Source organism: Mesorhizobium sp. FG116 (assembly GCF_057809835.1).
Genome location: NZ_JBMDKS010000014.1, coordinates 56037 through 113707 on the forward strand (window position 1 = coordinate 56037; position 57671 = coordinate 113707).

Sequence of the window (57671 nt, forward strand, 5' to 3'; positions counted from 1 at the left end):
AACGATATTGGCAATCGACGACAAGCCCAGATGCGAAAACGCCTCGATCATCTCAGGCTTAACCTTCTTGCGTCCCTGCAGATAGTCGCGCCCGGCCGGAAGGTTGAACAACAGGTTCAGGCTGTCGGGCGACCTTTCCGAAACGCCGATGACATAGTCGGTGTTGAACACGTTGTGGATGAGCGGCACGTGCTTGTCGCCGATCCCTTGGATGTTGTGTTCGCCAAAACCGTTGTTCAGCAAGGTCGGGCATTCGGTAGCTTCCACCACCGCGATCTGGCAGCCCAGCGCCTGTTTCAGATGATCGCCGGCGGCAAGCGTGCTCGATGAACCCGACGCAGCCACGAAAGCGCGTGCCTTCAGCTTGCCGCCTACCTGTACCGCCCCGAACACGCGCTCAAGTGCCGGCCCAGTCACTGCACGATGGATGATGTAGTTGCCGAACTCGCTGAACTGATTGAGGATGACGTTGCGCTTGTCCTTCGCGAGTTCATGGCAAGCGTCGTAGATTTCCTTAAGATTGCTTTCACTACCCGGCGTGCGCACGATGTCGCGCGCATCCGCCATCCATTTCTCGAGCCAGCGAAATCGTTCCGGGCTCATGCCTTCCGGCAGAACGGCAACGCTGCGCGCTCCAAGTATGGTCGAAATGGCAACGCCGCCGCGGCAGTAATTGCCGGTCGATGGCCATACCGCGCGTTGGCTTTCGAGGTCGAATTGCCCGGTAACCAAACGCGGCACGAGGCAACCATAAGCCGCCAGAACCTTGTGTGCGGCAATCATCGGGAACCTGTCACCAAGGGCCATGACGATCTTGGCCTTCACTCCTGTCAACTCCTCCGGAAGAACCAGATGCATCGGAATGTCGGCCTGCCGACGCCGGTCCGGCCCGTTGTGCCAATGGACGCGGAACAGGTTGAGCGGGTGCGCTTCGTCGGGATCAACCGTTTCCAGCGCCTTCTTCGTAGAAGCATCGATCGTTTCCGGGCGCGCCAGTTCCGCAATCTTCGGCAGGCGGATGCCGGCCTCCCGAAAGCGGGTCGTAGCGCGCCGATGAACTTCCGCGTCGACGACCTCGGTGGCAAACAAGTTGCCCATTGGTTCCTCCTCTCAGGCAGGTACGGTATGGGATGCAGCCGCCAGCGGCTTGTTGTTCAACAAGGCTTCGTAAAGTTCGGGATCGGTCGCACCCTCGGTACCGATCAAAAGGACCCGCGCGGAGGCATCCAGTCCGAGCTTCTGCCGTATCGACTGATCGTTGGCGGCAGCTATCAAGCCGGCAACGCCGGCGACGCCTGACTCACCGATGCGCAGTGCCTTGTCTCCGCCAACCGGGCGCGCAAGCCGCTGCAACGCATCCACCGCATAACCATCCTCCAGATCGAGATAGAAGTCCGCGCTCTTTTCGAGAATGTCCCAGGCCGTCAGGGACGGCTCATAGCATTCAAGCATGGCCATGACAGTCGCATCACCGGCCTCGATCGATGTGCGGCGATCCGCTTCGGCGCTCACTTGCAGGCAATTGGCTTTCGCCGGCTCCACCACGGTAAGCTTGGGCCGTGCGGCACCTTCGCGATCAAGGAAATGGCCAGCAACAGCCGCGGCCAGGCCGCCTACACCGCCCTGGACGAAGATGTGCGTGTAGGCGTGTTTCGCTTGAGCTGAAATCTCGTCCAGCATCAGTGAATATCCCTGCATGACCATGCCGGGGATTTCCGTGTAACCTTCCCACGCGAAATCCGAGACAGTTGTCCAGCCTTCGCGATCGGCCGTTTCACTGGCCTCCGCGACGGACTGGTCGTAGTTGCCGGCAGTCCGCCTGATCTCCGCCCCGAAACTGGCGATTGCCTTTTCGCGGCCTTCGGAAACACCGCTGTGCAGGAAGATCACGCAGTTGCAGCCGAACATCTGAGCGCCGGCGGCGACCGAACGGCCATGATTACCGTCGGTGGCGCAGCAAACGGTTAGTTGCGCCGCGACCTTCTTTACCTCGTCAGTCAGAAGCTCCGCCGGTTCGACCGACCTGTTCAACACCTTGGCGGCGTGGTCTCGCACCAGGCGGGCGACAGCGTAGGCTCCGCCCAGCGCCTTGAAACTGTAGAGGCCGTATCGCTGCCCCTCATCCTTGATGTCGATACCGGCAATGCCGAGGCTTGCCGCAAGGCCAGGCAGGCTTTCGAGCGGGGTTTCAGCATAGATCGGGAAGGCCGGCAGAAACTCCCGCACGATTGCGGCGGCGCCCGTTCCCACGATCATGGCTTCTTCCCGGCTGAGCGGGGCATTGCGCTTCGAAGAGCGGTTTTCGACAAGCTTCATTTCCAGTTCCTCACATCCTCATGCACGCTCCGTCTCGCGACGGATCTTCGGACAATAGTTTCCCCTGCCCGCACCGATGGGCACGGACTTCCAGACCTCCAGCCAGACTGGCTAGTTGGCTATTCTGCGATCTCGCTTTCCAGAGCCAGAAACACGTCGGCCGCCCTGCCTGCAACAAGATCGACATGCTGTCGCATCAGGTTGTGGGCGGTGTCCTCGTCTCCGGCTTTTATTGCATCTGCAATGCGGTTATGCTCGACGACCGACCTTGCCATGCTCCTAGGCTGCGTCGTTATATGACGGCGATAGGCATTGAGGCGGTTGCGCAGCTTGCGGCTTTCCTCCTGCAGGAACTCATTTCGCGAACCCCGGAAGATCGTCTCGTGAAACTGGTTATTGGCGGCATAGAACCCGTCATGGTCCTCCTTGTTCGCTAACGCATCGCATTCCTTGTTCCACTTGCGCATTTCGGCAATCTCGGTCGTGGTCATGCGTCGCGCCGAGAGCCGCGCCGACAGGCCCTCATACTCGGCCATCACCTGAAACATCTCGATCAGTTCAGCCGTCGTCAGCCGCTTCACCGTAGCGCCCTGATTTTTCCGGATTTCAATCAGTCCGCTCGATGCAAGATGACGGAGCGCCTCGCGCACAGGCGTGCGGGAAACGTCGAAGCGGCGTGCCAGCGATTGCTCGTCAAGCCTGTCGCCGGGCTTGAGGATGCTGTTCAGGATGTCGTCCTCAAGCAGCCTGACCAGACCGTCGGTCGAAAGCCTGACCTCTTTCTCGCCGTTAATGACTTCGCTCAATGCCGCCTCCTCGATCTGTCGTGTTCCGATGCTAGATGCATCCTAGCCAGATTTGATGCAAGCGCCGTTCATATAGTCGTAGAAGACTACTGCTTTACAGTTATCACCAGACACATGCTCTGGTCCTTGCCTTCATTGATCGTGTAGTGCGGATCACCAGGTTCAAACAGTACAGCCTCGCCCTTCACCAGGGTAAAACGCTCCTTGCCCGTATCGAAGGTCATCTGGCCTTCGACGACGTAAAAGACCTGCGACCAGTCGTCATGATGGTGAAGCTCGCCACCGCCACCTACGGGCGCTTTCGACGCCTGTACGCAGAAGTTGCTTCCCTGGAAGGGCACGATATCGAGCACGCTCAAGCCGCCGAAATGATTGGGCGGCGTAACGCCGGTGGCATTGCCATTCTTCCATATATTCATATCGTTTCCTCAATATCTTGAATAGCTGGCTTAAGTGAGCGCCTCAGGAAATGTAGGCCATGTATGGGCTGATGACGCTGCGTACCGGAACCTGGATGATCGCCGGCTTGCCGCTGGCTATGGCATCGCCAAGAGCCTTCTTGATCTCGGCGGGATCACGGGCGAAATAACCGCGTCCGCCTAGTCCCTCCGCGACCTTGGTCCAATCCCGGCGCGGCAGGGTCATTTCGTAGGTCTCGCCAAAGATCTGTTCCTGCGGCAAGGCAATTGCGCCCCACATCTCATCGTCAAGCACGACGATGATGAAGGCTCGCCCGTACCGCTCAGCGGTATCGAGTTCGGAGATGTGGAAGCCGACGCCCCCATCTCCGACGAACACCACCACTGGCGCTTTCGGGTCGGCAAAGCTGGCTCCGGCGCCATACGGTACTTCCGCCCCAAGCGCGCCCGATTGGCCTGCCCTGAGATAGCGACCCGGAGCGGAAATGCGCAGGCGTGCATCGGCCCAGAAGTCGATATTGCCGTGGGAAGTCACATAGATCGTGTTGTCCGGCGCGGCCTCGCTCACTGCATCAACCGCGGCAATGGGATGGATGCCTGCGGCGTCGCCCTGGCCAAGTTGTGCCGCGCGCTCCTTGTTCCATGCCTCGGAGAGGCCAGTGCTCCAGGCCTTGTCGATGTTCAGCGCGGGCAGGCCGGCCAGTATTTCGACAAAAGCGGCTGGCGAAGCGGTAACCGCGACATCGGCCCGCTTGTTACGGTGCAGCAGTTCCTGATCCGAGTAAACCTGAATGATGCGCGCACCAGCGCCAACCGAGTCGCCAAACTCCAGGTCAAACTCGAAATGATGGCCGAGCAGCATGATGCAATCGGTGTCCGCCAGCGCCTGCTTCAATGTCGCGTTGCAGGGAATGTAGGCCGGGCCCACCCAATTGGGGTGCCGTTCAGTCACGATGCCTCGAGCCAGCCGCATCGTTGCAAAGGCAAGGTTGTGCTTCTCGATCGTCTCGACAAGACGCTCGGAGCGATGCCAGAACAGTTCGTCGCCCAAGATCAACAGCGGCTTCTTCGAGCGACCAAGCAGCTTTATCGCGGCGTCGGCATCGCTGGCGGAAACGCCTGGCGTACCGGGCAGCGGCGGGCACGTGCCGATCGCCTCGGATGCAAGAGGCGTCGACAGGATATCCGATGGAACCTCAAGAAATACCGGGCCGGGACGGCCTGCCCACATATTGCGCCAAGCCATGTCGAGATATTCCTGCAACCGGTCGGGGTCGGTACAGCGCGCCGCCCATTTGGTCACATTCTTCATGATGGGCAACACGTCGTAGGCCATGCCAGCGCCGCGGTCATCGGACTTGGTCCCGGCCTTTGCGCCCACGATAATGATCGGAGTGCCGGCAAGTGTCGCCACCAAGCCCGGCGTCACGGCATTGGTGACGCCCGGACCGAGCGTGACAACGGCCGCACCAGCCTTGCCGGTCACGCGGGACTGCGCCTCCGCCATGAAGCAGGCCGCCGCCTCGTGGCGTGCATGAATAAGCGGAAGCCCCTGGTTGGCACAGGCGCGATAGACAGCGTTGATCGGGCCGCCGGAAACCGAGAAGACATTCTTGACGCCGGCATTCTTCAGCCAGGCGACAATGGCTCCGCCCCCATCCATCCGGTCATTCTTCTGAGGCTTGTTATCAGTATGCACGAGATTTTCCTCCGTCGAGGGCAATGGCTGTTCCGGTGATGAAACCGGCACGCTCGGATGCGAGCATGGCTACCATCGCGCCGAAATCATTTGGGTCTCCGAACTTGCCGGTCGGCACTTCAGCCAGCCACAGCGCCTCTGCGGCGGCACGGTCGAGGCCGTCAATTTCCATGCTGGACTTGACCAGGTATTCCATTCGGTCGGTGGCGAAGGGTCCCGGGCAGAGACAGTTGACCATGATGCCCTCGTGGGCGAACTCGATGGACAACGACTTGGCAAGGCCGACAACCGCAAGGCGCACAGAATCCGACAGGACCATGTTGGGCTGAACCACCTTTACGCCGACGGTGGTCACGAAGATGATCCGGCCCCAGCCACCGGCCCGCATATGCGGCAGCACGGCATGAGACAGGTCGACCAACGGCAGCAGGCTTTCGTTCAGCGCCTGCTCCCAACCCTCGCGTGGAACGCTGAGAAACGGTCCAGCTGTCGGCCCACCGGTGTTTCCGACAAAAATATCGAGGCCGCCAAACTTCGCGACCACCTCGTCAACTGCCGGCTTGAGTGTCGCGCGGTCCGTCAAGTCCATTCGGACGGCGAGAACATCGGCAGCACCTGCCTCCCTCAACTCGGAAACAAGTTCCTGCATCGCAGCGACGCCACGTCCGGCAACCGCCACCCGAGCGCCCTCTGCGGCAAGCGAGAGCGCAGACGCTCTCCCCAGGCCACGCGACGCCGCCGTTACCAGTGCACGCCGACCTTTTAGTCCGAGTTCCATCCAGAAAGCGCTCCCAATTTTTCCTTGGTTTTGGCTACCAACGTGTGAGCATGTTGTCAATTTATGTAGACAATCTTTTTTCTGTTGCATACAAAATTGTTTGATGTTCATTACAAAGCAAGCTTGAAGCACCCACTTCTCAGGGAGATCCATCGTGAACGAACGCGTCATTATTCCTATCGTGGTTGGCAAGAAAATCCTGAGTGAAGGCTCGGACGGCGTCGGCCAGTCAGTGGACCCCGCGACCGGGGAAGTGGTCGCCACGTTCGCCCGCGCCGGAGAAGCTGAGGTAGAGATGGCTGTCGCCGCTGCCCGCGAGGCGTTCGACAACGGACCTTGGCGGCGTATGCGTCCCTTCGAACGCGGGCGCATTCTTCATCGCATCGGTGAATTGATGCTCCAGAAGCGCGACGAGATCGCGCGCAAGGAGAGCATGGACAGCGGCAAGCCGCTGCGCGACTCCTATTGGGAAGTCGATTGCTCCGCCCGCTTCTTCGAATTCTACGGCGGCGCCGCAGATAAGCTGCATGGAAATTCGATTCCGCTTGGCCCGGACTGGTCAGACTGGACCGTCAAGGAAGGTATCGGCGTAAGCTTGCACATCATCCCGTGGAACTATCCGTTCCAGCTCATTGCCCGTGGCGTAGCCCCTGCCCTTGCTGCCGGCTGTGCAATTATCATCAAGCCGTCTGCCGACACGCCGGTGACGGCCTATGAGTTCGTCAAAATTTGCCAGGAAGCAGGATTGCCGGACGGTCTGGTGAACCTGGTCAACGGTCGTGGCTCCGTGGCAGGCGATCTGCTCGCTCGCCACAAGGGCGTCGACCAGATTACGTTCACGGGTTCGGTGCCGACCGGTGAACGCGTGCTGGTGGCAGCCGCTTCCCATGCCATCCCCTGCAACATGGAACTCGGCGGCAAGTCGCCCCAGATCCTGTTTGCAGATGCTGATCTCGACAGGTCATTGCCGATCATTGCAGGCGGGTTCCTCACGCACTGCGGTCAGGTCTGCAATGCCGGCACGCGCCTGTTTGTAGAGCGTTCCATTCACGACAAGGTCGTGGAGAAGCTGCACGCCCGCATCAAATCGATGAAGCTTGGCGCGGGCGTCGAGGACCCCGACATGGGACCCCTTATCAGCCGGTCTCACAAGTCGGATGTCGAGCGCTACTATGACATCGCGCGCAAGGATGGCGAACTTTTGCTTGGCGCCGAAGTGCCCACGGCGGCCGCCCTCGCAAACGGCGCTTTCGTGCGTCCCGGCCTGGTCGTCGGCGCCAACAACAGTACGCAGATCGCGCGCGAGGAAATCTTCGGTCCAATCCTGACCGTGATACCCTTCGACACCGCTTCAGAAGCCATCGATGGCGCCAACGACTCTCCGTTCGGCCTCGTTGCAGGTATCCACACATCCAACATCGACAAGGCGCTGGGCGTCGGATCGAGGTTGCAGGTCGGCCAGGTCTGGATCAACTCCTTCGGAGTGGGACTTGACGTCGAATTCCCGTTCGGCGGCTACAAGCTGTCCGGCTATGGCCGCGAAAAGGGTCTGGAGGCTCTGGCCGCCTACCAGCAGATCAAGAACATCGCCATCCATCATCCCTTGCCGGCCTGAAACGAACGGTAGCGACTGACAATACCCGTTCAGTGCGAACGCCCACATGCCGTCTTGGCCATGCCAGTGCGTTCGCGCCGACCCATCCCGAAAATGCCCTAGGAGGAGCAAACATGTCACTGGTCATCGAAGGCGAAGAGCATATCAAGGCCCCGATCGAAAAGGTTTGGGCTGCGCTGAACGAACCGGAAATCCTGCAATCCTCGATCCCGGGTTGCACCGATCTGGTCAAGACTTCGGATAACAACATGAAGGCGACCGTCGTGCTCGCCGTTGGTCCGATCAAAGCTAAGTTCGCCGGTGAAGTGACCCTCAGCAACATCCAGCCGCCCAATTCCTACACCATCCAGGGCGAAGGCAAAGGCGGCATCGCAGGCTTTGCCAAGGGAGGCGCCGATGTCGCCCTGACCGCGATCAGCCCGGATGAAACGCTGTTGAAGTATCAGGCGCGCGCCGACGTGGGTGGCAAGATTGCACAGCTCGGCAGCCGCCTCATCGTCTCGACCTCGAAAAAGCTCGCAGGCGAATTCTTTTCCAACTTCAACAAGACCATCTCCGAGCAGGCCTGACAGCCAGCGGGAAGACCAAACAGCGTGCGGAATTGAAGCCATCCGAGAAGGTTTGCCGCATCCGCAGGCTGTAGAGCCAAGCCGAATCAAAAAAGGTCACATAGCAAAAGGTGCGATGGACCTTGGCGAAGGCCTTGGTTTCCAAGGCACCCCGCAAGGGGCACCAACTTTGGGCACCGATGCGCGATACCACTAACCCTTGACGCGCTTATATATCGCGCGTTAGGCCGTCATATCACATCTCACCACCTCGGATTGGCTTTCAAGCAATGGAAATCTTCACAGCGGCAGGGTTCACCGCGCTCCTGCAAGTAATCGCGATCGATCTTGTGCTGGCGGGAGACAACGCAATCGTCATCGGGCTCGCTGCCGCAGGTCTGCCCGCCGAGCAGCGGAAGAAAGCAATCCTGATCGGCGTCATCGCCGCGACTGTCCTGCGCATCGGCTTTGCCATCATCACCGTCCAGCTCCTCGCGATACTCGGCCTTCTGCTCGTTGGCGGCATCCTGCTGCTTTGGGTGTGCTGGAAGATGTGGCGCGAACTGCGTACGTCGCACGAAGATGAGCATGAGGCGACCGAGGCCTTGTCAGATGCCGACCTCGATGGCGACAGGGCGGTGGCCGGCAAGGCGAAGCGCAAGACCCTTGCCCAGGCGGCAACACAGATTGTCATTGCCGACGTTTCCATGTCCCTGGACAACGTGCTGGCCGTTGCCGGTGCTGCGCGCGATCACCTCACCGTGCTTATCATCGGTCTTGTCCTGTCGATCGCGCTTATGGGTCTGGCTGCTTCTTTCATCGCCAAGTTGCTGCACCGCTATCGCTGGATCGCCTATGTCGGCCTGCTCATCATCCTCTACGTCGCGCTCGACATGATCTACCGCGGCACGGTCGAGGTCTGGCCGCACCTCAGCGTTGCCCTCGCCTAGACAACCAAGGCAAACCATATCCATGCGGCGGGAACTGTGATAACAGGCCCGCCGCAATCACTTTTCCGGAAAATTTGCATGTCCAACCCCCGCGTGAGCTTCGTCAGCCTCGGATGCCCAAAGGCACTCGTGGATTCCGAGCGCATCATCACCCGCCTGCGCGCCGAAGGCTACGAGATCGCACGCAAGCATGACGGAGCCGACCTCGTCGTGGTCAACACCTGCGGCTTCCTCGATTCGGCACGCGAAGAGTCGCTCGGCGCGATCGGCACGGCGCTCAAGGAAAACGGCAAGGTCATCGTGACCGGCTGCATGGGGGCGACACCCGACCTGATCCGCGAAAAGCATCCCAACGTCTTGGCAATCACGGGACCACAGGCTTACGAAAGCGTCATGGCCGCGGTGCATGAAGCCGCTCCACCAGCGCATGATCCCTATGTCGATCTGCTGCCGCCGCAGGGCGTCAAGCTGACGCCGCGCCACTACGCCTATCTGAAGATTTCCGAAGGCTGCAACAACCGCTGCACCTTCTGCATCATTCCCGCCTTGCGCGGTGATCTCGTATCGCGCCCGGCCGCCGACGTGCTGCGCGAAGCCGAGAAGCTTGCCAACGCAGGCGTGAAGGAAATCCTCGTCATCTCACAAGACACAAGCGCCTACGGCGTCGACATCAAGTATCAGACAAGCGTCTGGCAGGACCGCGAAGTTCGCGCAAAGTTCCTCGACCTCTCCGAGGAACTGGGCAAGCTAGGCGTATGGGTGCGCATGCACTACGTCTACCCCTACCCGCACGTCGCCGATGTCATCCCGCTGATGGCGGACGGCAAGATCCTGCCCTACCTCGATATCCCGTTCCAGCATGCCTCACCGCAGGTGTTGAAGAACATGCGCCGGCCCGCCCATGGTGAAAAGACGCTGGACCGCATCCGTTCGTGGCGTGAAGTTTGCCCGGACCTCGCGATCCGCTCCACCTTCATTGTCGGCTTCCCCGGCGAAACGGAGGAAGATTTCGAGATGCTGCTGGACTGGCTGGACGAGGCGAAGATCGATCGCGCCGGCTGCTTCAAGTATGAACCTGTCGGAGGCGCGCGCTCCAACAAACTCGGCCTCGAGCAAGTGCCACAGGAAATCAAGGAAGCACGCTGGCATCGCTTCATGCAGCGGCAGCAGAAGATTTCCGCGTCTCAGCTGGCAAAGAAAGTCGGCAAGCGCCTGCCCGTCATCATCGATGAAGCGCATGGCAACGCAGGCAAGGGTCGCACCAAATACGACGCTCCGGAAATCGACGGGTCAGTGCACGTCCAGTCACGCCGCCCGCTGCGCACCGGTGACATCGTCACGGTGAAGATCGAGCGCAGCGACGCTTACGATCTTTACGGCACGGCCGTCTGACCCTTTAGACAATTCCATGAATGCAAAAAGGGCGCCTCGCGGCGCCCTTTTCACTATTACGGTTGAACGCGTGCCTTACTGCGGCAGCTTGTCGTCCACGCCCTTGATGTAGAAGTTCATGCCGAGCAGCGTCTTGTCGTCGGCAACTTCGCCGTCCTTCAACCACTCGCTGCCGTCCTGCTTGGCAACAGGTCCGGTGAAGGGGTTCCAGCCACCAGCGATCTTGGCTTCGGTTTCCTTCGCGGCAGCCGCGACGTCATCCGGCAGGTTGGTGTACGGAGCCATGTGCACCGCGCCTTCCTTGATGCCTTCCCAGCGATCCTCAGGCTTCCAGGTGCCGGCAAGCACCTCGCCGATACGCTCGACATAGTACGGACCCCAATCGTCGACGATCGCGGTGTACTGCGACTTAGGCGCAAAGGTGATCATGTCGGAAGCTTGGCCGAAGCCGTGCAATCCGCGCTCCTGGGCGACCTGAAGCGGTGCCGTGGAGTCGGTGTGCTGCACGATGATGTCGGCACCCTGGTCGAACAGGGCCTTGGCAGCGTCGGCTTCCTTGCCGGGATCGAACCAGGAGTTGACCCAGACGATCTTGACCTTGAAGTCAGGATTGACCGACTGCGCGCCCAGCATGAAGGCGTTGATGCCCATCACCACTTCCGGGATCGGGAACGACACGATGTAGCCGGCGACGCCTGCCTTCGACTGCTTGGCTGCAATCTGGCCGATGACGTAGCGGCCTTCATAGAAGCGCGCGTTGTAGATGCCCAGATTGTCACCCATCTTGTAGCCGGTGGCGTGCTCGAACTTGATGTCCGGGAACTTCGCAGCGACCTTGACCTCGGCGTCCATGAAGCCGAACGAGGTTCCGAAGATGATCTTGCAGCCTTGACGGGCAAGGCGCTCGAAGGCGCGCTCTGCGTCCGGGCCTTCGGCGACGTTCTCGAGATAGGCCGTCTCGACCTTGTCGCCAAATTGCTTCTCGACTGCGAGACGTCCCTGGTCATGCTGGTAGGAGTAACCGAAGTCGCCGATAGGGCCGACATAGACCCAGCAGGCCTTCAGTTTTTCCTGCGCTTGCGCCGTCGCAGCGAAGGAAAGCGTCGCAGCCGTAGCCGCAAGCGCAATAAGCAGTTTTTTCATCATGTTACCTCTCTGTGTTTAGCCACTAGGCTTCTGCTTGTTATTAGCGATCTGGCACGAATGGCTGCCCAAGGGAAGCAGGCGTATTCATCATGGTCAGGCGCTTGTTACGCGAGATTAGAACAAGAACCACGATGGTTGCCAGATAGGGCAGCGAAGAAAGAAACTGCGAAGGCACAGGAATGCCAAAAGCCTGTGCATGAAGCTGGCCGATCCACACCGCGCCGAAGATGTAGGCACCCGCCAGCACCCTGAGCGGACGCCACGAAGCGAACACGACGAGCGCAAGCGCGATCCAGCCGCGACCGGCAGTCATGTTCTCGACCCACTGAGGCGTATAGACCAGCGACAGGTGAGCGCCGGCGAGACCGGCACAGGCACCACCGAAGACGACCGCCAGATAGCGATAGCGGATAACCTGGATGCCAAGCGCGTGGGCAGAGGTGTGGCTGTCGCCAATCGAGCGCAGCGTAAGTCCGGTCCTGGTCCTGAACAGGAACCAGGCAACGGCGATTACCAGAACGATTGACATGTAGAAGATCGGGTCCTGGCCGAACAGCAACCTGCCGATCACCGGTATGTCGGTGAGGACTGGAATATAGAGGTTGGGCAGGCGCTCGCCGGGAAGACCGACGAAGTTCGTGCCCATCATGCCGGACAGGCCAAGGCCCAGGATCGTCAACGAAAGGCCGGTCGCCACCTGATTCGTGGCAAGCGAGAGCGTCATCACCGCAAACAGCAGCGAGAACAACGCACCAAGCGCAATGCCTGCGAACAGGCCGATCCAGGGATTTCCAGTGAGATAGGCTGCACCGAAACCGCCGATGGTTCCCATCACCATCATGCCTTCGACGCCAAGGTTGAGAACGCCGGAGCGCTCGACCACCAGTTCACCGATTGCAGCGATCAAAAGCGGAGTCGCGGCGGTGGCAATCGTCATCAGTATGTTGACGGTGATATCCATCAGCGTGCCTCCTCAAGCTTTGCGGCGACTTGCGGTTTTGGCGCGCCAAGACCGACCAGACGGATGCGGTAGTGGATCAGTGTGTCGCATCCGAGCACGAAGAACAGCAGCATGCCCTGGAACACCCGGGCAACCTTGTCGGAAATGCCCAGCACACTTTGAGCCGCCTCGCCGCCGAGATAGGTCAGGCCCAGCACCAAGCCTGCAGCCACGATGCCAAGCGGGTTCAGGCGGCCAAGGAAGGCAACGATGATGGCGGTGAAGCCGTAGCCGGGCGATATGCTCGGCTGAAGCTGGCCAATCGCGCCCGAAACTTCGGAAATTCCAGCCAATCCGGCCAGGGCGCCCGAAAGCATGAACGCGAAGAACACCATGCGGTTCAGGCTGAAACCTGCAAAGCGCCCCGCCCGCGGGCTGGAACCAAGCACGCGAACTTCGAAGCCCTTCAGCATCCGGCTCATCATGAACCAGACCAGTACGGCGGCGACGAGTGCAAACACAAAACCCAGATTGGCTCGGCCCGACATCGGCATCAGTTCAGGCAGGACCGCTGAGCTGTTGAATTGCACCGTTTGCGGAAAATTGAAGCCCTTTGGGTCGCGCCAAGGGCCGCGAACCATCCAGTCAAGGAACAGTTGGGCGACATAAACCAGCATCAGGCTGGTCAGGATTTCATTGGTGCCGAAACGCGCCTTCAGGAATGCGGGGATACCAGCGTAGAGCGCGCCGCCCACCATTCCCATCAGGAGCATCATCGGCAGCACGAACGGCCCCTGCATCTCCGGATAGAGGACCGGAATGATCGAGCCGGCAATTGCGCCGACAACGAACTGCCCTTCCGCGCCGATATTCCAGATATTGGCCCGGTAGCAGACGGAAAGCCCGACCGCGATAAGGATCAGCGGCGCTGCCTTGATCGCAAGCTCGTGGATCTGCCACACCTCGGTAATGGGCGAAATGAAGTAGGTGAAGAGTGCCGTTGCCGGATTGACGCCGAGAAAAGCGAACATGATCGCACCGGCGATGATCGTCAGCCCAAAGGCGATGAACGGCGACAGCATCGAAAACAGCATTGAGCGCTGCGGGCGTTTTACCAGTTCAAGGCGCATCACGCGACCTCCGCTGCATGTTCGGCATGGCCAGTCTCGGCGCCACCCATCAGCAAGCCCACCTTTTCGAAGGTGGCTTCGGCAATGGGCATTGGTTTCGACAATTCACCGTGGTGCATGACGGCAATCGAGTCGGAAATCTCGAACAATTCATCAAGATCCTGGCTGATCACCAGGACGGCCGACCCGCTGCGCGCCAGTTCGATCAGCGCCTGTCGGATATGCGCGGCAGCGCCGGCATCAACGCCCCAGGTCGGCTGGTTGACAACCATGACCGAAGGTTTGCGGTCGAGTTCGCGCCCAACGATGAATTTCTGCAGATTGCCGCCGGATAGTGCAGCGGCTTCCGGGTCAGGAGCGCTCTTGCGAACGTCCATCACCTCGATAATCCGCTGAGCGGCGCTGTAGATGCTGCTGCTGTTGACAGTTCCTCCCGCTCCGACGAACATTTTTCCATCGGTTGCATGGCGCGACAAAAGCAGGTTTTCAGACAGTTTCATGCGCGGAGCCGCGCCGTGACCAAGTCGCTCTTCCGGTACGAATGCGGCTCCGAGAAGCCGTCTGCCCGTTATGCTCAGTCCGCCGGCGTTCTTGCCGCGAATGCGGACCGAACCGGCTTCCTGCTGCAACACTTCACCAGACACCGCTTCGAAGAATTCGCCTTGGCCGTTTCCGGCCACCCCGGCGATGCCGATGACCTCGCCGGCGCGCACCGACAGGTTGATGTTCTTCAACGGAATGGAAAACGGTGTTGCCGGCTGGCGGTTCAGATTGACAACCTCCAGCAGCGACTGGGCTTTCTCAATACCTTCGACCGGCTGGCGCACGACCGCATGGACCTCGTTGCCCACCATCATTCGCGCCAACGATGCAGCGGTTTCCTCGCGTGGATTGCAATGGCCAACCACCTTGCCGTGCCGCAGCACCGTGGCGCGGTCGCACATGCGCTTCACCTCTTCGAGGCGATGCGAAATGTAGAGGATCGACTTGCCTTCCGAACGCAGCCTTTCCAGCGTCTCGAACAGCTTATCCGCTTCCTGCGGCGTCAGCACGGAAGTCGGCTCATCGAGAATGATGAGTTGCGGCGTCTGCAACAGGCAGCGGATGATTTCGATGCGCTGGCGTTCGCCAACGGAGAGGTCGCCCACCAGTGATTCTGGATCGAGCGGCAGGCCGTAACTATAGGAAAGCGCCCTCGCCTTAGCCGCGATCGTGCCGATCGGCGCGCCGTCATCGAGCGACAGCGCAATGTTTTCAGCCGCCGTCAGCGCTTCAAACAGTGAAAAGTGCTGGAACACCATGCCGATGCCAAGCTTCTTGGCGGCTCCGGGGTTTGGAATGCCTACCTTTTGGCCATTCCAGAAAATATCGCCCGCATTCGGCTCGAGCGAGCCGAACAGCATCTTGACCAGCGTGGATTTTCCCGCGCCGTTTTCCCCCAACAAAGCATGGATTTCGCCTTTGGCGATTGCCAAGTCGATATGATCGCAGGCCTTGAGGGAGCCGAATATCTTGGTAAGGCCGCGAACCTCCAACAGGTTCACAGCGTTCTCTTGTACACTCACAGTGCCTCCCATCTGGTGTGCCAGATATGTTCTGTGTTCCCGAAGCTATCGTAGGCGCGACTGGGAAATTACGCAAAGCGTCCCGCAACTTGAAAGAGCTTCAAGAATTTCAGGGCCAGTTGGGAATGCTACTATGGGAGAAGGATGGTCGTCCCGGTGGTCTTTCGCCCTTCCAAATCAGCGTGAGCCTGCGCGGCATCCTTTAGGGCATAGCGCTGGTTTATCTTGATCTGGACTGCCCCGCTCGCCACGACATCAAACAGCGCCTTTGCCGACGCCTCCAGATCGGCACGCTTGGCGTTGTAGGAAAATAACGACGGCCGGGTTGCGAACAGCGAACCCTTCTGGGCCAACAGGTTGATGCTGAAAGGCGGGATCGGTCCCGACGACTGCCCGAATGACACGAAGGTGCCCAGCGGTCGCAAGCAGTCGAGCGAGCCGGGGAACGTATCATTTCCCACGGAATCGTAGACGACATCGCATTTTCGGCCGCCTGTAAGCTTGGCCACCTCGGCCACGAAGTCCTGCTTGCGATAGTCGATGACATGGGAGAACCCGTGCGCCTTGGCCAGTTCGATCTTGTCGGGCGAGCCAGCGGTACCGATGACAGTTGCCCCGATGTGCTTGGCCCACTGACCAAGGATGAGACCGACGCCGCCGGCAGCAGCGTGATAGAGGATGGTATCGCCGGCCCTCACCTTGAACGTACGCAACAGAAGATATTCCGCCGTCATGCCTTTCAGCATCATGGCTGCAGCTTGCTCGTCGCTGATGCCAGCGGGAATTTTGACGACCTGGTCGGCTTCGATCACGCGCTCCTCGGCGTAAGCGCCAAGCTTTACCGCATAGGCGACACGGTCGCCCGGCTTAAGCCAGTCGACGCCTTCCCCCACGTTGACCACGACGCCTGCTGCCTCCCCGCCAGGTATCAGCGGCAACCCGTCCGGGGCCGGATAAAGCCCGGTGCGGTAATAGACGTCGATGAAATTGAGACCTATCGCGGTGTGCCTGACCCTGATCTGCCCTTTGGAAGGGTTGCCCGGCTCAAAATCTTCATGGACGAGGGCTCCCGGCCCACCGTGGGCGTGGACGCGAATTGCTTTGGGCATGATCAGGCTTTCTTGGCACCGAGGTTAGGAAAAAATTGCATGACGCCGCCGATGCAGAACAGGTAGAGACCGGTTACGGTGATCCCTATCTTCGTGAACTGGCTGACATTTTCGGCGAGCACGCCGATCTGGCTGTAGAATACCGCAAGGGCAGATTCCGCAAGCGCGATTGCCCCAAAACCGCACCAGAGCAGTGTGACGGTCAGGTTGATTGGGCGCAGCCGCTTGACCCGCACCGGATGCAGGAAATTGATCGGCACGAAGGTAAGCAGGCCTGCCACCACCACAACACCAAAGGAAACCCATTGACCCGGGCCAACTACGAACAGCGTGAACACCACCATGTTCCACACGACCGGGAATCCCTTGAAGAAATTCTCCTTCGTCTTCATGCCGGTGTCTGCGTAGTAGATCGCGCTGGAAACCACGATGATCGCGGCTGAAAGGAAGGACAACCCCTCGCCCATCAAGCCGAATTGATAGAGCGCGAAAGCGGGGATCAGCACGTAGGTGACATAGTCGATAATGTTGTCGAGCAGTTCGCCCGACCAGGTCGGCAGGATTTCCTTGACCTCGAGCTTCCGCGCGATCGGTCCGTCGATGCCATCGACGAATAAGGCAAGTCCCAACCACCAGAACATTGCCGTCCAACGTTCTTCGCTGGCTGCCACCAGCGAGACGAAAGCCAGGAAAGAGCCTGATGCAGTCAGCAGGTGAACAGAGAAGGCGCGCGCCTGCGGCCATGTCACCTTCTTTTTGGGTCTCGGGATGCGATCCCGGATCTTCTTGCCAGTTACATTCTTGCTCACAGCCCGCCAGTCCAGTTTGCAATGGCGTCAAACGCTTTCCTTGATCGGGCAAGCGCGGTCTACGGTCAATGCGAACCTAATAGTAGGCAAGCTGGCCGCACAAGAAATATCGTTCGCCCACCAATCTCATTGAAGGGATCGGCTGAAACGTCGCGTTGAAGGTCAGGCCCCGTGGGCTATACTTGACGAATACGGAGCCACTCTCATGTCGAACCAGAAATTGGATCAGCGCGTCATCGTGGCCGGCACCGGCCCTGCCGGACTGATCGCTGCCCTTGCCTTTGCCGACGCCGGTTTTGGCGTGTCGTTGGTGGGCCCCGAAGCAAATGCCCAGGATGGCCGCACGACCGCGCTGATGAACCCGGCTCTCGCGATGCTGGATCGGTTGGGCGTGCTGAAGCCATTGGCGCACAAGGCAGCGCCCCTCAAGATCATGCGCATAGTCGATGCGACCAGCCGGTTGATTCGCAGTCCGGTCGTTACCTTCCGCGCCAGTGAGATCGACGAGCATCGGTTTGGCTTGAACATGCCGAATGCCGTCCTCAACCAGACGCTTGCGGAAACGGTGGCGTCCCAGCCGGCAATTGAATGGCATAAGTCACTCGTTTCCGCATGGCGGCTCGAAGCTGACCGCGCCACCGCAGTACTGGCCGATGGCAGCGAGATCAGCGGACCTTTGGCCGTTGCAGCGGACGGAAGGCTCTCGCAAGCCCGGGAAGCAGCGGGCATTGCCGTTTCCACGCGCAGCTATCCGCAAGCTGCTCTCGTGCTGAATTTTGCCCACACCAGCGACCATGCCTTCACATCGACCGAGTTTCACACCGAAACCGGGCCGTTCACGCAAGTTCCGCTACCGGGAAAACGTTCCAGCCTTGTCTGGGTGGTCAAGCCGGAAACCGCGCAGGAATTGGCAGCACTCGATGACGGAACACTGTCAGCGCGCATCGAGGAAAAGATGCAGTCGATGCTTGGCCGCGTGACGGTGGACAGCGGGCGACAGATCTACCCGCTTTCTGCCACTACACCTTGGCGCTTTGCCAACAACCGGGTCGCGCTGGTCGGGGAAGCGGCACACGTTTTCCCGCCAATCGGCGCACAAGGGCTCAATCTGGGCATCAGGGATGTTTCTGATCTTATTGATGTTGCTGTCAAAAACAGGTCTGACCCTGGAAATGCCAAAGCACTGTCGGCCTATGACTTCAAGCGCCGCCCGGATATCCTCGCCCGCAGCAGCGCGGTCAACCTGCTCAACATGACGCTTCTGTCCAACATGCTGCCCGCCCAGATGGCCCGCAGTGCCGGATTGGATGTGCTTCGCGCCTTCGCCCCACTGCGCGCTTTCTTCATGCGCGAAGGGTTGCGGCCGGGCAGCGGCTTTTCCGCCCTGACCAGCACCTTACGGAAATAGGTCAGGCGGCAATATGCCGTGGGTGATGGCGTAGAGCAGCCCCGTCACGGTCAACACCGAAAGGCAAGTGGTAATGAGCACGCTTGCCGAGGCGCGTTCGACCCACACGCCATATTGCTGGGCAATGACAAATACGTTCGTCGCCGTTGGCAGAGCCGCGAGAAGCACCGCCGAAAACAGCCATGTTTCCGAAAAATTGCCAACCGCGCTCAAGACAACGTAGCAGAGCAGCGGATGCACGACGAGTTTCAGTATGGCGATGGGCGCCATCTCGTGCGGCACGCGCTTCAAAGGCCGCAAGGCCAGCGTCACACCCATGGCAAAGAGCGCACACGGCGCGGCAGCGCTCGACAGATAGACAAGCAGCCGCTCCACGGGCACAGGTGGCTTGAGTTCGAAAAAGGCCGCCGCAACGCCAAACGCCGTGGCGATGATGAATGGATGCAGGACAATCTTCCTGACGACTTCGCCTGCGAGTTGCAGCGGCGGGTTTTTGTCATCGCCGGAAAGCGCCATCATCATCGGCGCGACGGCAAAATGCATAATGTTTTCAAAGCAGAATATCAGCGCGACGGGAACCGCGGCCCTCTCGCCGAAGGCAAGCAGCGCAAGGCCTGGGCCCATATAGCCGATGTTGCCGTAGGCGGCGGCAAGCCCCTTGATGGTGGCCTCGGCAATGGCCCCGCGTGCAACGATGAGCGAACCGCCGAACATCATCATGAAAATAGCGAAGGTCGACAGGACCGAGCCGGCAATGAAGCGCCATTCCGTCAATTGTTCGAAGGGCGTCTTGGCGAGAAGTTGGAAGAACAGGGCGGGAAGCGCCAGATAGATGATGAAGGTGTTCATCCATCCGAGTGCGTCCAGCGGCTGGCGGGTAATCCTGGCAACGATATAGCCAAGGAAGATCAGGCCAAAGAATGGGATAACAAGGCCAACAACTTCCAACATATGCAATCACCGCACGAAATCTTGAACCGGGCTAGCCCGTTGGTCTAACGCCCGTCAACCCATACGGGATTGAATTGCCGTGGCGTATGGGCCAAATAGAGTCAGTGGTTAGGATGAGTACAATGAAAACGGCCAAGTTCTCGATCGGTCAGGTCGTGCGCCACCGGCTGTTTGGGTTCCGCGGCGTCATTTTCGATGTCGATCCGCAGTTCGCGAACTCGGAGGAATGGTATCAGTCCATCCCGGCGGAAGTCCGCCCGCGCAAGGACCAGCCCTTCTACCATCTGCTGGCACAGAATTCGGAAACGGAATACGTCGCCTATGTTTCCGAACAGAATCTGCTTGAGGACTCCACCGGCGAACCGGTGCGCCATCCCCAGATCCGGGAAATGTTCCTGAAAAGCCCGGATGGCCGCTACGAGCCGAAGCATCAGGTCCGGCACTAGGCCGGACCGAAGGCAGAAACCCAGCACTCGACCGGGCCAAAGCCCGGCCAAAGCGACGTTGTCAGGCGTCCTTCTTCTGCGCGGCAACGCGCAGCGACAATTCCCGCAACTGCTGCGGCGTCGCTTCCGCCGGTGCGTTCATCAGCAAGTCGTAGGCCTGCTGGTTCATCGGGAACATGGTGACTTCGCGCAGGTTCTTTGCCCCAACCAGCAGCATCACGACGCGGTCGATGCCGGCCGCCATGCCGCCGTGCGGCGGAGCGCCATACTGGAATGCGCGATAGAGGCCGCCAAAGCGTTCCTCCACCGTCGCGCGGTCCAGACCAACGATCTCAAACGCCTTGACCATCGTCTCCGGCAGGTGGTTGCGGATACCGCCCGAGGCAATCTCGAAGCCGTTGCAGACCATGTCGTACTGGTAGGCCTTGATCGACAGCGGGTCCTGGCCGTTCAGCGCGTCGATACCGCCTTGCGGCATCGAGAACGGGTTGTGGCCGAAATCGACGCGCTTCTCGTCCTCATTCCATTCGTAGAACGGGAAGTCGATGATCCAGCACAGTTCGAACCGCTCGCGGTCAACGAGGTTCAACTCCTCGCCGGCGCGCGTGCGTGCTGCACCGGCAAAGCTGACGAACTTCTTCGGATCGCCCGCAACGAAGAACGCCGCATCGCCATCTGCGAGACCAAGCTGCTGACGGATGGCTTCCGTGCGTTCCTCGCCAATGTTCTTGGCAAGCGGACCGGCGCCTTCAAGCTTCTCGCCTTCCTTGCGCCAGAAGATATAGCCGAGACCCGGCTGCCCCTCGCCTTGCGCCCATGAGTTCATGCGGTCGCAGAACGCGCGGCTGCCGCCTGTCTTGGCCGGGATTGCCCAGACTTCAGCCTTGGCATCATTGGCAAGGATGTTGGCGAACACCTTGAAGCCGGACTCGCGGAAGTGGTTCGACACTTCTTCCATGACGATCGGGTTGCGCAGATCCGGCTTGTCGGAACCATACTTGCGCATCGCGACATCGTAAGGAATGCGCGGGAATTCCTTGGTTACCGGCTTGCCTTCGGCAAAGGCTTCGAACACGCCGCGCATGACCGGTTCCATCGTGCCAAGCACATCGTCCTGCTCGACGAAGCTCATCTCGAGGTCGAGCTGGTAGAATTCGCCGGGCAGACGGTCGGCGCGCGGGTCTTCGTCGCGGAAGCATGGCGCGATCTGGAAATAGCGATCAAAGCCAGACACCATGATGAGCTGCTTGTACTGCTGCGGCGCCTGCGGCAGCGCGTAGAAAGTGCCCGGATGAATACGGCTCGGCACCAGGAAGTCGCGCGCGCCTTCCGGCGAAGAAGCGGTCAGGATCGGCGTCGAGAACTCGGTAAAGCCGACCTCGCCCATGCGCTTGCGCATTTCGGTGATGATGCGCGTGCGGGCGACGATGTTCTTGTGCAGCGTTTCGCGGCGCAGGTCGAGGAAGCGGTATTTCAGCCGGATGTCTTCCGGATAATCCGGTTCGCCGAATACCGGCAGCGGCAACTCCTTCGCAGCCGACAGCACCTCGATGTCGAGCGCGAACACCTCGATTTCACCAGTCGGCAGGTTCGCATTGGCCGCTTCGGCAGAGCGCGCCTTGACTTCGCCATCAACCCTGATGACCCACTCGCCGCGCACGGTTTCGGCCGACTTGAAAGCCGGCGAATCCGGATCCGCTACGATCTGCGTCAGGCCATAGTGGTCGCGCAAGTCGATGAAAAGAAGACCGCCATGATCGCGCACGCGATGCACCCAGCCAGAGAGACGGACGGTGGAGCCGACATCGGCTTTCCTCAATTGAGCGCAGTTATGGCTGCGGTAACGATGCATTGCCTGAATCCGATCAGAAAGTTCCGGTAAAGCCGAAGCACTTGCCCGGCCTGAAAATTGGCGCGAAAAGCGCATGGGCATGGCTTTTTGTCAAGGCGAGAGCAGCACCAACAGGGCTTCGCCTACCTTAGCCGGGCTCAATCCATATTGCAGTGCGCCTTGACGAATGAACTGCCGGCTGAAATTGAAAGAGACCACCCGGTCAAAAAAAGCGATTTGATGCACGTCATTACTACCCAAGGCGAACTCGAAGCCGCCATAAAAGCACTCGAGCAGTCGGATTTCGTTACGGTCGATACCGAATTCATCCGCGAAACGACGTTCTGGCCGATCCTTTGCCTGATCCAGATGGCGGCACCAGGTGTCACCGCGCTTGTCGATCCATTGGCGCCCGGTCTTGATCTCAAGCCATTCTTCGAACTGATGGCCAACGAAAAGGTCGAGAAGGTCTTTCACGCCGCGCGGCAGGACATTGAAATCATTGTCCATCTCGGCAATCTCGTGCCGCATCCTGTTTTCGACACGCAGGTCGCGGCCATGGTCTGCGGTTTCGGCGACAGCGTTTCCTATGACCAGTTGGTGCAGAAGATCACCGGCGCTCGCCTCGACAAATCGTCGCGTTTCACAGACTGGAAGTATCGGCCTCTATCGGACAAGCAGCTTGAATATGCCCTTGCCGACGTTACCCACCTGATCGACGTCTACAAGCACCTCAAGGCCGAACTCGATCGCGAGAATCGCGCCCATTGGCTGAATGAGGAAATGCGCGTGCTGACGTCGCGCGAAACATACGACCCGCACCCCGACGATGCGTGGAAGCGGCTGAAGATGCGGGTACGCAAGCCGCAGGAACTCGCCATCCTGCAGGCCGTGGCGGCATGGCGCGAACGTGAGGCGCGCGAACGTGACGTGCCGCGCGGACGTATCCTGAAGGACGACGCCATCTATGAGATTGCGCAGCAGGCGCCACGCGATACGGACGCGCTCGGCCGATTGCGCAGCACACCAAAAGGATGGGAGCGCTCGTCCAGCGCCGCCGCATTGCTGAGCGCGGTCAACGGGGCCGTTTCCATACCCAAGGAAATGATGCCGAAGTTGCCCAAGCAGTTTCAACCGCCGGAGGGATCGAGCGCCGCCTCGGAATTGCTGAAAGTCTTGCTGCGCCTTATCGCGGAGAAGGAGGGCGTCGCCACCAAGGTCCTAGCATCAAGCGACGATATTGATCAGATAGCGGCCCAGGGAGAGGCGGCGGATGTCCCTGCCCTGCACGGTTGGCGTCGGGCCGTTTTCGGCGACCATGCGCTTCGCCTGGTGCGCGGCGACATAGCAATCAAGTTCGACAATCGCCGGATCGCGGTCTTCGACCTCGATCCTTGACAATCGGCTAGACCGCTCCGGCCAGATGCAGGGCGAACCATGCCCACATCAGGACCAGCACGATGAATCCGACTGCGAAAGTCAGGCTGCGGATGCGCAGATTGTTGCTGGTCACATGTATGTAGGCGTGGAAATAGCGCAGCGCGACGAACACCCAGGCCAGCAGAACGGCAACGAACGACACGCCATTGGTCACGAACAAGGCCAGGCATACGACGTGAAACAGGACCGGCAATTCAAACTGGTTCATCAGATTGTTCGCCGCCGTGACGCTGGCGGCTGGTTCCTCAGTCCGAACCTTGAACTGGCGGATCTTGGCCCCGTCACGCGTTACGGCAAGACGCCTGCGCCATCCCAGCAACACATAGATCGCGGCGACCAGTGCAAAATGCGCGACCATGGGCCAGAAGATTGCGATGGGATTCATGCGTTGCGGTCCTGACCCTGATTGTCATTGCGATGCCGTCGTTGACCGGCTAGCACAAATGCCACGATTACAACGATCGGGATCGCACCCAGCGCAAATTTCGTCACGATCAACGCAGAGGCGAGCGCAAGCGAATCGGGATTGGCGGAGAGGAAATCAGATAGCAGGCGAACAACCGCGAGGTTTTGGCCGTAGTCGGCCAATGTATAGGGAAGCACCAACCCTATCGAAACGAGCGCCTGTCCCCGTTGGGAAAGAGACGCAAATCCCGGCAGCCGCCGCCCTGTTGCCATCAAAAGGCTCACCATCGTCAGCGACAAAAGAGCTGGGAACAACAAATCAAATGTCAGATAATGCCAGACGATTATCGTCTCGCCGCCGCCTCGTCCAAGCGCCGTCATCCAGGCCATGCCCTCGTCCGGCGTAAAGCCGAAAGCGCGTATGTCCAAGGACGCCAATCCACCGCTCAAACGCTGAAAATACAGGAACTCCAGTGCCGTCATGGCTGCGAACACAGCAGCCGAAGAAAGCAACAGCGCCCCCGCATGGCGCGGTAATTGCGCCACTGCGGCAATCAGCGAATGCAGAATGCCGTGCTGCTCAGATTCCGCCTGGGTAATTGGGGCTTTCACGGGTGATCGTGACATCGTGGGCATGGCTTTCACGAAGGCCGGCATTCGATATACGCACGAATGTGGCGCGCTCGCGGAAGTCGGCAAGGTTCCGGCCTCCGACATAACCCATAGCGGCTTTTAAGCCGCCTGCAAGCTGATGCAGCACGCCCGATACGGGACCTTTGTAGGGAACCTGGCCTTCAATGCCCTCCGGGACCAGCTTAAGCGTGTCACGGACTTCGGCCTGGAAATAACGATCCGCCGAGCCGCGCGCCATCGCGCCGACCGATCCCATGCCCCGATACGCTTTAAACGAGCGGCCCTGATGCAGATAGACCTCGCCCGGGCTTTCCTCGGTGCCGGCAAGCAGAGATCCGATCATCGCGGCGCTGGCGCCTGCCGCCAGCGCCTTGGCCAGATCGCCGGAGAACTTGATGCCGCCGTCGGCGATTACGGAAACGCCGGACTTCTGCGCTGTTTCGACAGCCGCCATGATTGCCGAAAGCTGCGGCACGCCAACGCCGGCCACGATGCGGGTGGTGCAGATCGAACCCGGACCAATGCCGATCTTGACCGCATCGGCCCCGGCATCGATGAGCGCCTGGGTGCCTTCCGCCGTTGCCACGTTACCAGCCATGATGCGGACGGAATTGGACAGCTTCTTTGCCCGCGTCACCGCATCCAGCACGCGCTGCGAATGCCCATGCGCGGTATCAATCACCAGTAGGTCAACGCCGGCCTCGATCAGGCGTTCAGCGCGTTCGAACCCATCGTTTCCGACGCTCGTTGCAGCTGCGACGCGAAGCCGGCCCTGCGCATCCTTGCTGGCATGCGGGTTGAGCTGGGATTTTTCCATGTCCTTCACGGTGATCAGGCCGACGCAGTTGCCCTTCTTGTCGACCACAACCAGCTTTTCGATGCGATTCTGGTGCAAAAGCCGCTTGGCTTCCTGCTGGTCGACGTTTTCCTTCACCGTAATCAGGTTTTCGCGAGTCATAAGTTCATAGACACGCTGCGTCGGATCGGAAGCAAAGCGCACGTCGCGATTGGTGAGAATACCTACAAGGCGCCCAACTGTGTGCCCGCCGACACCGCCGTTCTCGACAACGGGAATGCCCGAAATGCCGTGCAAATTCATCAAAGCAAGCGCATTGGCCAGCGTGGCATCCGGGCCGATGGTGACCGGGTTCACCACCATGCCGGACTCGAACTTCTTCACCTGCCGTACCTGTTCAGCCTGCTCGACAGGATTCAAATTCCGATGGATGACACCGATGCCGCCCGCTTGCGCCATGGCGATCGCCAGCCTGGCTTCGGTCACGGTGTCCATCGCCGCCGAAATAATCGGCAAATTCAAATCGATATCGCCGGCAATTCGCGTACTGATATCAGTCTCGCCCGGCATCACTTCCGAATGACCCGGCTGCAACAGCACGTCGTCGAAGGTAAGCGCCAATGCGCCGGTGGACGTTTCGATTATTTTTGCCATGGCCAGTTCCCGGAATGCATGAAAGGCGCGGGAACCCGAATGGACCGCGCCGACTCGTCATCTTCCCTTTCAGGATTGGCGGTGGCTCGTAACACGTCTCATGGGCGATGAAAAGCGCGCCATCATCAGTTATTGTTGTTGCAACCTTGCATCTTTGTAACGCGACATCGACACCGTGGCGTGATAACCGGCAGACAAGTCGACAGCCACCGGTCGGCGCCCGATTCCAGGCATCCGGATTCTGATCGTGAATCGCATCATTCCGCTTGTTCTTGCGGTCGCCCTGTTCATGGAAAACATGGATTCGACCGTCATTGCGACATCCCTTCCCGCGATCGCTGCAGACATCAATACCAGCCCCATTGCCCTCAAGCTGGCGCTGACGGCCTATCTGGTGGCTCTGGCGATCTTTATCCCCGTCAGCGGCTGGATGGCCGACCGGTTCGGCGCCAAGAACGTCTTCCGCGCGGCAATCGTTGTCTTCATGACCGGATCCGTCGCTTGCGCCATGTCCAACTCACTGGGCTCCTTCGTGGTCTCACGCCTTCTTCAAGGCATGGGCGGCGCCATGATGACGCCCGTCGGGCGTCTTGTTCTGGTGCGCTCCACGCCCAAGAACGAGCTTGTCGCCGCCATGTCCTGGCTGACGATACCGGCCCTGGTTGGACCGCTGGTCGGCCCGCCGGTCGGAGGCTTCATCACCACCTACTTTTCCTGGCACTGGATTTTCCTCATCAACATACCGATCGGCTTCATCGGCATCTGGCTGGCCACGCGCTACCTGCCCGTGACCGAAAGGCTGGTCACGCCTCGGCTCGATCTGATCGGCTTTGTGCTTGTCGGCATCGGCGCATCGGGACTTGTGTTCGGCCTCTCGGTCGTCAGCATGCCCGCGCTTCCGCCCATAGTGGGCGTGGTTACGCTCGTTACCGGGCTGGTCGCGGGATTGCTCTACCTGTTCCATGCGCGGCGCACGCCGAATCCATTGCTGGCACTGGATCTCTTCCAAAATCAGACTTTCCGTACCTCGGTTTTCGGCGGTGGCCTGTTCCGCATCGGCATTGGAGCGGTGCCATTCCTTTTGCCTCTCATGCTGCAAATCGGCTTCGGCCTTACACCGTTCCAGTCCGGCCTCATCACCTTTGTCTCCGCCATTGGCGCAATCGGCATGAAGCTCGTCACGACTCGCGTGTTCCGACTGGCTGGGTTCCGGCGTGTCCTCGTGTTCGGCTCGCTGATTTCGGCCGCGTCGGTGGCGGTCAACGGGCTGTTCACGCCCGAAACCCCTTATCTCGTGATCTTGACGATACTTTTGGTCGGCGGCTTCCTGCGCTCGATGTTTTTCACCGGCGTCAACGCCCTCACCTATGCTGACATTTCGGCAGAAGACACCAGCAAGGCAACGCCGATTGCCGCTGTCGGCCAGCAATTGTCCATAGCGCTCGGCGTAGCTGTGGCGGGCGGCATCCTCGAAGTCGCCACAACTGTCCATGGCGGTCCGCTGATGCTGGCCGATTTCCACGCGGCGTTCTTTATCGTAGCGGCGATTTCTGCACTGGCATCGCTGTCGTTCCTACGGCTTTCACCGGATGCCGGCAGCGCCGTTTCCGGTCACGGTGTTCGGCCGGCCAAGGTGCTCGAAAGCGAAGCCTCTTCCTGATTACGAGGCGTTTCGGTCGTCGTCGGCCTCTGCCCTGCCCTTGAAATCCTTGGCCAGCAGGTAGAGCTCGACGGACTCATCGCGCGAAGCCGGCGGCTTGACGTGATGGACAGATTTGAAGTTGCGTTTCAGCGCATCAAGCAGACCGCCTTCCGTCCCGCCTTGGAACGTCTTCGCCAGGAAATGTCCGCCCGGCCGCAATACCGACATGGCAAAGTCGGCTGCAACTTCGCACAGGTGCATGGTGCGGATGTGGTCCGTGCGCCGATGTCCCGTGGTCGGCGCTGCCATGTCCGACAACACGATATCCGGGTCGCCGCCCAGCGCCTCAGCCAGCTTGGCAGGCGCTTCAGGGTCGAGGAAATCCATCAAAAGGACGTCGGCACCCGGCACGGCAGCCATTTCAAGGTAGTCGATACCGACCACGTGCGGCGCTTCGGCAGTCGATTTCGTGCGCACTGCCGCCACCTGGCACCAACCTCCGGGAGCCGCGCCAAGATCGATCACGCGCATTCCCGGCTTCAACAGATGATGCTTGTCGTCGATCTCGATCAGCTTGTAGGCGGCACGCGAGCGATAGCCATCCGCCTTGGAGCGTTGCACGTAAGGGTCGTTCATGTGGCGTTCCAGCCAACGGCGCGACGATTCCTTAAGCCCGCTCTTTTTCTTGACCCGGGTGCGCAATACGCGCATTCCTCCGGCGCCCGGCTTGGCAGGTTTCTTGGTCATGGCCGCCCCCCTCTTGGCCGTCCATCTCTCCAGACGCCATCGTCAGCCATCAGTTCGCTCAGTATGCCTTCCCTCAGGCCCCTGTCCGCGACCCGAAGCCTGTCAGCGGGCCAAACTGCCCTGATCGCCTCGAGAATAGCGCAACCCGCCAGAACGAGATCGGCCCGGTCGGCACCGATGCAGGGATTGGCCACCCTTTGCTGGAAATCCCAGCCGAGCAGCTTTTCCACCATGCGATCGACATTGTCGCTGTCCATCCACAAGCCGTCGACGCGGCGGCGATCGTAGCGGTCCAGTTCAAGATGAACGCCGGCTAGCGTGGTCACGGTACCGGACGTGCCCAGAAGATGGAACTTAGGCGTGGCCAGTACATGGTTCAGGCGGTTGCGCCCTTCAAATGCATCGAGGCGCGTAGCAACATCATCTACCATTGCCGCAAAGACATCGCGGGTCACCGTCTTGCCGCCAAACCGCTCGGCCAGCGACACGACGCCCACCGGAAGCGAAGTCCACGAGACGATATGGTTTGCCAATCGCGACGAGCGTCGCTTGGTCAGGTCGATCAACGCGATTTCGGAAGAACCTCCACCGATGTCGAACAGCACAACACCTTGCGTGTCCCGCTCGACCAGCGAACCGCAACCGGAAACCGCTAGCCGCGCCTCGGTGCGTCGATCGATGATCTCAAGCTTCAGGCCGGCCTCGCGCTCGACCCGATCAAGAAACTCAGCGCCATTGTCCGCGCTGCGGCAAGCCTCAGTCGCTATCAGGCGCGAGCGCGCGATCTTTCGGCTGCGCAGCTTGTCACCACATATTTTCAAAGCCTCGACCGCTCGATCCATGGCCGCGTCGGACAGCCTGCCGCTCGCCGATAGGCCCTCGCCCAGCCTCACAATACGCGAGAACGCATCGATGACGCGGAACTGGCCATTGCGCGAGGGTATGGCTACGAGCAGCCGGCAATTGTTGGTGCCAAGATCCAGCGCAGCGAATACCGGCAGGTCGTTCGCATGATGCCGCCTGCCGGGGTTGGCCGATGCCGGGCCGGGTTCCGCGCGCTCTACACCGGTTTGAACCCCCGCAACATGGCTCTTGGCTGGGGCGACAGGTTCTGCAGCGGCCGGCGCAACCTGAACCGCGGCCTCGCCATCGCGCGCGAAAACCTTGCGCCCGCGTCTGCGCTTGCGCCGTTTCCTCGTCTTGCCTTTGGCATTTTCATTGTTGGCCGCGTGTCCCACCTGCCCGTTTCCGGCCAAGGCTGCCGGCTCACCATCACCATGGTGGCCAACTGAAAAGGTAGCTTTGCCTGTCGGCTTCGCTGCCTCCCCGGACTCGCGAACCTCCAGCACTTCAGTGCCGGCGTTGCGGTCTGTCACAGGTCGTTCCTTCCGACGCCGCGCGAACCGGAATTTCCGGACGCAGCACGCGAATATGTTTCAAGTTGGCGCCAGATTAGCAGCGTGCCGCGCAATCACCAAGAGCAAAGCGTCGAAAGATCAAGACCCGCCAAACTGCCGGGAGAAAGCCAAGTATTGATGATTTCAATAGGTTCCGACCTTGGTAGCAGCCATTTGAAGACCTGCAAGGTTGAATAGTCGGCTTCGATAAGGCATTGCTGAAATGCACGATTCGGAAGGCGGCCCCGACATGAGCCGCCCTGCACCGCACCTCGGGGGAGGCGTTCGTCGCGCATGACAGGCAGCTCATGAATTGGAAACGATATTTCTGGCCCACCGTCGGCCTGACCGCAGTTGCGTTTTCGATTTGGCTGCTGCTGGATGAGTTGCGAGGGATCTCGCTTGACGACGTCTGGGACAGCCTTCTCGCCATACCCGTTCACGGGTGGTTGCTTTCTGCACTTAGCGCTATTGTTGCCTATGCCGCGCTTGCCGGCTATGACCACATCGCGCTCCTTCACATCGGCAAGCGGGTATCGTGGCTGTTTGTGACGCTGTGCTCGTTCACCACCTACGCCCTCTCCCACAACATCGGCGGTTCGGTTTTTTCAGGAGCCGTGATCCGCTACCGCGCCTATGGCACCAAGGGCCTGACCGGGCATGAAGTCGGCATACTCGTCGCCGTCTGCTGGTTCACCTTCGTACTGTCCTCGATACTGGTTGGCGCCATCGTGCTGATTCTAGTGCCCGGCTTGTTCGACCGCTTTTCCAGCATCGGCTTCCACAGCTTTTCGGGCGCGACCGGGCTGATCATGCTGTTACCGGTCATTGCATATATCTTCGGCAGTTGGCTGCACTTGAGGCCCCTCAAGATCGGTTCGTTCCAGGTGCACTATCCGCGCCTGCCAATCGTGGCGCGCCAGTTGATCATCGGCCCGCTCGAACTGCTTGCGGCTGCCGCCATCATCTATTTCGCGTTGCCTGAGGCCGGAAATCCTGGATACCTCGTGGTTCTGGGCGTCTTCCTAGTGTCGTTCTCAGCCGCCCTGATTTCCCATGCTCCGGGCGGACTTGGCGTGCTCGAGGTGGTGTTCCTGGCGGGCCTTTCGGAAATGGACCCGGTCCATGTGCTGGCCGCCCTTTTGGTATTCCGGCTGTTCTATCTGATCATCCCGTTGATCGTCGGCCTTGTGGTCGTGCTTTTGTTCGAACGCTCACAATTCGACAGCAACAACGGTTGAAGCCTTTCATGGGCTTGACTATTTCACGGCGGCGATTAAAACGCGGCCACTTACCGGAGCGTGGTTCTGCACTGCGCTGGCGGACATGCTGGAAAACCAGCCTTCCGCACACTGCCAAAACATCGGCTCAGATGCTTTTTGGGGAATAGGTTAACGGTAGACCCACGGACTCTGACTCCGTTAGTCCTGGTTCGAATCCAGGTTCCCCAGCCACCCTTTTATCATTATTTTTCAATTACTTATATAACATTAGAAAATGCTAAGCCTTACAGCCAAGCGGATGATACACATGACATCCGGTCTACCAAATCAGCCATCCTAATGCCGCCAAATGAAGGGCAAGGATCGCTAGCTAGCGTATGCTGGCTTGACGGACGAACTAAACGCCGCGGTGATCAGCAGCTTCACTTTTTGACGTATCGCTGCGTGCGAAGTGCTTCGAAGCATTTCTGGTAGTCAGTAATATATTTCATGGATCGTGTTCTCTCCCCAAGTGCGTTCACACTTTCCACGTTCAAATCAATATCGACCTTAATATCACTCTCACCGTTGTTGCTGTTGAACGCGACGGTAAGCTGATTTCTTCCCATAGCTTCCACAAGCATATCAATCGTCGGTGCGAGCTGGAAAATCGCGAATATCCCGCCCGGAACATCACTAGGGCTAGCACTCACCATCGACGCCAAGTTGGTTTGATAATCAGGGCCGACGAGATAAACCCTTGTTGGCGCGGCCGGGATAAATGCAAACGCCCCGTTGTTTAGGGCTACCTCATTCACAACCAGCTTCACGTTTGAACCAAACGTGTCGCCAACCTTCATCACACCAACATTTCCGGAAAGCTGAAGATACTTTCCCTGCCGATAAACGTGATCCTGCACAACAGCGTCAAACACGAGCAGACAGCCCGTCAGCTTGCCCTCTCGCATATATGGCTCGACCTTAACTGATGAAGTGCCTTCCATGCGGCTCATCATCATGTCGAGCGCAGCATCCGCATAGGCGGTTGTCGCCAACGTTGAAGCAACAACCAGAGCACAAACGATGGCCCGCATAATCCCCACCCATGCACGTGCGGTAATTAAGTGAAGCTTTGACTCTGTTCAGAGGAAAAAGCAAAGGCGAGTCCGTGGACTCGCCTTGCCATGCGTCAAACTCTTGCCGTGCGGTGTTCGTGCCGCACGATGCACCGTTCCTCGAACAGGCGCATCAGGTTCATGATCTCTTGCGGATAGTCTCGATCCGTGGCGTCCCGGTTGATCGTTATCTTTGGTTTCTGGTCTTGAGCGACCGCCAAGCAAGCTTCGACTGCGTTTCTCAGACCGTTCGTTATGGCTACCGCTACCAAAGACGGGTCGCCTTGGTGTCTAGTGGACTTCTCGAAGGTGAGTGGCGGAAAGGTGAGACTCGAAGTTTTGAACCCAGGGCGAGTCCACAACGATTATACCGTGCATCAACGATGACCGCCCCTCAGAGCAGACGCGTCAGTTCGACCTAGACATCTTCACCTGCCCGATCCGCAGGGGCTCCGACGAGCGGCCCGACGCAGAAGTGCTCCATGTGCCGCTCGGCGAGCGGGCTGTGGAATTCGCCGAACTCCGCCGTGGCGTCCTTGCCGCCGTACATGCGTGCCACGAAAGGTCCGCCCGGGTGGTGATCCTTCCACTCGGTAAAGTCGTAGACCTTGCCGCGGATGACAATCCAGCAGTCGCCGAACGAAGTGTGCTGCGCGAGTTCCTCGCGTGTGACGGGCCGGTCGCCGGTCAATGATTTCGCCGGCTTCCACAGGTTGCGGGCGATCTCCTGGCGCGCGCTGCCCAGCGCCGCGGTCCGCGAGCGGAAGTCCCACGGCCCGAGCTTCCTGAGCGGCAGCTTGTCGCCGATCGATCGCGCGTCGAACGCGTAGATCCACGAGTCGTCGGTGCCCGCACGCTCGTTGTGATCGAACATCGGGTAGTCCCGCTCGTTGACAGCGGCGAGGATCGCCCGCCGCTCGGGTGCGTCCACCGGCTCGAGGTGCTTGAAGAGGAATTTCGACGCGAACTGGAACCGCGTCGCGCGGTAGTAGCGCACACGCTCGTAGTGGAGCAGCGCGCTGTAGATGTCCGTACCGTGGAGCTCGAAGCACTTTCCAAGCGCCGCGGCGTCCTCGAAGGCCTGTGCGGCACCCTGGCCGTAGGTCGGCAGCATCGGGTGAGCGGCGTCGCCCACCAGGCCCACGCGACCCTCCGTCCAGCTCTCGAGCGCATCCCGGTCGTAAAGTCCCCACTTCGTCGGGTTCTCGATCAGGCTGGTGAGCGCGACGACGTCGCCGTGACGGGGGTCGCCCGCGAACGCCTTGCTCATGTTGCCGACCATCTCCTCACGGTCGGCGGGGAACCAGTCGCCCTCTTCGCGCTCGAACTCCTCGGCGTTGGGCTCGTAATAGGCAAGCCACACGTTGAGCAGCTCGCCACCGCGGACCCAGTACGTGAGGTGCTGCGCCGTCGGGGTCTCGCGGGAGTCCATCGACATCGTCTCGATGGGGTTGAAGTCAAGCGGGCTGCCGTCGGGCTTGCGCGCTGCGGCGACCTTGTCCCTCGGGACCAGACCGCGGTAGACGACGACCTCGGTCCAGCGCTTGGTCGACACGCCGGGCCAGACCGCATCCAGCACCCGGGAGTTGATGCCGTCGGCGCCGATCACCAGATCGCCGGTCTCGGTCGTACCGTCGGAGAATGTCACGGTCACGGACTTCTCGCCTTGGCTTATGGCCTCCAGGCGCTTGGCCATATGGACCTGGATCGGGCAGTCGGCGCCCGTCTCGGGCGCGAACTCGAGTACCCGCTTGTGGAGGCACATCAGCAGGTCCATGCGGTGCATGTGGTGGAAGCCGGCGGCGTCGTTGGCCGACGTGTTGTGGTCGAGCGGCTTGCGCGTGATGTGGCCGTCCTCCCAGATCATCCGCGTCTCGCTGAGGATCGCCGCCCTGCCGCCGTCGACTGCCCCGGCGGGGCCCTTGGGGTCACCGCCGTCGAGGTCGACGCCGAGCCACCGGCACAGCCTTGCTCCGTTCGGGGGGATGTTCAGGCCCGCTCCCGCGGTGCTCGGCGTGCGCGTCTGCTCGAAGACGTCGATCGACGTGAAGACGCCCGACTTCCGCAGCGCTAGAGCGGTCAACAGCCCTGCCATGCCACCACCTGCGATAAGAGCCCGCATGATGTCCCTCCCGTTCCTCTCCGTGGGTTGCGTCCGACCGTACGAACCAACCTTCTTAATTCATTCACACGTGAATTACATTCAACCTCCCCGAAGTCAAGGCTCTGTCCGGGTTCAGCACATATGAGATGGTTGGGAGGGTCGGCAGCTGAAGGTTTTCAGATGTTCGGCGGGGGTTATGTGACCGGCCAGACTAGCGTAGTCGACGGCGGCGCCACGCTGCCCAAGGCCGGCTTCGCGGTCGAGCGCAATGGGCCGGCATGCGCGCCATCTCGGCGAATTTGCACAAGCTTCAGTACACTACTCTGAAGCGGATTCGGGGCCGGTTCGGCTGATTCGATCCCGCGATCGCCATCAGCCCGCCGCGGCAAGTCCCGCGTCCAGCCCCTCGGCGATCGTCGCTATGTCCTTCGCGGTGACGATCAGCGGCGGCGACAGGATGATCATGTTGCCTGACACGCGCAGCATGATGCCCGCTTCATAGGCGGCGTCGGCGATCTTGGCCATCGTCTTCTTGTCGGCCGGCTTCTTGGTTGCGCGGTCGGCGACGATTTCAAGTCCCGCCATTAGCCCCTTGCCGCGCACGTCGCCGACAAGTTCGTGCTTCGCCTTCAGGTCTTCCAGAGCCTTTGCCAGTTCGGGGCCGCGCGCCGCCGCGTTCTCGTTGAGCCTCAGGCGCTTCGTCTCGGCCAGCGCCGCGATGCCGGCGGCGCAGCCAACCGGGTGGCCGGAATAGGTGTAGCCGTGTCCGATGGCACCGAAGCTGGTCTTGTCGGCCTCGAAGACGTCCGCCACCTTCTGCGAAATCAGCGTGGCACCCAGCGGGAAATAGCCCGAGGTGATCGCCTTGGCGACGGTCATAAAATCCGGCTTCACGCCCCAAAGCCCGGAGCCCGACCAGGCGCCGGTGCGGCCGAAGGCGGTCACCACTTCATCGGCGATCAGGAGGATCTCGTGGCGGTCGCAGATGGCGCGCACCAGCGGCATGAAGGTTTCCGGAGGCACGATCACGCCGCCGGCGCCCAGCACCGGCTCCATGATGAAGGCGGCGATGGTATCGGCTCCCTGGAAAGCGATCTCCTCCTCGACGGCGCGGGCGCAGAGCTGCGCCAGCTTCACCGGATCGGATTCATCGAACGGGTTGCGGTAGGTCCACGGCGCCGGCGTGTGGAAGACGCCGGGCAGCAGCGGCTCGTAGTTGCGGCGGAAATTGGCGTTGCCGTTGACGGAGGCGCCCCCGAAATGGGTGCCGTGATAACCCTTCTTCAGCGCCAGGAACTTCGTCCGGTCGGCCTGGCCGCGGATTTTCCAGTACTGACGGGCAAGGCGCAGAGCCGTCTCGACTGAATCGGAGCCGCCTGAGGTGAAGAAGGCGCGCACCATGCCTTCCGGCTCGAACAATTGCGTCAGTTCGTAGGCCAGCTCGATGGAGGGGCCGGTCGAAGTGCCGCGGAAGCCGGAATAATAGGGCAGGACAGTGAGCTGTTCGGCGATGGCCTTTTTGATCGGGTCACAGCTATAGCCGAGGTTGACATTCCACAAACCGCCGACCGCGTCGAGCACAGTGCGGCCCTCAATGTCGGTCACATGAGCGCCCTCGCCCTTTATGATGACCTTTGGTGGATTGGAGCGCACCTCCGCCGGATGCGCCATCGGGTGCCAGATCGGCTTGCCGTTATTTTCGATCAGGAAATTGGTGTCGCGCATGTCAGGTCACTCCAGGGGTCAGGAAAAAGCGATGCCGAAATGGCCGAGCGCTTCGGTATAGGATTTGGCGGGTTGCGCCACGTCGAACCACGCCGCGATCATGCCGGCGGCGAGCGCACCGTCGATGTTGCGCTTCTGATCATCGACGAAGACGCAAGCCTCAAGCGGCACGCCGAGTGCGCCGCCCACCGCCCGGTAGGCGCGCAGGTCGGGCTTGAGGATGCCGGTATAGGTTGCGTCTACAATCGTCTCGAACTTGGAAAGCAGCGGCAAGCGGCCTCGGAAATCGGCGCCGTAGAACAGGTCGAGCTCATTGGACAGGATTGCGAGGCGGACGCCGGCGGCATGGGCGGCGCGGATGGCGCGGTCTGCCTCCGGCCGCACCGCAGCTGCCGGGTCCGCGCCGCGGGCGCGACGCACGAAGGTGGACATGTCCGCCCAGTCCTCGCCGACCAGCGCACCCATCTCGCGCGTGCGCGTCCTCCAGTAGTCGCGCTCGCTGATTTCGTCGGCCTGCATGGAACGCCACAACGGATCGCCTGCAGGGTCGAACGGCCCGCGCCATCCAAGCGTTCCGGGTTTCAGGCCGAGCGCCTGTTCGGTCAGCGCGTGCGTCTCGAACAGCGTCTTCGTCACCACTCCGCCGAAGTCCAAGACGAGGGCTTGCGGCTTGCTCGCACGCTCTCCACTCATCGATCCGCTCCTTGGCTAAGGTTGTGACTGTGTGCCTGAGAGCGGGTCGTCGCGGCATGCGAACAGGCCTGCGGATGCTTCTCGACGTCGTCTCTAGAGTCGTCAATAATCGAAAGCCCCTCGCCCCGAACACCGAGGCGCAGCCAACCGCGTGATCCGTAAGCAACCCACGCGGCCCCTGCGGGTCGCGCACAAGATGCTTGCTCAACGTGACGGAATCTCATCCTGCCGCCTCGCCGTGTCGAGCGCCTGGCGCGATGACGCCCTCGGCCACCCAGCGGTCGAAGATTTCCAGCGCTTTGGCGACGAACGACGGGTCGTTGATGTGGGCGGCGATCTCATGCAACTCGGCGTTGGAGGGAACGGCGTCGCGCATTTCGTCGATGAAGTCGGCGAGTGCGTCGGGCTCGTGCAGAGGCTCGCCTTGCCTGTCCCATTGTTCGATGCCGCCGGCGGGCAGGATGAAAGCGGTCGGGCCCGTCGCGCCGGCGAGCTTGGCGCCGATGGCGCGGGCGATCTCGCGCCGGGTCGGGCCGTCGACGGTGACGGAGGCGACCAGACGATTGTGCACGTGGTAGGGGCGGTCGGCGAAGCGCGCCGGGGTCGGCTGCCAGGTTGGGAAATCGACCATGTCGGCGGCGCCCGGCGCGACGATCTGCGGCACGGCGGTGCGGCCCGCGTTCTCCAGCCGGTCGGCGCCGGAACTGACGACTGAGCCCATCAACTGGTTGGCGACCTCCTGCAGGGAGAAATCCATGACCGCGGCGAAGCCGCGCCGCGCGGCGATCGCCTCCAGCGCACGACCGCCCATGCCGGTGGTGTGGAAGACGGCGACCTCGTAGCCGCGCTTTTCAAGTTCCGGCTTCAGCGCCGCCATGTAGGCGAGACAGCTTTTGCCCAGCGAACTTATGCCGACCACAGGGCGTTCGGCCCTTGGCGCGACGACGGCTCGGGCCGCGCCCACCACAGCACCGCAAGCCTGCGACAGCACCGCCTTGCAGGTGTTGTTGAGACCGTGGAGGCCGCCGGCCCACAGGATCATCATCAAATCGGTGGCGATGCGTTCGGGCGGGACCAGATGCGAGTAGGCGATGGTCGAGACGACGAATTTGGGCGCGCCGAGCGGCAGCGCCAGGGCGACGTCGAGGGCTAGGTCGGTCCCCATGGTGCCGCCGAGCGCGATCATGCCGTCGATCTCGCCGCGCTCATGCAGCGAGCTGGCGAGGGCCGCCGCGCCCCGCGCCATCAGCGTCATGGCGGAATTCTCGTCGCCGTTGGCCCCAATCGCCTCGATCGTGGTTCCGACGGCGGCGGCGATCGCGTGCTTGTCGTGCTCGGGCCGGTAGGGTGGGTCGCCCAGTACGGAAACGTCCATCATGACGGCACGTCCGCCCACGGCCTCGATGCGCTCGCGCATGAAGGTCAGTTCGTCGGCCTTGGTGTCGCCGGTGCCGATCACCAGGATGCGTGGCTGGTTGGTCAAGGTTGCGCGATCTCCGGGATTGGAATCAGGAGGCCCGCGCGCGAGCGGGCGGAGCCGAGCGGCCGTAGAGCCGTTCGCCGATCTCGCGCGCAGCGGCCGACGCCAATGCGCCGTAGCGGTCTAGGTCGCCACGGGCGACGCGCGAGCGGGGAGCGGCGACGGCTATGGCGCCGACCGGCCTGCCGCCGGCGTCGAGAATGGCGGCGGCGGCGCTGTCGACGCCCTCCTCGAAGCCCTGTTCGCCGACGGAATAGCCGCGCCGGCGCGCCTCGCCGACGCGCCTGGCGAGCTCGGTCGGATCGGCGATGGTGTGCGCCGTGTAGGCCGGGAGCGGAGCTGCAAGGACGGCGTCGCGAAGCTTGGCCTCGGCGAAGGCCAGGAAGGCGATGCCAGAGGCGGTCGCGTGCAGCGGCAGCAATTCGCCGAGCGGCACGAAGATGCGGTTGGCCCGCTCCGATTCGACGACATGGACCGAGACCAGGCCGCGCCGCGAATATTCCGAAACATGGGCCGTCTCGCCGGTTTCGCCCGCCAGCCGCTCGACCAGTGGCGCGGCAGTGCGCAGGAAGGGGAACTGCGCCTCGCGCATCAGCGCCAGCCGGGCGATGCCGCTCCCCAGCCGGTAGTTGCGGCTGCCCTCGTCCTGCTCCACCAGCCCGCAGTCGATCAGCGACATCAGCAGGCGCCGCGTCGTCGTCTTGTCGAAGCCGGCGCGCCGGGCGAGATCGCCCAGCCCCGCCTCCGGCGCGTCGGCACCGAGCGTTTCCAGCAGCAAGACGGCCTTGGTCACGGTGCTCACGATTCCTCTCCGTGAACTACTTAACGTGCGAAATAGCTTGACAGTTCGGAAGCTTGTTTGCAAGTCTATATACGAACCGGCGTTACGAATAATGAAACTCACACGGCGGCAACGCCAACGACGGTTTTGGAGGAGCGCCACGGCTGGAGGGAAACCGGCCGCGGTGGAACAAGGAGGAGAAACATGCGCAGATTGCTCGGCTTGGCGCTTGCCGCCGCCGCATTGACCGCCCCGTTCACGGTCCCCGCCTTCGCGGACTATCCGGAGCGTCCCGTCACCTTCATCGTGCCCTGGCCGCCCGGCGACCTGGAGGACCAGCTTACCCGCATCATCGCCGACGAGATGACGACGGAAACCGGCGTGCCGGCCAAGGTCGTCAACCGTCCGGGCGGCGGCGCGGTCGAAGGCGCGACAGCCGTCGCGCAGTCCGATGCGGACGGCTACACCATCGGTTCGTTCGTCATCGACGTGCCAACCATGCACATCATCCGTGCCAACGCATCTTACACGCGCGACACCTTCGAGCCGGTCGGAATTTTCCTGACTTATCCCTTCGCGCTCGTCGCGTTGAAGGATGCGCCCTACAACAACATGGCCGAGCTCGCCGAATACGCGAAGTCGAACCCAGTCAAGCTCGGCCATTTCGGCTACGACCTGGTACCGACCATGGCGACCTTTGCGGCCGCCAAGCAGCTCGGTTTCTCGTTCGGCTCCGACGCCGCTTTCGACATGCTCGATTGCGGGACGTTGAAGAATGGCGACGTCAACGTCATGAACACCACCATGGCGACGGTGCTGTCCTGCCTGGACGACGTAAAGGTGATCGCCGCCTATACGGACACGCCGCTGTCGATCAAGCCCGACGGCAAGCTGCTCTCTGAGCAGGTGCCAGGCATGAACCTCACGCTGTGGAACGGCCTCTTCGTGCCGAAGGGCACGCCGCAGGAAGTCAAGGACAAGCTGGCTGCCATCGCCGAGAAGGCAATGAAGTCGGATAAGGCGCAGGAAGTCGCCAAGGCCACCGGCGCGGGCGTTTACTGGATGGGCGCGGCCGATGCCGCCAAGCGCATCGACAAGGACTATGCCGCTGCCGAGGCGCTTCTGAAGGCCGTCGAGGCGAAGTGATTGCCAAGGGCGCGCCGCGACAAGCGGCGCGCCCTTTTCCTTAACCAGTTGGAAATCGGTCATGGCGCTCAGCGATCCGCCCGGCAGCGAGCTTGAGATCGTCGAAAGCGACGATGAAGAGATCGTTCCCCCTGAAGCCGAAGGCATGGCTGCCACCACATTGCTGGCCGCCGTATTGGTGCTGATTGCACTCGCTCCCTTCGCGACGCGGTCGCAACCCGTGGGCAAGGCCTGGTACCTGGCGCCCATCAACTGGCCGCTGTTCAGCCTGGGCATCGCCGCGCTGGCAGGCACCCTACTCGCCTGGCAATTCTTCTCAGCGTGGCGCGCCGCGCCCGATCGAACGGCATTTCGCGGCAATGCGCGATGGGCGTTCGGCGGCATGAGCCGGGCGCTCGAATACAGCTTCTACTTTTGCCTATATCTGCTCGCCGTCGCTTGGATCGGCTTTTCGATCGCGACGCTGATCTTCCTTCAGTTCATCGTCTGGCGATCCGGCCTGCGTGGCCTGAAATGGGTACTTTCAACGCTTTGCGTCACTGTCGCGATCGTCATCATCTTTCGCTTGGGCATCGGCCTCTGGTTTCCGCTTTCGCCGCTGCTGAAGCGTTTCCCCGCATGGGTCGGAAATAATCTTGGAGGTTTCCTTTGATCGACGCCGTTGTCCTCGGCTTCGAGCACGTCGCCACGTGGCAGGTGATCTTCGCCCTGCTGTTCGGTGCGCTGTGCGGCATCATGGTAGGCGCGATCCCCGGCCTCGAGCCGGCTGGCGCCATGGCGATCTTGCTGCCGTTCAGCCTGCAGCTGGAGCCGCTCGCGGGAATAACGCTGCTGCTCGGGTCTTATGGCGGGGCCTGGTATGGCGGCGCGATTCCCGCGATCCTGATCCGTGTGCCCGGCACGCCGGTGAACGTGCTGACCACCTATGACGGTTACCCGATGGCGCGCCGCGGCGAGGCGCATCGTGCGCTTTCGCTTGCCTATTCCTCGTCTTTCATCGGCGGCACCGTATCGGTGCTGGCGCTGATCTTCCTGGCACCATACCTCGCCAAGGCCGCGGAGAAATTCGGGGCTCCGGAATACGCCATGATCGCGGTGCTGGCACTGGTCTCGGTGATCCTTGCCCATCAAAAGCACGTCGTCCCCGCGCTGCTTTCGCTGGGCATCGGCATGTTCCTCGGCACCGTTGGTTTCGAACCGCTGTTCAACACGCAACGCTACACCTTCGATCAGCAATGGTTGCTGGGGGGCGTCCCCATGGTGCCTGTCGTCATCGGCATGTTTGCAATGTCGCAGGCCTTCGTCTTGCTTGAGACCAAGAGCCATCGTGCCGACGCCGGCGATCTGGCCTATCGCAACCGCTTCCGCGGCCTGGCCGAAGCGCTACGCTATCCCAAGGTCCTGGCGCGCTCATGCGGGCTGGGCGTGGTGCTCGGGCTGCTTCCAGGTGTTGGCGAGTTCGGTGCGCAATTCCTGTCCTACTCACTGGCGCGGCACTTCTCCAAGAACCCGGACCAGTTCGGCAAGGGCTCGCCTGAAGGCCTCGTTGCCTCCGAGTCGTCGATCAGCGCCTGCACCTCCACGGTGCTGGTGCCGCTGCTGTCGCTCGGCGTGCCGACCGACCCGCTGATGGCGATGGTGCTTGCCGTCTTCATGATCCACAACATCATCCCGGGCCCGCAACTCTTTGCGCAGCATCCGGATTTCATCACGGGCCTGTATATCTGCCTGCTGCTCCTCAACATCTTCGTGCTCGGTTTCCTGCTGGTCGCTACGAAATACGTCGTGAAGCTCTCAAAAATCAGCCCGCGCATGATAGGTGCCGTCATCCTGGTGTTGGCGCTGATTGGCACCTACACCCAGAATTACCGATTGACCGACGCGCTGATCACGTTGATCTTTGCGATCATCGGCCGTTTCTTCATCCGCAACGGCATCCCGGCTTTTCCATTGGTCATCGGCCTCGTGCTTGGCCCGATGTTCGAGCTGCGCATCATGCAGTCGCTCAGCCTCTCCAACGGCGACCCGACGATCTTCGTGAGGCGTCCTGTCGCCGCCGGGCTGCTCCTGCTCGCACTGCTGGGCGTCGGCCTGTTCGCTATGTCGTATCGCAAAGGTCGTTCTCCCAAGACCGAGCAAAACAAGGCCGTCAACGATGCAACAAGCTGATATCGACGCACTGCGTTCGCGAACCCTGGCTCCGCAAGGCCTGTTCATCGCCGGCAAATCCCAGCCGGCATCGACGGGCCGCGTGCTTGAGGTGACCTCGCCGATCGACGGCGCTAGGCTCACCACCATTGCGGATGGCGGGGCGGCCGACATCGACCGCGCCGTTGCCACTGCCCGCGCGGCCTTTGACAAGGGCGTGTGGTCGCGTGCTGCGCCCGCCGAACGCAAGAAGGTGCTGCTCAAGCTCGCCGGCCTGCTCGAAGACAACGCTCTGGAGCTGGCCGTGCTCGGCGTGCGCGACAACGGCACCGAGATCGGCATGGCCTACAAGGCCGAGCCGCTGTCGGCCGCTGGCACCTTCCGCTTCTACGCCGAGGCCGTCGACAAGGTGTTCGGCGAGATCGCGCCGACCGCCGGCAACGTGCTCGGCCTCGTTCACAAGGAGCCGCTCGGCGTCGTCGGCGTTATCGTGCCGTGGAACTTTCCGATGATGATCGGCGCCTGGAAGATCGCGCCGGCGCTCGCCGCCGGCAATTCGGTCGTGGTCAAGCCGCCGGAGATCGCCTCGCTGGCTTTGCTGCGTCTGGCCGAATTGGCAGCCGAGGCCGGCCTGCCGGACGGTGTGCTCAACGTCGTCACCGGCAAGGGTTCGGTCGCCGGCGAGGCGCTCGGCCTGCACATGGATGTTGATGCGATCGCCTTCACGGGCTCGGGCGCGATCGGGCGCAGGCTGCTCGACTATTCGGCGCGCTCCAACCTGAAGCGCGTCTATCTGGAGCTCGGCGGCAAGTCGCCCAACATCGTCTTCGGCGATGCGCCGGACCTTGGCCAGGCGGCGAAGGTCTCGGTCAACGGCATATTCCGCAATTCCGGCCAGGTTTGCGTCGCCGGCTCGCGCCTGCTGGTGCAATCCTCCATCTATGACCGCTTCATGTCCGACCTGCTCGACGCCACCGCAAAGCTCAAGGTCGGCGACCCGCTCGACTTGACCAGCGACATCGGCGCCATCTCCAGCGCCGACCAGCTTGAGAAGGATCTCGGCTTCGTCGCCAGGGCCGAAGAGGAAGGCGCAAGGCGGCTGACCGGCGGCACGCGCATCCGCCAGGAGACCGGCGGCTACTACATGGCGCCGACCGTGTTCGAGAACGTCACCGCCGAGATGACGCTGGCGAAAGAGGAAGTGTTCGGCCCGGTGCTGGCGGTCATGCGCTTCGACACGGAGGAGGAGGCGGTCCGCCTCGCCAACGCCACCGTCTACGGCCTCGCCTCGGCGGTCTGGACGTCGAACCTCTCGACCGCGCATCGCATGGTCCGCGCCATCAATGCCGGTGTCGTCCACGTCAACACCTATGGCGGCTCGGACATTACCGTGCCGCTGGGCGGCGTGAAGCAGTCGGGCTTCGGCCGGGACAAGTCGCTGCACGCGCTGGACAAGTATGTCGAGCTGAAGACAGCGTGGATTTCGCTCTGACAGTGGGTATTGTGATATGCGTGCGCTTGAGATTTCAGATCGTGAACTGAATGCCCTGATGACGGAAGCCACAAAGCTGGCAGCCGACTACTGGGCTTCGCTCGAGGAACGGCCATCCTATCCGTCGACCAGCGGTGCGGAAACAATGCGCCTCTTCAATCGCCCGTGGCCAGATGCAGGCCAAGGCCGCGAAGTTCTTAGCTATTTCAAGGAGATCTCCGAGCACTCCCGGCCATGCACGGGGCGCTTCTTTGGCTATGTTGCCGGATCGGGCGAGCCGGTCAGCGCCATCGGGGATTTTCTCGCATCGGTTCTCAACCAGAACACAACGTCGTGGCGGTCAGCTCCCGCCGCGGTCACAATCGAGCGCGCGGTCGTTGGTTGGCTTGCTGAAGCGGTTGGGTGTACCGGTTTCACAGGAACTCTTTGTGGCGGCGGCTCGATGGCCAACCTCATGGCTCTTGCGATGGCGCGCGAAGACATGCTGCCGGCCAACGAGGACGGGGCGCGACCGGGCGTGGTCTATGCCTCGGAAGAAGTGCACATGTCGATCCCCAAGGCGCTGGCTCTGCTGGGCCTGGGCCGTAGCAACTTGCGCCTGATTCCAGTCGACAGGGATTTTCGTTTGCGCGCCGACGTCCTTGAGGCAGCCATCGCCAGCGATCGGAAATCAGGCAAGACGCCCTTGGCGATTGTGGCCAGCGCCGGCACTGTGGTGACAGGCTCCATCGATCCATTGCGCGAAATCGCCAGAATTGCGAGCGCGGAGAAGCTTTGGCTCCATGTCGATGGTGCCTTCGGTGTCTTGGCAGCCCTGGCGACTCCAGAGAAATTCGAGGGCCTGAACCTGGCCGACTCGATTTCCCTTGATGCGCACAAGTGGCTCTACCAGCCGATCGATTGTAGTTGCCTGCTCTACCGCAACCGCGACCCGGCGCGAAGAACGTTCTCGCATAGTGGAGACTATGTCAGGATCCTAAGTCAGGATCCCGGTGAAGCATTCGCATTTTTCGACGAATCGATGGAACTGTCGCGACGCTTCCGAGCGCTGAAGCTTTGGCTATCGCTTCAGTATCACGGACGCACGGCCTTTCGCGAAGCCATCACCCGCGATCTCAGCCACGCCCAACTCCTTGCCGAAACAATCCGGGCACACCCGGAACTGGAGGTGGTCGCGCCGGTGCCGCTAAGCGCGGTCTGCTTCCGCCATCGCGTCAAGGATAATGAAGCCATCCTGCAATCTGTTATATCGCGGGGCCGCGTGTACCTCTCGAACGCCGCAGTCAACGGACAGTTCGCGCTGCGTGCCTGTTTCGTCAATCATCGGACCGAGCCGGAAAACGTGCATGAGATCGTTTCCGAGGTGATTGCTGCCGCAGCGGAAATACACGTTTGATCCCTTCCATTTCAGACCATTCGCATCTGAAATGACGGTCGCCCGGCCAGCTTCGCCGCTTCCGGGGACGGCGTCCGCGTCCGTGATGGAACCTTCGCCAGCGCCTCCGCCCTACCCGCGGCGACGTGAACCCGGTCGCGACGGCGGCTATTCCGCCGTCGCCTCCGACTTGACGAGGCCTTCAAGGAGATCGAGGAGCTGCTCATGCCGTTCGGCACCGTAGCGTTTTTCGATGGCGCCATAGATGGCGAGGCGTTCCGGCGCGAGATCCTCGATCAGCGCCACGCCGGCCGGCGTGATGGCCAGAACGGCGCGGCGGCCATCCTCCTTCACTCGGCTGCGCTTGATGAACTTGCGCTCGACCAAGGCCTTGATGATGCGTGTGAGACTGGGCGGCAGGATGGAGGCACGGTTGGCCAGTTCCGTGGCCTCGAGCTGGCCCGCCTCAGCAAGGACGCGCAGGACGCGCCACTGCTGCTCGGTGATGTCGTGGCGCGCGAGCATGGGCCTGAAGCGGGCCATGATAACCTCGCGGGCACGCAAGAGCGCCATCGGCAGGGAACGCTGGGTGCTGGATGGGAGCAAGACATGCCTCATCGTTGTTGCCTGTTCGCCGGCGTCGCCCCACAGAAGCAGGCCGCGCGCCGGCAATCGCCGCTGTATCCCCGATTTTCGAACAGCCGGCAATCCTTCAACAGCAGGAAGGCGGCGCTTGACAATCAAGGCCCGCAGTGTAATTCACGTGTTAATTACAATCCAGCGTAGCTGGCGGAGGGCGCGATGCCGCATATGTCGGTGGAATATTCAGCGAATCTCGACGGCCAGGTCGACATCGCCGACTTCTGCCGGCTGCTGTCGCGCGAGATGCTGGCGACCGGCCTGTTCGAACCCGGCGCGGTGCGCGTGCGCGCCCATCGGGCCGAGGCCTATGCGGTCGCCGACCTTTTGCCCGAGAACGGCTTCATCGACCTCAACCTCCGCATCGGGACGGGCCGCAGCGCCGAGGACAAGAAGCGGGGCGGAGAAGCGATCTTCGCCGCCGCCTCGGACTATCTGGCCAGTCTTTTCGCCACACCGCACTTCGCCCTGTCGCTCGAGATCCGCGAGATCGATGCCGAGCTGAGCTGGAAGAAAAACGCCATTCATCCGCGACTGCGCGGCAAATAGCAGAAGGATCGGCCCATGACCGCGCTAGACGAGAACCTGAAGAAGGCCGAAGCCTATCTTGAGCGCTTGCGCCGCGACGGCGTGCTGAACCATATCGCCGGCGAGGCCGTTCCGGCGCTGGACGGCACGACGTTCGACAGCGTTTCGCCTGTCGATCTGAAGCCGCTGGCAAAGGTGGCGCACGGCAAGGCCGCCGACATCGACCGCGCCGCCAAGGCCGCCAAGGCCGCGTTCCGCGAATGGGCCGCAATGCCCGGCGCCGCGCGTAAGAAGCTGCTGCACAAGATCGCCGACGCCATCGTGGCGCGCGCCGAGGAAATTGCCTTCGTCGAGTGTATGGACACAGGCCAGTCGCTGCGCTTCATGTCCAAGGCGGCGCTACGTGGCGCGGAGAATTTCCGCTTCTTCGCAGACCGTGCGCCCGAGGCCCGCGACGGCAAGGCGATGCACGCGCCGGGCCAGCTCAACATCACCACGCGCAGGCCGATCGGCCCGGTCGGCATCATCACGCCGTGGAACACGCCCTTCATGCTGTCGACCTGGAAGATCGCCCCTGCCCTCGCGGCGGGCTGCACGGTGGTGCACAAGCCGGCCGAACTTTCGCCGCTGACCGCGCGCCTGCTGGTCGAGATCGCCGAGGAAGCCGGCCTGCCCAAGGGCGTGTGGAACCTCGTCAACGGCTTCGGCGAGGACGCCGGCAAGGCGCTGACCGAGCACCCGGACATCAAGGCGATCGGCTTCGTGGGCGAAAGCGCGACCGGCTCGCTCATCATGAAGCAGGGTGCGCCGACGCTGAAGCGCGTTCATTTCGAGCTCGGCGGCAAGAACCCGGTGATCGTCTTCGCCGACGCCGACCTCGAGCGCGCCGCGGACGCCGTGGCGTTCATGATCTACTCGCTGAACGGCGAGCGCTGCACCTCCTCGTCGCGCCTGCTGGTCGAGGCGTCGGTCCATGACGCGTTCACGGCCAAGGTGGCGGAGAAGGCGAAACGCATCAAGGTCGGCCACCCGCTCGACCCCGACACGGTGATCGGCCCGCTGATTCACCCCGAACATCAGAACAAGGTGGTCTCCTATATCGAGCTCGGCGGCAAGGAAGGCGCCGGCATCGCCGCAGGCGGCGCGGTCACCAAGGGCGCAGAAGGCGGCAGTTTCGTGCAACCGACGCTTTTCACCGGCGTGTCCAACAGCATGCGGATCGCGCAGGAAGAGATTTTCGGGCCGGTGCTGGTTGCCATCCCGTTCAAGGACGAGGCAGAGGCTCTGGAACTCGCCAACGACACCCGTTATGGCCTCGCCGGCTACCTGTGGACGGCGGACGTGACGCGGGCGCTACGCTTCTCCGACGCGCTGGAAGCCGGCATGGTGTGGGTCAATTCGGAGAATGTGCGCCACCTGCCGGCGCCGTTCGGCGGCGTGAAGAATTCCGGCATCGGGCGCGACGGTGGCGACTGGTCGTTCGACTTCTATATGGAAACGAAGAACGTCGCGATCGCCACCGCGCCCCACGCAATCCCGAAACTCGGCGGCTGACCCCGACGCCGGACACAACAAGAAACCAGCACGAACTGGGAGGAACAATTGCCACTGCCGCAGCATAACCTCTATCCGGCCTTCAACGTCGTCAGGCTGAGCCACGTCGAGTTCGGCGTGACGAACCTGGCGAAAAGTCGGGCCTTCTATGTCGACCTGCTGGGCCTTCAGGTGACCGACGAGACGGAGGACGCCGTCTACCTGCGGGCGTTGGAGGAGCGCGGCCACCACTGCATCGTGCTGCGCCAGAAGCCCGAGGCCAAGGTCGACGTGCTGGGCTTCAAGGTCTATTCGGAAGACGATCTCGACCGCGCCGAAACCTATTTCCGCGAAAGGCGGATTGAGAACCGCTGGATCGAGCGGCCATATCAGGGGCGTACGCTGTTCGCCCACGACGTGCATGGCGTGCCGCTGGAGTTCTACCACAAGATGGACCGGCTCGAGCCGATCCACCAGAAATACGCGCTCTACAAAGGCGTGAAGCCGCTACGGATCGACCATTTCAACTGCTTCTCGCCCAATGTGGACGAGTCCACGGCCTTTTTCGCGGAAATGGGATTCCGCGTCACCGAATATACCGAGGACGAGGCGACGAAACGCCTGTGGGCGGCCTGGATGCACCGCAAGGGCGGCGTGCATGACATGGCCTTCACCAACGGCCGCGGCCCGCGCCTGCACCATGTCGCCTTCTGGGTGCCGACGCCGCTCAACATCATCGACCTGCTCGACCTGATGGCCACCACCGGCCATATCGGCGCCATCGAGCGCGGCCCGGGACGCCACGGCATCTCCAACGCCTTCTTCCTCTACATCCGCGACCCCGACAACAACCGCATCGAGATCTACTGTTCCGACTACCAGACGGTCGATCCGGACCACGAGCCGCTCAAGTGGGACCTGAAGGACCCGCAGCGGCAGACTCTGTGGGGGGCGCCCGCGCCGCGAAGCTGGTTCGAGGAAGGCAGCGAGTTCGCCGGCGCCCAGGTGCGGACTGCCGACCTCAACGCGCAGCCGATCGTGGCGCCATGACGACGGCCACTTTCCCACGCCTCGCCACCTTCACGGCTAGCGGCAGGATGCGCTACGGCGCGGTCATGGACGACGGTGTGGTCGATCTTTCCGCGCGCCATGGCATGAAATGGCCGACTCTGCGAGAGGCGATCGAAGCCCAGGCCCTGCGCCATCTCGCCGAAGAGGCTGAACGCCTGCCGAGAGATTTCGCGCTGGATGAGATCGCCTACGAGATTCCCGTACCGGCCCCCGAAAAGATCATCTGCGTCGGGGTGAACTATCCGGACCGCAACGAGGAGTACAAGGACGGCCAGGCGGCGCCATCGAACCCGTCACTGTTTGTGCGCTTCCCGCGCTCCTTCGTCGGCCATGGCCAGCCGCTGGTCAGGCCGCCGGAATCGCCTCAACTCGACTATGAGGGAGAGATTGTGATCGTCATCGGCCGAGGCGGCCGTCGCATTGCCGAAGGCGGCGCGCTCGACCATATCGCGGCGCTCTCGCTGTGCAACGAAGGCACGATCCGCGACTGGGTGCGGCATGCGAAGTTCAATGTCACCCAGGGCAAGAACTTTGACCGCACCGGCTCGATCGGTCCCTGGCTGGTGCCGTTCACCGGCGAGGCGCAGATCGCGGATATCGGCCTGCAAACCCGCGTCAACGGCGAGGTTCGCCAGACGGACCGCACCAGCCGCATGATCTTCTCCTTCCGCCGGATCATCTCCTATGTCTCGACGTTCACCACGCTCGCTCCGGGCGACGTGATCGTGACCGGCACGCCAACCGGCGCAGGCGCGCGCTTCGAACCGCCCATCTGGCTCAAGCCGGGCGACATCATCGAGATCGAAGCCGAGGGCATCGGCATGCTGCGCAACGGCGTTATCGACGAGGAGATAGCCCGATGATGCGCGATGACGAGGTGGAGGACGCGGCGGCAAGGCTGTTCCAGGCCGAACACGAACGTCGCCAGATCCGGCTGCTCAGCCTCGATTTCCCGAACGCCACGTTGGATGACGCCTATCGGGTGCAAGCGGCCCTCGTACGCCGCAAGATCGCGTCCGGCCTGAAACCCAAAGGGTGGAAAATCGGCTTGACCTCGAAGGCGATGCAGTCGGCGCTCAACATCGACATTCCGGACTCCGGGGTCCTGTTCGACGATATGTTCTTCGATGACGGCGGGCATGTGCCGCCCGGCCGTTTCATCCAGCCGCGCATTGAAGCCGAGATCGCTTTCGTGATGAAGGCGCCACTCACGGGCGACCGCGTCACAATCGACGACGTGCTCGACGCGACCGACTATGTGACGCCATCGCTCGAGATCCTCGACACGCGCATCGAGCGCGTAAATGCGGAGACCAAAAAGGTGCGCACCATCTTCGACACTGTTTCCGACAATGCAGCCAACGCGGGCATTGTGCTCTCTTCGCTGAGACTTGCACCCCGCGAGGTGGACATGCGGTGGATGGGCGCCATCGTCATGTGCAACGGAGAGGTCGAGGAGACAGGGCTCGGCGCCGGCGTACTCAATCATCCCGCGGTTGGCATCGCCTGGCTAGCCGAGCGGCTGCGGCAATACGACTTGCAGATCGGCGCCGGCGATGTCGTGCTTTCCGGCTCGTTCGTCCGTCCCGTCGAGGCACGTCATCGCGACGCCATCGTCGCCGACTTCGGCCCGCACGGGACAGTGCGCATCAGCTTCGATCCCATCGCAAACGTTTCGGAAGCTGGGTTGACGACCTGAGGAGGGCCCGAAATATCCGGAGACTTCTCATGTTCGGCGTGCCTTCAAGATCACCGGCCTAACCTGGATCGTGGGTCAACGCTTCGCTTGGTTCGGACGCAATCAGCGACTGAGCAAGGACTATCGGGTGCAGAAGACATCCGAAACGACGATCGACATCCCGCCATGCGCTTCATGCTCAAACGGCTCCGGGATATTCGCGTAGTCAACCGCGAAGGAAATCGTCTGCGCCTTCCGTCGATCCGAATTGACCAGGCCTGCGGCAAACGTTCGTCTTCGTCATCGTCACCAGCCGTTAGGTCGACCGGAATATCGCCGGCCAGCAGTGAGGCGATCAGACCGGCACCGCGCGGGCGGTCGATCAGGTCGCACGAAACTTCCTTGCCAAAGAACGACTACAGTTCTTCGCGCGCGATCGGCTGCAAATAGGCGATGCACATCAGCACCAGCACCCCGGACTGCGTCAGATGGCATCGTTGCGCTCGGTGCCTCAGGACGTCCTTGCAAACGCCTTCGGTCTTCGCCTTGCCTTGCGCTTGGACACGGCGCCTCGCGGGCTCACCCCAATGGTGCGCGCATGATCGACGATCGCCTGAGCATCCTCAGTCAGCGGTGGCAACGCCGGTCCGGTCCCTGCTCGAGCAACGGGGAGAACCAGTCCGATATGGTCTCGGCGATTGATCCAACAGGTGAGGTGATCCTCTGGGCGATCAACGCAGGGGTTCAACAGAAGCGCGCGTTCCGCCCTGATGACCCGATCCGCGTCATACGGAGACGGCGCGGTCATCATGCGCGGCCCTTCGATCGGGAACAGGGATGGGCGCGATGCAACCGCTCTACAGGCAATTTTGAGCGTACTTTCCGCGGCGCTGTCAGATTGTCGGACACGAAGTTATGCCAGTACAGCTCGCTCCTTGAACTCTCTGGGGCCGAGGCACCCCATTCATTTGGTCGGCGCTTTTTGGCCGTGAAGCCTGAGCCGGAGAAGACGAGAAGGAATCCCCCTCGCCTCTAGCATCCCTGATGTCTTGCAAGTAGAAAACATCAGAGAGTCTCCTTGCGATAAATTATAGTCGATCTCATCATAACGGAATTTGACGCTGCCATCGATGCAATACAGAAAATATGTGCTTTCCAGCGGGAAATGGTCACTCATCTCATCGCTATCATTGATGAAGATCATGTTCGATTCGCCAATGACCTCACCCGGCACGTCGTGATTGCTGAACCTTAAATCCGTATTCGTACCCGCCACCCTCTTTGGAATGAACATTGCTCTGCGTGGCTCTTCGCTTCGTTTGAGAAACGCCGTGATCGACACTCCCAGTGCGGATGCAACAGTCCGCAACGTGGTAAGCGAGGGAGTGACTGTTCCGTTTTCTATCTGCGAAAGCATCGCCGGCGATATTCCCGCAGCGTTGGCAAGCTGTGCTGAATTCACCTGATAGTGCGTTCGATAGTATCGAACCGTTTCCCCGATAGATTTTCTTAAACGGGTTTCGCGTTCGTACGGTCCATCTTTTGAAAGATCTGTTTCGAAGTTATGAGTATACATCGGCGCAACCCACGCTGAATTTGCCAGTCATAACTGCATTGGTAGTCGAAGCGGTTCTCTTTGAGGGACGGAGCAAAGCGACACAAAAAAGGCGGCGGGTGATTGGCCCGCCGCCTTGCTTGTTTGGTCAGGCAACTTTGAGAGTCGCCTTGCTGGACTGGTCAGCGCTCCAGTAGGGCACTGTCCTGCGCTTAAGCATGTCGCGGAAGGCCTCGGTTGTCTGGGCAAGGAGTTCGCCGGAGCCCCAGTCGACGATGACGCCGTACTGGCGGATGAGGTCGAACATGTCGAGCTCGCCGGCACGGTAGCGAGCCGCGACCTTTTCCGCACTTTCATCGAGCCAGGCCTTGCGGTGCGATGCGATGCGGGCGCGCTCGGCAAGCGTCGCCTGTTCGTCCAGCCTGTACTCGGCCAGGTCGGCATCGACCTCCTCGACGATGACACCGTAGTCCTTCTTGGCGCGAGCGACCGAGACATAGCCCTCGATGACGTCGCTGAGCACCGCTTCAGTATCGCGCTTGAGCGGATCGCCAAGGCCACCGCCACCCGCCGACGGACGCTGGACGGTATCGCCCTGCTGCAGGGGAACGCCCGAGAACAGCGAACCAAGGTAGCGTTCGCCCTCCTGTCCCTGGTTGACCCACACGCCGTGCGGGATCGAGGGCAAGCCGCCCCACAGGCCCCAGGTGATCGAACGCTCGCGGTCGCAGCAATACGACACGACAGTGCGCTCGCACGCATAGAGTGTGCCGCCCTTCTGAACGCCGAGCCCGCCGCGGAATTCGCCCGGGCCGCCGGAATCGACCATAAGTTCATGGCAGGTGGTCAGCACGGGCGACAGGCGCTCCTGCCCCTCGAAGGGCTGGGTTCCAAGCTGTACGCCGAACACCGGGCCGGTCGCGGCCCAGCCGTCGCGACCATTGCGCGCGCCCCAGCCACCGACCATCCAGTCGTACCACATGAAGTACGGCTTGCCTTCGTGGCGGGTGTCGCGACCGCCGATCAAAAGGTAGTCGAGGTTGAAGGTGCAGGCCATGGCGCGCTCGGGCAAGACTTCCGCCCAAAGTTCGAACACTGCGTTCATGATCTTTTCGAAGGGACCGGAGGCAAAGCCTGCAACCGGCGTCGGCCATTCGGCATTGACCACCGAGCCCAGCGGACCGGCATCGACCGTGACGACGCGGTAGAAGCCCGAGTTCATCGGAATGTCGGGCGACTGCATCTTGGTGCCGGCAACCACCGCCGCAAATGCCCCGCCATAGCAGCAGTTGAGGAAGGAGCCGACGGTCTTGGGATGCGATCCGGCAAGATCATAATGGACGCGGTCGCCGTCGATGGTCATCTTGACCTTGATCGGAACCAGGCCCTCATCCAGGTCGGGGTCCACATCGATGTAGTCGATCGTTTCCCACACACCGTCCGGAAGCTCCGAGATGCGCTGGCGCGTCATGTCCTCGACATAGTCCTGCACTTCGGCGAACGACTTCTTGATCGTCTCGACGCCGTATTTGTCGCACAGGCGCTGGATCTCGCGCTCGGCAAGGCGGCAAGCTTCAGACTGGGCCTGCAGGTCGCCGATGATGTCGTTGGGCGCACGCGTGTTGTGGGCGATGAGCTCGGCGACGTCGGACAGATAGACGCCCTTGCTGTAGACCCTGATCGGCGTGATGCGCAGCCCCTCGGCCATGTGGTCGAGCGCATTGACATTGAACGACCCTGGCACAGCGCCGCCGACGTCGGCCCAGTGGCCATTGGCCTGAGCAAAGCCCAGCAGTTCGCCCTTGTAGAACATCGGCGCGAACAGGCGGGTGTCATTAAAGTGGGTGCCACCCTGGTAGACGTCGTTGATGACGAAGACATCGCCCGGATGGACATCCTTGCCGAACTTCTTGATCACCGCCTTGGCGGTCAGATGAAGCGTGCCGACGTGAGCGGCGATATCGCCGCTGCCCTGCATGATGGTGTCCCCGGTCGGGTCGCACAGGGCCGAGGAGAAGTCTCTCGAATAGATGACGAAGGAATAGCAGGTTCTCAGGATCTGCTCGGCCATCTGGTCGACGATGTTGACGTATGCGTTCTTCAGAACCTCAAACGTGACCGGATCGAGCGTGCGGCGGTCTTTCTTCGGTGCCATTTTCAATCTCCAATTCAAATTTGTGTCGAACTTGAGCGCGTTGATCAGGACTGCTGTGGAACGTGCATCTTGATGATCAGGTATTCATCGACCTCAGCTTTGATCCCGGGCGGGACCAAAATGGTGGAGTCGAGCTGATCGATGATCGCAGGCCCTTCGACGACAGCGCCCGCATGCAGCGTCGAGCGGTCGTAGACGGGCGTCTTGATGCGCTTGGGTGCTTCGTCGAAGCGCACCATGCGTTCCTCGACCGGCGCCGGGAGCGGCGCCTTGCGCAGCTTGTGCTTGGCGAGTTCCGCCTTGCGGTTCAGTCCGGTCGCCTTGACCTGGATGCGGCACACTTCCACCGGCGCATCTGGCCGCGAGTAGTTGTGCTCGCGCCCATGCTCTTCGTGGAACTGCTTGACAGCTGCGTCGAGGTCCTTGATGTCGGCGCTGACCGGGATCGACATCGAACGCCACTGGCCGAGGTAGCGCATGTCGATGAAGCGCTGGAACAACATCCGGTCTGGGCTGATGTCCTCCGTCAGCAACCGGTCGCGGCCATCTTCCTCGAGCACACGGAAGGCGCTGTTCAGTTCCTTCATGTCGATGTCGCTGACGGTGTCGATGTACATCTGCGTGATGTCGTGGGTGATGTCGACAAGCAGACAGCCCATCGCCGAGGTGACGCCCGGGTTAGGCGGGATCAGCACGACGGGGATGTGCAGGTCCCTGGCCAGCGGCACGCCATGCAATGCGCCCGCACCGCCAAACGCGACAAGTGCGAAATCGCGCGGGTCGTAGCCTTTTCTCAGCGAGACAAGGCGCACGGCATCCGCCATGTTTGCATTCGCGACCTTCAGGACCGACAGGGCCGCCTGCTCTGTTTCCATGCCGAACGGCTTGGCTATGACGCGGTCGATCGCACCCTCGGCAAGCTTGACGTCAAGCTCCACTTTGCCGCCGGCAAGCTTCGTACCGAGACGGCCAAGGAAAACGTTGGCATCACAGTTGGTCGGTTCGGTGCCGCCCTGATTGTAGCAGACCGGACCCGGCGTCGAGCCAGCCGATTGCGGCCCGTTGCGAAGTGCCCCTGCCGCATCGCGCCAAGCAAGCGAGCCGCCGCCGGCCCCGATCGTCAACACTTCGATGCTGGGGAAGCGGATCGGATAGCCGTATTCCACGTGCCAGTCGTTGGTGACATGGAGGTGACCGTCCGAGCACAGGCTAATGTCCGTGCTGGTGCCGCCCATGTCGAGGCTGATGGAGTTCTTGTAGCCTGCTAGTTCCGAAATGAAGCGGCTTGCTATGGCGCCTGCGGCGATGCCGGATGCGGCAAGGCGCGCGGCGAATTTCGTTGCGCCCTTGGCGGTCATGACGCCGCCGCCCGAATGCAGCAACAGCACCTCGCCACTGTAGCCGCCCTTCTGCATGCGGCCTTCCAGTTCGGCGCCGTAGAGCCCGGCGACCGGACCCAGAACGGTATTGGCGACTGTCGTGTTGAACCGCTCGTGCTCGAAGATCTCGGGCATGATGTCGCTCGACAGCGAGATCGTCAGCCCTGGCAGCTCCTTCAGCAGGATGTCGCGCATCCGCTGCTCGTTCGCCGGGTTCATGAACGAGTTCACGAAGCAGATGGCGACATTGTCCACCTTGCGCTTCTTGATAACGCGGGCAAGCTCACGCGCCTCGGCCTCGTCGACCTCCTCGATGATCTTGCCGGAATAGTCGATACGCTCCGTCACGACCAGCCGGTCGCGCCTCGGCAGATAGGGCGGCGCCATCTCCTTGTAGGTGTCCCAAAGATCGTCACGCGTGCCGCGCCTGATCTCGATCACATCACGAAAACCCTTGGTCGTGATCATCAGCGCCTTGGGAAAGCGCCTTGTGATCAGCGCGTTCGTGGCAAGCGTCGTGCCGTGCGAGAACAAGATGATGTCCTTCAGCGCAACGCCGCCGGCATCGATCCCCCTCAACACGCCGTCAATCGGGTCGGGCGTAGTCGGCGTCTTGGCAACATGTATCTTGCCCGACGCCTCGTTCAGTATGCACACGTCAGTGAACGTGCCTCCAACATCGCAGGCAACGCGTACCGCTGGTCCTTCGTTTACTTGGGTAGTCATTGGTACTCTCTCCTCCGTTCGACCAACCAAAAGGGCAAGATCGCCCACGCCCGCCCCACAGCGTGGCGCGAGTTGTATTGCTTGAAAGATCCGCAGCCTCGAGTTCAGGCACGGTCTTTGCACCGGCATCTGTCGATGCCGTTCAAAATGCAGATGTTTCGGATAGCTTCGTTGCTAGCGCCAAAAGCTCACGCGCAAGTAACCGATGAAATCGGTCACCAAATAGTCTTGCATAAACAAAAAGCTCCCGCAGGCTTGTTCCCTACGAGAGCTACGTTGCTCATATATAGCCGCAGCAGTGCGACAAATTTACTCTTGCTCATATATCCCATTCTGTCAATCGTAGATTCTCACAAAAGTATCGGGGCCGGTGCGCAACGCAGCATAAGGCCGAATATGCGGACGGCTACAACCGATCGTCCGCACCAGCTTCTAGAAAATTTCCAAACGTTTCCAACGATCAAGGAGGTCCACTGTGTCCAGAACCCACGACTTGCCGTCATCCGATACAGAATCCGTGATGTACGGCCTCTCCGCCATTCTCAAGGCTCGGAACGGCAGCGAGCAGATCCTGGAAAAAGCCTTGTGCGACATCGTCGAGCACGTGAAGCGGTATGAGCCAGGAACGATAGAGTATTACGTGGGCCGGGATTTATCCGACCCTACTGTCTTCACGACCTACGAGCGTTACATCAGTTCCGAAGCCATGGACGCGCACAACAGTTCCGCCGAATGCGCGGCATTTTACGAGACCATCAATCCCATCCTCGACGGCGACGTCATCCTGGTAGAGGCCAAAGAACTGGTGGCAAAGCAGACCGGAAAGCCGTAGCGCAAGCCGCGCTTTTAGACGGTGGATCGAGCACGACAGGACCTCGGTCATTCCGGCTTCGAGCCTGTTTGCCTACGGCTCCTGGAGACGTCCAGACCAAATTTCGACAACTGCACATTGCTCGGTCATATGCTTGTAATTTCAACAATTATCGGACGAATGACAGTCTAGCCGAGTGCAGAGATGGCGATGACCTCACAATGAACAGTTGACAGAATGTCGCAAACTTCATACCCTTCTAATAATCAGTTCTGCGACGCTGCGAGCTGATAACCAAGAGCAACGAAGCTCCGGTGGGCACAGCCTCACCTGGAGCTTTTTTTATTTTTCCGCTTTGACGTTCCGAAAACAAGCGCGCGGCAGGGGAAGCCGCCGAGCCTTTGGTGCATCCACCGAAGGGCGCGCCCACATGCGAAAAAACGCGACGTCAACGCACCAGACAGCAAGTCGATAGGTAACACTGTTCAGTTTCCACGATTGGGAGGAAGTAACAATGGCCTACACATTTAATCGCAGGCAATTCATTCGTTCCGCTACCGGCGCTCTGGTAATGAGCAGCACGTTGGCTGCTTTGAAGGGAGCAGGTATTGCTGCCGAAGAGCCCATCCGCGTCGCCAATATTCTTGATATGACAGGTGGCTTGAACATCTACAGCTTGAAGCAGATCAAGGCGACCGCCATGGCGGTGGAAGAGATCAACGCAGCCGGCGGCCTGCTCGGACGGCCCATAGAACTGCTGTTT

The 57671-nt window shown here is 61.2% G+C and carries 51 protein-coding genes, 1 tRNA gene and 1 pseudogene (2 of these 53 cut by a window edge); 22 read left to right on the forward strand and 31 right to left on the reverse strand.

Features of this window, described 5'->3' with window-relative positions:
- The 6 genes from ACODTY_RS12905 to ACODTY_RS12930 all read right to left on the reverse strand — a co-directional run.
- Positions 1-1098 carry the 5' portion of a pyridoxal-phosphate dependent enzyme gene (locus ACODTY_RS12905; RefSeq protein ID WP_488994653.1) on the reverse strand. 378 nt of this gene lie to the left of the window's left edge, so only the first 1098 of its 1476 coding nucleotides appear in the window; the start codon lies at positions 1096-1098; its stop codon lies beyond the left edge, outside the window.
- A gap of 12 nt (positions 1099-1110) precedes the next feature.
- A complete protein-coding gene (locus ACODTY_RS12910) occupies positions 1111-2316 on the reverse strand; it encodes a diaminopropionate ammonia-lyase (RefSeq protein WP_488994654.1) in 1206 nt (401 codons plus the stop codon).
- Positions 2317-2435: 119 nt separating this feature from the next.
- Positions 2436-3122 carry a GntR family transcriptional regulator gene (locus ACODTY_RS12915; protein ID WP_488994655.1) on the reverse strand — a complete coding sequence of 229 codons (687 nt, stop codon included), beginning with the start codon at positions 3120-3122 and terminating at the stop codon, positions 2436-2438.
- Between the two features lie 86 nt (positions 3123-3208).
- The gene (locus tag ACODTY_RS12920; protein ID WP_488994656.1) at positions 3209-3541 is read right to left on the reverse strand and encodes a cupin domain-containing protein; all 333 of its coding nucleotides are present in this window, start codon (positions 3539-3541) and stop codon (positions 3209-3211) included.
- Positions 3542-3584: 43 nt separating this feature from the next.
- Positions 3585-5240 carry a thiamine pyrophosphate-binding protein gene (locus ACODTY_RS12925; RefSeq protein ID WP_488994657.1) on the reverse strand — a complete coding sequence of 552 codons (1656 nt, stop codon included), beginning with the start codon at positions 5238-5240 and terminating at the stop codon, positions 3585-3587.
- Positions 5230-6189, reverse strand: coding sequence for an SDR family oxidoreductase (locus tag ACODTY_RS12930; protein WP_488994658.1), 960 nt, complete (start codon positions 6187-6189; stop codon positions 5230-5232). The genes ACODTY_RS12925 and ACODTY_RS12930 overlap by 11 nt, the downstream gene beginning before the upstream one ends.
- Between ACODTY_RS12930 and ACODTY_RS12935 the strand changes: the two genes are divergently transcribed.
- From ACODTY_RS12935 to rimO, 4 genes are all read left to right on the forward strand, one after another.
- On the forward strand, positions 6173-7633 hold the full coding sequence (locus tag ACODTY_RS12935) for an aldehyde dehydrogenase family protein (RefSeq protein WP_488994659.1): 1461 nt from the start codon (positions 6173-6175) through the stop codon (positions 7631-7633). The two genes, ACODTY_RS12930 and ACODTY_RS12935, sit on opposite strands and share 17 nt — an antisense overlap.
- Before the next feature lie 113 nt (positions 7634-7746).
- Positions 7747-8202, forward strand: a complete 456-nt coding sequence (locus ACODTY_RS12940) for an SRPBCC family protein (RefSeq protein ID WP_488994660.1) — start codon at positions 7747-7749, stop codon at positions 8200-8202.
- 269 nt (positions 8203-8471) lie between these two features.
- On the forward strand, positions 8472-9131 hold the full coding sequence (locus ACODTY_RS12945; RefSeq protein ID WP_488994661.1) for a TerC family protein: 660 nt from the start codon (positions 8472-8474) through the stop codon (positions 9129-9131).
- Between the two features lie 78 nt (positions 9132-9209).
- Positions 9210-10523: a 30S ribosomal protein S12 methylthiotransferase RimO gene (rimO, locus tag ACODTY_RS12950; RefSeq protein ID WP_488994662.1), complete on the forward strand. Its 1314-nt coding sequence runs from the start codon at positions 9210-9212 to the stop codon at positions 10521-10523.
- 75 nt (positions 10524-10598) lie between these two features.
- On the opposite strand, the gene ACODTY_RS12955 is transcribed toward rimO, so the two are convergent.
- From ACODTY_RS12955 to pcsA, 6 genes are all read right to left on the reverse strand, one after another.
- Positions 10599-11666 (reverse strand): BMP family ABC transporter substrate-binding protein, encoded by a 1068-nt coding sequence (locus tag ACODTY_RS12955; RefSeq protein ID WP_488994706.1) that lies wholly within the window; start codon positions 11664-11666, stop codon positions 10599-10601.
- Between the two features lie 43 nt (positions 11667-11709).
- Positions 11710-12630 carry an ABC transporter permease gene (locus tag ACODTY_RS12960; RefSeq protein ID WP_488994663.1) on the reverse strand — a complete coding sequence of 307 codons (921 nt, stop codon included), beginning with the start codon at positions 12628-12630 and terminating at the stop codon, positions 11710-11712.
- The gene (locus ACODTY_RS12965; protein WP_488994664.1) at positions 12630-13742 is read right to left on the reverse strand and encodes an ABC transporter permease; all 1113 of its coding nucleotides are present in this window, start codon (positions 13740-13742) and stop codon (positions 12630-12632) included. Before ACODTY_RS12965 ends, ACODTY_RS12960 begins: the two co-directional genes overlap by 1 nt.
- Positions 13739-15316 carry an ABC transporter ATP-binding protein gene (locus ACODTY_RS12970; protein ID WP_488994665.1) on the reverse strand — a complete coding sequence of 526 codons (1578 nt, stop codon included), beginning with the start codon at positions 15314-15316 and terminating at the stop codon, positions 13739-13741. The genes ACODTY_RS12965 and ACODTY_RS12970 overlap by 4 nt, the downstream gene beginning before the upstream one ends.
- A 119-nt stretch (positions 15317-15435) precedes the next feature.
- On the reverse strand, positions 15436-16413 hold the full coding sequence (locus ACODTY_RS12975) for a quinone oxidoreductase family protein (protein WP_488994666.1): 978 nt from the start codon (positions 16411-16413) through the stop codon (positions 15436-15438).
- Positions 16414-16415: 2 nt separating this feature from the next.
- Complete coding sequence (gene pcsA, locus ACODTY_RS12980) at positions 16416-17183, reverse strand: phosphatidylcholine synthase (RefSeq protein ID WP_488994707.1); 768 nt, start codon at positions 17181-17183, stop codon at positions 16416-16418.
- 244 nt (positions 17184-17427) lie between these two features.
- Here pcsA and ACODTY_RS12985 point away from each other — a divergent pair, with 244 nt between their 5' ends.
- Positions 17428-18630 carry a UbiH/UbiF family hydroxylase gene (locus ACODTY_RS12985; protein WP_488994667.1) on the forward strand — a complete coding sequence of 401 codons (1203 nt, stop codon included), beginning with the start codon at positions 17428-17430 and terminating at the stop codon, positions 18628-18630.
- On the opposite strand, the gene ACODTY_RS12990 is transcribed toward ACODTY_RS12985, so the two are convergent.
- A complete protein-coding gene (locus ACODTY_RS12990; protein WP_488994668.1) occupies positions 18619-19581 on the reverse strand; it encodes an AEC family transporter in 963 nt (320 codons plus the stop codon). The two genes, ACODTY_RS12985 and ACODTY_RS12990, sit on opposite strands and share 12 nt — an antisense overlap.
- A 122-nt stretch (positions 19582-19703) precedes the next feature.
- On the opposite strand from ACODTY_RS12990, the gene hspQ reads away from it, so the two are divergent.
- Positions 19704-20027, forward strand: coding sequence for a heat shock protein HspQ (hspQ, locus tag ACODTY_RS12995; protein WP_488994669.1), 324 nt, complete (start codon positions 19704-19706; stop codon positions 20025-20027).
- Positions 20028-20088: 61 nt separating this feature from the next.
- Here the strand turns inward: hspQ and aspS are convergent, their stop codons facing one another.
- Complete coding sequence (gene aspS / locus ACODTY_RS13000) at positions 20089-21879, reverse strand: aspartate--tRNA ligase (RefSeq protein WP_488994670.1); 1791 nt, start codon at positions 21877-21879, stop codon at positions 20089-20091.
- A gap of 219 nt (positions 21880-22098) precedes the next feature.
- Between aspS and rnd the strand changes: the two genes are divergently transcribed.
- On the forward strand, positions 22099-23256 hold the full coding sequence (gene rnd, locus ACODTY_RS13005) for a ribonuclease D (protein WP_488994671.1): 1158 nt from the start codon (positions 22099-22101) through the stop codon (positions 23254-23256).
- Between the two features lie 7 nt (positions 23257-23263).
- Here the strand turns inward: rnd and ACODTY_RS13010 are convergent, their stop codons facing one another.
- Genes ACODTY_RS13010 through guaB form a run of 3 tightly spaced genes read right to left on the reverse strand, consistent with a single transcriptional unit; the run spans position 23264 to position 25786 of the window.
- Positions 23264-23683, reverse strand: a complete 420-nt coding sequence (locus tag ACODTY_RS13010; protein ID WP_488994672.1) for an MAPEG family protein — start codon at positions 23681-23683, stop codon at positions 23264-23266.
- Positions 23680-24339: a hypothetical protein gene (locus tag ACODTY_RS13015; RefSeq protein ID WP_488994673.1), complete on the reverse strand. Its 660-nt coding sequence runs from the start codon at positions 24337-24339 to the stop codon at positions 23680-23682. Before ACODTY_RS13015 ends, ACODTY_RS13010 begins: the two co-directional genes overlap by 4 nt.
- The gene (gene guaB, locus ACODTY_RS13020; protein ID WP_488994674.1) at positions 24284-25786 is read right to left on the reverse strand and encodes an IMP dehydrogenase; all 1503 of its coding nucleotides are present in this window, start codon (positions 25784-25786) and stop codon (positions 24284-24286) included. The genes ACODTY_RS13015 and guaB overlap by 56 nt, the downstream gene beginning before the upstream one ends.
- A gap of 247 nt (positions 25787-26033) precedes the next feature.
- On the opposite strand from guaB, the gene ACODTY_RS13025 reads away from it, so the two are divergent.
- On the forward strand, positions 26034-27446 hold the full coding sequence (locus ACODTY_RS13025; RefSeq protein WP_488994675.1) for an MFS transporter: 1413 nt from the start codon (positions 26034-26036) through the stop codon (positions 27444-27446).
- Here ACODTY_RS13025 and ACODTY_RS13030 read toward each other — a convergent pair whose 3' ends face one another.
- Positions 27447-28175 (reverse strand): RlmE family RNA methyltransferase, encoded by a 729-nt coding sequence (locus ACODTY_RS13030; protein ID WP_488994676.1) that lies wholly within the window; start codon positions 28173-28175, stop codon positions 27447-27449.
- Positions 28172-29608, reverse strand: coding sequence for a Ppx/GppA phosphatase family protein (locus tag ACODTY_RS13035; protein ID WP_488994708.1), 1437 nt, complete (start codon positions 29606-29608; stop codon positions 28172-28174). Before ACODTY_RS13035 ends, ACODTY_RS13030 begins: the two co-directional genes overlap by 4 nt.
- A gap of 272 nt (positions 29609-29880) precedes the next feature.
- On the opposite strand from ACODTY_RS13035, the gene ACODTY_RS13040 reads away from it, so the two are divergent.
- Positions 29881-30813 (forward strand): lysylphosphatidylglycerol synthase domain-containing protein, encoded by a 933-nt coding sequence (locus tag ACODTY_RS13040; RefSeq protein WP_488994677.1) that lies wholly within the window; start codon positions 29881-29883, stop codon positions 30811-30813.
- 139 nt (positions 30814-30952) lie between these two features.
- Positions 30953-31026: transfer RNA gene (locus tag ACODTY_RS13045), tRNA-Gln, on the forward strand.
- Between the two features lie 191 nt (positions 31027-31217).
- Here ACODTY_RS13045 and ACODTY_RS13050 read toward each other — a convergent pair.
- The 7 genes from ACODTY_RS13050 to ACODTY_RS13080 all read right to left on the reverse strand — a co-directional run bounded on the left by ACODTY_RS13050 (position 31218) and on the right by ACODTY_RS13080 (position 38693).
- Entirely contained in the window at positions 31218-31868 is a 651-nt protein-coding gene (locus ACODTY_RS13050) for a hypothetical protein (protein WP_488994678.1), read from the reverse strand.
- Between the two features lie 95 nt (positions 31869-31963).
- The gene (locus ACODTY_RS13055) at positions 31964-32110 is read right to left on the reverse strand and encodes a hypothetical protein (RefSeq protein ID WP_488994679.1); all 147 of its coding nucleotides are present in this window, start codon (positions 32108-32110) and stop codon (positions 31964-31966) included.
- Between the two features lie 197 nt (positions 32111-32307).
- Positions 32308-34011 (reverse strand): cytochrome b5 domain-containing protein, encoded by a 1704-nt coding sequence (locus tag ACODTY_RS13060; protein WP_488994680.1) that lies wholly within the window; start codon positions 34009-34011, stop codon positions 32308-32310.
- Between the two features lie 354 nt (positions 34012-34365).
- Positions 34366-35718 carry an aspartate aminotransferase family protein gene (locus ACODTY_RS13065; protein ID WP_488994681.1) on the reverse strand — a complete coding sequence of 451 codons (1353 nt, stop codon included), beginning with the start codon at positions 35716-35718 and terminating at the stop codon, positions 34366-34368.
- Between the two features lie 18 nt (positions 35719-35736).
- On the reverse strand, positions 35737-36411 hold the full coding sequence (locus ACODTY_RS13070; RefSeq protein ID WP_488994682.1) for an HAD family hydrolase: 675 nt from the start codon (positions 36409-36411) through the stop codon (positions 35737-35739).
- A gap of 220 nt (positions 36412-36631) precedes the next feature.
- The gene (locus tag ACODTY_RS13075; protein WP_488994683.1) at positions 36632-37894 is read right to left on the reverse strand and encodes a Tm-1-like ATP-binding domain-containing protein; all 1263 of its coding nucleotides are present in this window, start codon (positions 37892-37894) and stop codon (positions 36632-36634) included.
- Positions 37895-37919: 25 nt separating this feature from the next.
- A complete protein-coding gene (locus ACODTY_RS13080; RefSeq protein WP_488994684.1) occupies positions 37920-38693 on the reverse strand; it encodes an IclR family transcriptional regulator in 774 nt (257 codons plus the stop codon).
- 183 nt (positions 38694-38876) lie between these two features.
- Between ACODTY_RS13080 and ACODTY_RS13085 the strand changes: the two genes are divergently transcribed.
- The 5 genes from ACODTY_RS13085 (at position 38877) to ACODTY_RS13105 (ending at position 44854) form a co-directional block, all read left to right on the forward strand.
- Positions 38877-39818: a tripartite tricarboxylate transporter substrate binding protein gene (locus ACODTY_RS13085; protein WP_488994685.1), complete on the forward strand. Its 942-nt coding sequence runs from the start codon at positions 38877-38879 to the stop codon at positions 39816-39818.
- Between the two features lie 61 nt (positions 39819-39879).
- Positions 39880-40470: a hypothetical protein gene (locus tag ACODTY_RS13090; RefSeq protein ID WP_488994686.1), complete on the forward strand. Its 591-nt coding sequence runs from the start codon at positions 39880-39882 to the stop codon at positions 40468-40470.
- Positions 40467-41987 (forward strand): tripartite tricarboxylate transporter permease, encoded by a 1521-nt coding sequence (locus ACODTY_RS13095; protein WP_488994687.1) that lies wholly within the window; start codon positions 40467-40469, stop codon positions 41985-41987. Before ACODTY_RS13090 ends, ACODTY_RS13095 begins: the two co-directional genes overlap by 4 nt.
- Positions 41974-43458, forward strand: a complete 1485-nt coding sequence (locus ACODTY_RS13100) for an aldehyde dehydrogenase (protein WP_488994688.1) — start codon at positions 41974-41976, stop codon at positions 43456-43458. The genes ACODTY_RS13095 and ACODTY_RS13100 overlap by 14 nt, the downstream gene beginning before the upstream one ends.
- Positions 43459-43516: 58 nt before the next feature.
- Positions 43517-44854 (forward strand): pyridoxal phosphate-dependent decarboxylase family protein, encoded by a 1338-nt coding sequence (locus tag ACODTY_RS13105; RefSeq protein ID WP_488994689.1) that lies wholly within the window; start codon positions 43517-43519, stop codon positions 44852-44854.
- 147 nt (positions 44855-45001) lie between these two features.
- Here the strand turns inward: ACODTY_RS13105 and hpaR are convergent, their stop codons facing one another.
- Positions 45002-45451 carry a homoprotocatechuate degradation operon regulator HpaR gene (hpaR, locus tag ACODTY_RS13110; RefSeq protein WP_488994709.1) on the reverse strand — a complete coding sequence of 150 codons (450 nt, stop codon included), beginning with the start codon at positions 45449-45451 and terminating at the stop codon, positions 45002-45004.
- Between the two features lie 183 nt (positions 45452-45634).
- Here hpaR and ACODTY_RS13115 point away from each other — a divergent pair, with 183 nt between their 5' ends.
- From ACODTY_RS13115 to hpaH, 5 genes are read left to right on the forward strand one after another with little or no spacing between them, the layout of a single operon-like run.
- Entirely contained in the window at positions 45635-46021 is a 387-nt protein-coding gene (locus ACODTY_RS13115) for a 5-carboxymethyl-2-hydroxymuconate Delta-isomerase (RefSeq protein WP_488994690.1), read from the forward strand.
- A gap of 15 nt (positions 46022-46036) precedes the next feature.
- Entirely contained in the window at positions 46037-47554 is a 1518-nt protein-coding gene (gene hpaE, locus ACODTY_RS13120) for a 5-carboxymethyl-2-hydroxymuconate semialdehyde dehydrogenase (RefSeq protein WP_488994691.1), read from the forward strand.
- A 48-nt stretch (positions 47555-47602) separates the two neighbouring features.
- A complete protein-coding gene (gene hpaD, locus ACODTY_RS13125) occupies positions 47603-48583 on the forward strand; it encodes a 3,4-dihydroxyphenylacetate 2,3-dioxygenase (protein WP_488994692.1) in 981 nt (326 codons plus the stop codon).
- Between the two features lie 47 nt (positions 48584-48630).
- On the forward strand, positions 48631-49467 hold the full coding sequence (locus ACODTY_RS13130) for a fumarylacetoacetate hydrolase family protein (RefSeq protein WP_488994710.1): 837 nt from the start codon (positions 48631-48633) through the stop codon (positions 49465-49467).
- Positions 49464-50303, forward strand: coding sequence for a 2-oxo-hept-4-ene-1,7-dioate hydratase (gene hpaH, locus ACODTY_RS13135; protein ID WP_488994693.1), 840 nt, complete (start codon positions 49464-49466; stop codon positions 50301-50303). The genes ACODTY_RS13130 and hpaH overlap by 4 nt, the downstream gene beginning before the upstream one ends.
- A 326-nt stretch (positions 50304-50629) precedes the next feature.
- On the opposite strand, the pseudogene ACODTY_RS13140 reads toward hpaH, so the two are convergent.
- The 4 genes and pseudogenes from ACODTY_RS13140 to ACODTY_RS13155 all read right to left on the reverse strand — a co-directional run.
- Positions 50630-50770 (reverse strand): annotated as a pseudogene (locus tag ACODTY_RS13140) (SMC-Scp complex subunit ScpB); the annotation flags it as partial.
- A gap of 476 nt (positions 50771-51246) precedes the next feature.
- Positions 51247-51858 carry a helix-turn-helix domain-containing protein gene (locus ACODTY_RS13145; protein ID WP_488994694.1) on the reverse strand — a complete coding sequence of 204 codons (612 nt, stop codon included), beginning with the start codon at positions 51856-51858 and terminating at the stop codon, positions 51247-51249.
- Positions 51859-51985: 127 nt separating this feature from the next.
- The gene (locus ACODTY_RS13150; RefSeq protein ID WP_488994695.1) at positions 51986-53992 is read right to left on the reverse strand and encodes a hydantoinase B/oxoprolinase family protein; all 2007 of its coding nucleotides are present in this window, start codon (positions 53990-53992) and stop codon (positions 51986-51988) included.
- Positions 53993-54036: 44 nt separating this feature from the next.
- Positions 54037-56097 carry a hydantoinase/oxoprolinase family protein gene (locus ACODTY_RS13155; protein ID WP_488994696.1) on the reverse strand — a complete coding sequence of 687 codons (2061 nt, stop codon included), beginning with the start codon at positions 56095-56097 and terminating at the stop codon, positions 54037-54039.
- 475 nt (positions 56098-56572) lie between these two features.
- Between ACODTY_RS13155 and ACODTY_RS13160 the strand changes: the two genes are divergently transcribed.
- Entirely contained in the window at positions 56573-56929 is a 357-nt protein-coding gene (locus tag ACODTY_RS13160; protein ID WP_488994697.1) for a putative quinol monooxygenase, read from the forward strand.
- 493 nt (positions 56930-57422) lie between these two features.
- Positions 57423-57671: the beginning of a transporter substrate-binding protein gene (locus ACODTY_RS13165; protein ID WP_488994698.1), read on the forward strand. It continues 993 nt past the right edge of the window; the window shows 249 of its 1242 coding nt (coding positions 1-249); it begins with the start codon at positions 57423-57425; the stop codon falls past the right edge of the window.

Excerpts from the sequence above, each read along its gene's own strand:
- ACODTY_RS12910 (WP_488994654.1), bottom strand. The coding sequence starts at position 2,316 with ATGAAGCTTGTCGAAAACCGCTCTTCGAAGCGCAATGCCCCGCTCAGC.
- ACODTY_RS12920 (WP_488994656.1), bottom strand. The coding sequence starts at position 3,541 with ATGAATATATGGAAGAATGGCAATGCCACCGGCGTTACGCCGCCCAAT.
- ACODTY_RS12930 (WP_488994658.1), bottom strand. The coding sequence starts at position 6,189 with ATGACGCGTTCGTTCACGATGGATCTCCCTGAGAAGTGGGTGCTTCAA.
- ACODTY_RS12940 (WP_488994660.1), top strand. The coding sequence starts at position 7,747 with ATGTCACTGGTCATCGAAGGCGAAGAGCATATCAAGGCCCCGATCGAA.
- ACODTY_RS12945 (WP_488994661.1), top strand. The coding sequence starts at position 8,472 with ATGGAAATCTTCACAGCGGCAGGGTTCACCGCGCTCCTGCAAGTAATC.
- rimO (WP_488994662.1), top strand. The coding sequence starts at position 9,210 with ATGTCCAACCCCCGCGTGAGCTTCGTCAGCCTCGGATGCCCAAAGGCA.
- ACODTY_RS12955 (WP_488994706.1), bottom strand. The coding sequence starts at position 11,666 with ATGAAAAAACTGCTTATTGCGCTTGCGGCTACGGCTGCGACGCTTTCC.
- ACODTY_RS12960 (WP_488994663.1), bottom strand. The coding sequence starts at position 12,630 with ATGGATATCACCGTCAACATACTGATGACGATTGCCACCGCCGCGACT.
- ACODTY_RS12970 (WP_488994665.1), bottom strand. The coding sequence starts at position 15,316 with ATGGGAGGCACTGTGAGTGTACAAGAGAACGCTGTGAACCTGTTGGAG.
- ACODTY_RS12975 (WP_488994666.1), bottom strand. The coding sequence starts at position 16,413 with ATGCCCAAAGCAATTCGCGTCCACGCCCACGGTGGGCCGGGAGCCCTC.
- ACODTY_RS12985 (WP_488994667.1), top strand. The coding sequence starts at position 17,428 with ATGTCGAACCAGAAATTGGATCAGCGCGTCATCGTGGCCGGCACCGGC.
- ACODTY_RS12990 (WP_488994668.1), bottom strand. The coding sequence starts at position 19,581 with ATGTTGGAAGTTGTTGGCCTTGTTATCCCATTCTTTGGCCTGATCTTC.
- hspQ (WP_488994669.1), top strand. The coding sequence starts at position 19,704 with ATGAAAACGGCCAAGTTCTCGATCGGTCAGGTCGTGCGCCACCGGCTG.
- aspS (WP_488994670.1), bottom strand. The coding sequence starts at position 21,879 with ATGCATCGTTACCGCAGCCATAACTGCGCTCAATTGAGGAAAGCCGAT.
- rnd (WP_488994671.1), top strand. The coding sequence starts at position 22,099 with ATGCACGTCATTACTACCCAAGGCGAACTCGAAGCCGCCATAAAAGCA.
- ACODTY_RS13010 (WP_488994672.1), bottom strand. The coding sequence starts at position 23,683 with ATGAATCCCATCGCAATCTTCTGGCCCATGGTCGCGCATTTTGCACTG.
- ACODTY_RS13015 (WP_488994673.1), bottom strand. The coding sequence starts at position 24,339 with ATGCCCACGATGTCACGATCACCCGTGAAAGCCCCAATTACCCAGGCG.
- guaB (WP_488994674.1), bottom strand. The coding sequence starts at position 25,786 with ATGGCAAAAATAATCGAAACGTCCACCGGCGCATTGGCGCTTACCTTC.
- ACODTY_RS13030 (WP_488994676.1), bottom strand. The coding sequence starts at position 28,175 with ATGACCAAGAAACCTGCCAAGCCGGGCGCCGGAGGAATGCGCGTATTG.
- ACODTY_RS13040 (WP_488994677.1), top strand. The coding sequence starts at position 29,881 with ATGAATTGGAAACGATATTTCTGGCCCACCGTCGGCCTGACCGCAGTT.
- ACODTY_RS13050 (WP_488994678.1), bottom strand. The coding sequence starts at position 31,868 with ATGCGGGCCATCGTTTGTGCTCTGGTTGTTGCTTCAACGTTGGCGACA.
- ACODTY_RS13060 (WP_488994680.1), bottom strand. The coding sequence starts at position 34,011 with ATGCGGGCTCTTATCGCAGGTGGTGGCATGGCAGGGCTGTTGACCGCT.
- ACODTY_RS13065 (WP_488994681.1), bottom strand. The coding sequence starts at position 35,718 with ATGCGCGACACCAATTTCCTGATCGAAAATAACGGCAAGCCGATCTGG.
- ACODTY_RS13070 (WP_488994682.1), bottom strand. The coding sequence starts at position 36,411 with ATGAGTGGAGAGCGTGCGAGCAAGCCGCAAGCCCTCGTCTTGGACTTC.
- ACODTY_RS13085 (WP_488994685.1), top strand. The coding sequence starts at position 38,877 with ATGCGCAGATTGCTCGGCTTGGCGCTTGCCGCCGCCGCATTGACCGCC.
- ACODTY_RS13090 (WP_488994686.1), top strand. The coding sequence starts at position 39,880 with ATGGCGCTCAGCGATCCGCCCGGCAGCGAGCTTGAGATCGTCGAAAGC.
- ACODTY_RS13100 (WP_488994688.1), top strand. The coding sequence starts at position 41,974 with ATGCAACAAGCTGATATCGACGCACTGCGTTCGCGAACCCTGGCTCCG.
- ACODTY_RS13105 (WP_488994689.1), top strand. The coding sequence starts at position 43,517 with ATGACGGAAGCCACAAAGCTGGCAGCCGACTACTGGGCTTCGCTCGAG.
- hpaR (WP_488994709.1), bottom strand. The coding sequence starts at position 45,451 with ATGAGGCATGTCTTGCTCCCATCCAGCACCCAGCGTTCCCTGCCGATG.
- ACODTY_RS13115 (WP_488994690.1), top strand. The coding sequence starts at position 45,635 with ATGCCGCATATGTCGGTGGAATATTCAGCGAATCTCGACGGCCAGGTC.
- hpaE (WP_488994691.1), top strand. The coding sequence starts at position 46,037 with ATGACCGCGCTAGACGAGAACCTGAAGAAGGCCGAAGCCTATCTTGAG.
- ACODTY_RS13130 (WP_488994710.1), top strand. The coding sequence starts at position 48,631 with ATGCGCTACGGCGCGGTCATGGACGACGGTGTGGTCGATCTTTCCGCG.
- hpaH (WP_488994693.1), top strand. The coding sequence starts at position 49,464 with ATGATGCGCGATGACGAGGTGGAGGACGCGGCGGCAAGGCTGTTCCAG.
- ACODTY_RS13145 (WP_488994694.1), bottom strand. The coding sequence starts at position 51,858 with ATGTATACTCATAACTTCGAAACAGATCTTTCAAAAGATGGACCGTAC.
- ACODTY_RS13150 (WP_488994695.1), bottom strand. The coding sequence starts at position 53,992 with ATGGCACCGAAGAAAGACCGCCGCACGCTCGATCCGGTCACGTTTGAG.
- ACODTY_RS13155 (WP_488994696.1), bottom strand. The coding sequence starts at position 56,097 with ATGACTACCCAAGTAAACGAAGGACCAGCGGTACGCGTTGCCTGCGAT.